Origin of the sequence: Porcincola sp. LCP21S3_C12 (genome assembly GCF_052118625.1) — a bacterium.
GTDB lineage: Bacteria > Bacillota > Clostridia > Lachnospirales > Lachnospiraceae > Porcincola.
Genome location: NZ_JBQKGW010000012.1, coordinates 1 through 56,847, shown reverse-complemented (window position 1 = coordinate 56,847; position 56,847 = coordinate 1). Strand labels below are relative to the sequence as shown.

The following is a 56,847-nucleotide window of genomic DNA, read 5'->3' as shown; positions in this document are numbered from 1 at the left end:
CAGGATCCAGATATCGCCGACCGGCTCGCCTGCCCGAAACAGGTAGCTGCCCTTTCTTTTGTGAAGATGCCGTCCCTGGTCTGTGACCAGTTTCCGCTTTTCCTCCGGGACCCCGGCGAAGATCGTCATCTCCCCCGAGCACTTCCCGCAGTTGATGCATGTTCCCCTCTCATTCTCTGCTTTGCGCATCAGGTCCATTCCTCCAAAACACCGGCTGGCGCGCGCAGGCGCTTGACGGCGTCCTCCATTTGTGCGAGTGTAGTGCAAGCTCTATGTCTGTCAGATGTCCGCAGCATCTGCAGCTCCACAAAAAAACGATAAAAACAATTATGGATCATAAAAGTAAAAAAGGACAGTTTTCATACCAGATCATCCGGTCGGACAGACGGACGCTTTCTCTGATCGTCCGCCGTGGTAAGGTTCTCGTGCGTGCCCCGTACCGCCAGTCCGAGGATTCCATCGTCCGGTTTGTGGAGACACATGCCGGCTGGGTCCTTCAGAAGCTCTCCGACTCCCTTGAACGGGAAAAAACGGCCAGAGAAGTCCGGCCGCTCTCTTCTGCGGAGCTTCGGAAGCTTCATGCACGCGCCGTGGCTTATATCCCCGGGCGGGTCTCCTGCTATGCCCCGATTGTCGGTGTCACATATGGAAAGATCACATTCCGTATCTATAAATCGAAATGGGGCAGCTGCAAGGCAGACGGGAGCCTCGCTTTCAATACACTGCTGATGCTTGCGCCAGACGATGTCATCGATTCAGTGATCATCCATGAGCTCTGCCACCGCCTGGAAATGAACCATTCAGACCGCTTCTACAGACAGGTATACCGTGTCTGCCCGAACTATGATGAAAGACACCGGTGGCTGAAGAACCACCGTGACGAAATCATGGCACAGGCCGGTCTGCTCTGAATTTCTGCCACACAGATCAGGATCGAAAAGCCGGCTGCCCCGGTCATAATCCGGTTATAATCTGGTCATATAAAAATATCGCATATTGGATATATCAATGTGTTCAGATCGGATCTATACTCTGGTCAGTTTCAAAAAAGAGGAGGAAACCGATATGAAAACTACGAATTTGGAACACACTGTCAGCGCAAGCCTTCCCGACAGCAGCCTGCGTCTGAAGAAGCTGGCTTTCGCGGCGATCTTCGCTGCCCTGACCTATGTGGTCTTTACGTACCTGTCTATACCGATTCCGACCCCGGGCGGAAAGGTGTCCGTTCATCTTGGAAACGCCTTCGTTGTACTCGGAGCCCTGCTGCTCGGTCCGCTGTACGGTGGTCTTGGCGGTGCCATCGGTCTGACAATCGGTGACCTGATCGATCCCGTCTATATCGTGGAAGCGCCTGTCACCTTCGTCGTCAAGCTTCTGATCGGCGTGATCGCCGGCCTGATCGCACACAGACTTGGACACATCAGCACACAGCAGAACCAGAAAAAGCTGACACAGTGGGTGGTGATCGCCTCCGCTGCAGGCCTTCTGTTCAATACATTTGCAGACCCCGGACTCCGCTATCTCTATAAACTGTTCATTCTCGGCCGTCCGGCTGCCGAGGTAACCTTCGCGATCAACTTCGCGGTCACAGCGATCAATGCGGCTGTTTCCCTGGTGATCACGGTTCTGCTGTACCTGGCACTGCGTGTGCCGCTGAAAAAAGCAGGGCTCTTCTTCCGCCTGAGCTGATAAAGCAGAACAAACCTATATCAGAACCAATCGTTAAAGATTCAGGCCCTTCAGATTACTGAAGGGCCTTATGCTTATGTATGTGATCGGTCAGCCTCGCAGAAGTCTTACAGCTTTCTCTGCGTCAAACTCCACCTCGCTGACCTTCTGCGTTTCTATCTCGTAGAGTGCATTGCCTGCCAGGTGCTCCGCTGCCTGTTCCAGATCGCGGCAGCCAGGGCGGTTCTTGTACAGATCGATAATGGCATCGACCGCCTCCTGCGTCACCCTGCACTCTTCCTTCCTCATCCCCATCCGGCGCAGCACCTTCGGCATGGAATAATCGCGGAAGATAATCTTCTTCTCATCGCTGGTGTAGTCCGGGATGTCAATAACCGCAAACCTGGAAATCAGAGGTTCGGAGATTCGGTTTTTGTCATTCGCCGTCGCAATCGGATAGACGCCGCCCGTCGGGATCTGACACTCCATGTAATTATCCGTGAATCCCAGATTATCCAGAAGGGTCAGCAGCGTATCAGCCGGATTCCCGTTCTGGTTCTCGTTGTCCGCCTTATCCAGCTCATTGATGACAAACACGATATTGGAGGAACCGGTTGCCGAGAAGGCTTCCATAATTCTTCCGGGCCGCGCATTCGTGTAGATTCTCGAAGTTCCGGTCAGTGCCTCCGGATCTCGCACGGTACTCATATCAAAAACCGCCGATGGAATCTTCAGGATCCGGGCGACTGCATATGCAATCTGGCTCTTCCCGGTCCCGGCAGGTCCCGCAAGAAGGAGTCCGTAGCTCGGAAGCGTATGGGTCCGGTTGATCTGGATGATGGTCTCAATCACTCTCTGTTTGACTTTTTCCAGACCATACAGCTCCTCATCCAGGATTCTCCTGGCCTCTGCCGGGTCGATCGGATCAAAGTAGGAGCTCTTCCACCGGATGTTCAGCATCATCGAGAGCGCCCGCTTTGCGTGACGTCTCTCGTCCGGATTGCCGCTCTCCTGGCCGGCAATCACAATGTTCTTTCTCGCCCACTGACGAATGTTCGCCGGCAGAGTATCCGCACAGCAGTCCATGAAATTCACGATGTCCGGGAGGTCGTTCATCGCCATCTGATCCGGCACTTCTTCCTCCGCCGCCTGGATGATCGATGTCCGAAGCCGTTCCACCATATACTGGAGGAAGTTGTCCTCCGTCGTTGTCAGTCCGCCCCCGTCCTTCGGCGGATCGACAGCCTTGACCCCGTAGACATAGAAGGAGCTGCCATCCTGTGCGCCTGAAAGACGCACCGAGATATGATGAATGCCCAGCCAGCTGAACATCTTCCGGAAACGAATATCCGCCCCCGTCATCTGCAGCCGGGACATATGAAACTTCGGTCCGCCGTCATAGTACTCGAACGCAAGAGCCCTTTCCGGATTCATGAACCCTCCACTGATGTGGTGGGGAATATCCACCCCCTCCGGAACAGTCAGGATCAGAAAGACCTGGTGCTTCAGGTCTGTCTTGTTCTGGACCGGAAAAATCCGGTAGACACTGTCCGGATTCGGCTTTCCTTCCTCCCGTCTGTCCTCCGCTTCCCGCATCGCCTGAGCTTCCTTCCTGCGCTCCTCGGCGAGCGCATGGCGCATCCGGGCAACCTCCGGGTCAACGGCCTGCTTTCTGGCCTTCTCCCGATCAAGCTCCTCCCGGTGCACCGGAATCACGAGCCCCATCTTCTTGAGAACATCCAGATACTCGTCCACCTGGGCATCTGTCACTTCCCCGCCGCTCTCCGCACAGGCATCGTTCCAGATTCCCTCCAGCTCCTTCATATAATGCGCTTCCATATTCGGAGAAAATGCAAGCCCATTTTCCCCAAGTACTTCCTCGATTGTCTTCGTCTTCTCCATACGGGCTCCCTCTCTCGTCTCCTCTTCGTCCATCAAGTGTCCCGGCCCCTTCTGGCAGCCTGTCAATACACACCGGCTGCCGCAGCTGATCCGCCGGCAGCTGTCCTTCTACATTTGGTGCCGGACGACTGCATACTCATCGCTGTTTTGGTAGAAAGGACAGGTTCTGCGGTCCTGAAGCATAAAATGGTAAAAATCGTCCTCGTCCATGTCTGCCGAGCAGAAACAGGCGTCTTCCTCCTCGTCATATTCATTGTATGTGCATGTATCGCATCTCCCTGCCATCTGATGCCCCTTCCTTCCGCCGTATGGTCTTCTCACTCAAATTTCAGGATCGTCGCCAGAATCCGGCGTGCGTCTGCCGTGATTTCTTCCTTTGAAATCAGACCGCGGTCATACGCCTCACGTACCCGCTCCGGGAAACCGGCGCCCATCTTGAGATCATTGCCGGCCTTCGCCTCGAGGTAGTGTTCCCCGTTTGTCCACCAGTCGGTCGTAACCATTCCCTGAAACCCCCACTCGCCACGGAGAATGCCTGTCAAAAGCTCCTGGTTCTCCGATGTGTGGATGCCGTTCATCTTGTTATAGGAGGTCATGATCGTGTACGGCTGCTCGTGCTTGACAATCAGCTCGAATCCCTTGAGGTAAATCTCTCTCAGCGCACGCTCCGAGACGCGGCTGTCCGAATTCTTCCGGTTTGTCTCCTTGTTGTTGCAGCAGAAATGCTTCAGGCTCGTTCCGATCTTCTGCGACTGAACGCCATGTACGAGCGCGCCTGCACACCTCCCTGCGATCAGCGGATCCTCTGACCAGTATTCAAAATTTCTTCCGCACAGCGGGCTTCTGTGGATATTGATTGCCGGTGCCAGCCAGACGCCGATGTTGTTCTCCTTTGCCTCCAGCGCGGCCGCCTCGCCGACCTGCGCAATCAGTCCGGTATCCCAGGTGCTCGCCAGGGCTGTCGCGCATGGAAATGCTGTCGTATTCACGCCGCACTGCGGCCAGAACCGCACGCCGGCAGGTCCGTCCGCCGTCATTACATCCGGTACACCATACTGTTCGAGATTTCCGAATCCGAAGGTATTGGCAACACCCCGATTCGGCTGACCGCCGAGCAGATGGATCCGTTCATCCAGCGTCAGCTGGTCCATGAATTCGTCCAGCGTATGACTTCCGTCCGCGACATCGTCAAGCAGGATCCGGTGTCCGCCCAGATGCGGATCAAGCTGCTCCAGGAAGGAACGCTGGCGGGCATTTCTGTCCTCCGTCGGTGCCGGCAGCGTCCCCTTTGGTACCGGAGAATCCAGCTCCGTCTCCGGACGCTCGTTCTCATCTGTCTCAAGAGCCTCATAGCTCCCGTCCGACAGCAGCCTCCGCTTCAGTTTATGCGGAACACACTTCGGGCTCTCCTGCTCCAGAATCCTTGTCTGCTCCAGCGACCACTCAAACGGGATCCGGAAATTGTCCCGGACATCATTTCCAACATAGAACCTGTACGTTCCGGCTTCCAGCAGCCACGCGGACTTCTGAACCTTTCCTGTGTCATCGTAGGATGCCATGCGGCTGATGGGGAAGGTCAGATCGATCTGCTGCGCCTCACCGGCTCCAAGCAGCGCTGTCTTTCCAAACGCCACCAGTGTCCTGGAAGGCTTCCCGAGTTTTCCCTGCGGAATCTGCGCATAGACCTGTGCGACCGCTTTTCCGGGGGTCTGCGAAACATTCGTAACCTTCACAGAGAGCAGGATCTGGCCGCCTCCCTCCTCTGTAAAGGACGCAAAAGTCGGCATCATCACAAACTCTGAGTAGGACAGTCCAAATCCAAACGGATAATTGACCCGCTCCTTTTTTCCGGGAATGGTCTCAAAGTATCGATAGCCGACGTAAATATCCTCCTCATAATCGACATAGGCTGTCGACTTGTGGAAGCCGGCTGTCGATGGACAATCGTCAAGCTCCTTCGCAAATGTATCTGTCAGATGACCCGACGGATTGACATCGCCTGTCAGCACATCCGCCATGGCCAGACCGCCTTCCATCCCTCCCTGCCATGCAAGAAGGGCGCCCTGAATCCGGCCATCGCTTCTGAACCACTCGCTGTCAACCATCCCGCCGACGTTCAGAACCGCAATCACCTTCGGAAAGAGGGCCGTGACACGTCGGACCAGCTCTTTCTCTGCATCCGTCAGATAGAAATCGCCATCCGGGAAGATCTTCGCTGAAAGGTCAAACATCCTCTGTTCGGTCGGATCAAGTTTGTAAGGATCATCCTTGTTCACGATGGTCCGGCGGTCCCAGCCCTCTCCGGAGAACCGGCAGATGGTGATAACTGCCGTATCTGCATGTTCCCTCGCTTCCTGAAGAAGCGCCTCCGGAAGCTCCGGCTCCACCGTCATGCCCGGCTCCGCCCCGGTCTCCAGCTGCTTCCTGACATTCTGTTCATAGAACTCAGACAGCTTTCCAAAGACCTGTACTTTTCCTTCCTTCTCCTTGAGCCGCATCCCGTCGCACAGATTCCGGACATAGGCGCATGTCACATCGCCGGATCCGCCGCCACCCTTGACATAATCAGCCGATCCTTTTCCGAAGAGAGCGACCCGTTCGCCCTTCCGGAGCGGAAGGGCGTTCTCTTCATTCTTCAGAAGCACCATCCCTTCAGATGCCGCTTTCCGTGACAGGTCAATGTGTGACGGGGAACCTGTCACCCGCCTGCCGTCCTCCCCAAGCGGAAGACATGGCTGATACCGGAAACGCTGCCATTTACTCATTTCTCTCCTCCTTATGAACTGCTGTCTTCATCATCCGTCTGCCTGTACATCCTCTTCCCCAAACCGGGAGAATCTGCCGGCAGCAGGACAGATTCACAGACTGACTGTGAATGTAATGATGCCATCTTTCCACGCCGCACCGATGCTGCCGCCCATCTTCTCCGTGATCGACTTTGCCATTGAAAGGCCGATTCCATGTCCTTCCATGCCGCTGTTGTGTGAGCTGTCTCCCCGGTAGAACCGCCTGAAGAATCTGCTGCAGTCCATACCGGCGCCATCCTGATAGTCATTTGCAACAGACAGGACCGCGCCAGACTTCCCCTTCTTACGAAGCGTAACATGGATGGTTCCGTCATCATCGCAATATTTGACGGCATTGTCAATCAGGATATTGCTCAGCTCCATCAGCAGGTTCCTGTCTCCCATGACAAAGATGCCGTCTGCGATCTCTGACTCCAGTTTTCGCCCCTTCTGACCGGCCACCGGCAGAAAGTCCGTGACGCTTTCCCGCACGACATCGCTCAGCCCGACCTGTGTCAGTTCGATCTTCTGTGTCTCACTCATCCTCGCCAGGGCGAGCATACTGTTGATCAGGCCGGTCGAACGTCTGACCTGCGCCAGGATGTTATCTGTCCACTCACTTTTGCCATTGATCATCTCGATTGCCTCGGCATTCGCCGATATGATGGCAAGCGGCGTCTTGAGTTCATGGCTCGCATTCGTGATAAACTGCTTCTGGCTGATGATATTCTCCACGTAGGGCGCGATCGCACGCCGCGACAGCAGCCTGAGAATCACAACGAAGAGCACCACGACGAACATGCAGACCAGGAGTGTGATCGCCCGCATGGCATTGACGCTCCGTACTTCCTGCGTACATTCCAGAAATCCGATCACTGTGCGGCCGTCCGGCTGGGGCACGGACTTATAATAGTAACTGGAGCGGGCATATTCAATCATTCCGCTCTTTTTATGGACCCTGTACTGATTCAGGGCCAGCTGCCTTGCAGTCTCTTCGTTGATCTCTGCAATATGAGACAGACTTGTTTTCTCAACATTTCCATTCTCATCCAGGGTAATCAGGAAATACCGCATCCTGTACCGGCTCTCGGGCGTGAGTTCCACATTGCCGGCGATTGAATCTCCAAAATCACGGAAACCGATGACCAGTTTTTCCAGCAGATTGTGTTCATCCTCCGGCAGGGTTTTCACCGACACATCTCCATCCTTGATTCCGGTAATGATCAGCCCCTCTGTCTCGGCCTCCGTTCCCTCTCCTGTCCCCTCTTTCTCAGAGTTCGATGCGGTTCCCGACCCTTCCTCATAGGCGTCAGAATGATTGATGACGTAGGAAAGCGTCAGATCCAGGGACCGGTACATCTGCCGGTAGGAGAAATAATGAAATCCCGCCCCGACCAGCAGCAGAAGGATCAGAACCGCAGCAACCCCTAACAGGATAAATTTTCTCTTCAGTTTTTTCTCCATGCCGCCTGCCTCCCTGCTTCTCTACAAGGCCGCCCTTTCCTTCAACGAATACGGGCCTTCCTTTCCGCCAAGGATCGTGACATTCGCTGCGACCGCCTCCAGTTTGTTTCTGAGATAACAGATGTACATCCAGACAACCCCTTCCGGTGTGTTTTCATCATCCTTCCAGATTTTGTCGTGAATCTGTGCAGCCGTCAGCTCCTTTCCGGAATTGAGGATCAGCAGCTCCATCAGCTGCATTTCCTTCTCGGAAAGCCGGACTGAATTCTCCGCCTTCAGCTCCAGCTCTGTCGTGTCCAGGCTGACATTGCCGCAGGAGATCACCTTCGGCGTATAGGAGTCATTGCGCCGGATCAGAGAGCGGATCCGGGCAGCCAGCTCAGCGATCGCGAAGGGCTTTGTCAGGTAATCATCCGCTCCCGCATCGAGTCCTGTGACCCGGTCACTGACCTCAGACTTGGCCGTCAGCATGATGACCGGCGTCACATCGCCGCTCTGCCGTATCTGATGGAGGGCCTCGATTCCGTCCATGACAGGCATCATGATGTCAAAGACCATACAGTCATAGGTCTTTTCCCTGGAAAGCTCCACAGCCCGAAGACCGTTCTCCGCGACATCCACCTCATATCCCATATGGCTCAGCACCGCAGCGACTGCTCTCGACAGCTGCTGCTCATCCTCTGCAAGCAGTATCCTCATCCCCGTTTTCTTCCTCCCGGATCATATTCCGAATGGTCTGCATCGACAGGTCACAGCCCGCCAGCTCATCCGCACACCTTTTCAGTTCCTTCACAATCAGTTCTTCGTTCCCGATGTTTTTCTTATACTTGAGCTGATGCTCCAGGCTCGCCCATGAATCCATCGCGATGGTTCGCAGCTGCACTTCTATATAGTAATGACCAGGCTGTCTGCCATCTATGTCCGGATACGGCACCTCCCTGTCCAGGATGACATGATAGCTCCGGTATCCATTCGGCTTGGCATGCCGGATATAGTCCTTCTCCTGCACAATCGTGACACCCGGAAGCTTCCTCAAAAACCCGACAATCTGATAGATGTCATCGATAAACCGGGTGATGACGCGGAGGCCGACCGAGTCCGTCATGACACGCAGCGCGCTTTCGGCCGTCTGAGGAATGCCTCTTCTGTCGCATTTCTCCCGCATGCTCTCCTCCGACTTGATCCGGCCAAGCAGATGCTCGTAGATCCCGTCCCCGGTTTTCTCCTTTACCTCATTGTTGTAATCTGAAAGCTCCCCGGCCAGCTGATCCATCACTTTCTGAAGCGTCTCAGCGAATTCTCCGTATATTCCTGCCATTCCTGTTCCTCTGTCTGCAGACCATACGCCCCGGCCCGGAATGTATGGTCTGTTTGCGGCTTGCCGTTCATTATATTCTGCTTATCCTTCGATATGAGTGTCAAATCATCTTTTGTGGTGACGGACTTTTGACACTGCAATCATCCTACACTTGAAATATGTTCATTTGTTGAAATAAGTATACTGCCGGCAGCTTTATGATAACACGAAAAGCCGGGGCATGTGCCGTCTGGCGCATTTCCCCGGCCTTTCTCTTTTCATACTTACAGCTTTTTCCCGGCATCCTGCCGCTTAGCCTTTCACGGCGCCTGCTGCAAGACCACCGACAATATTCTTTGACAAAATCAGGTAGACAATGATGACAGGGAAGATGGAAAACGCGATCATCGCGTAGACCTGCCCCATATCAAACTTGAGCCAGTCCGCGGCACGAAGCTGCGCGATCAGGATCGGAAGCGTCTTCACTTTGTCCTTGTGAAGAATCAGGGACGGTGTGAAGTAATTGTTCCAGCTGGTAACAAAGGCGAATATCGCCTGAACGGCGATGGCCGGCTTCATCAGCGGAAGCGCAACGGTGTTGAAAATCCTCAGCTCGCCGGCGCCATCAATTCTGGCAGCCTCCAGGAGCTCTCCCGGGAGGTTTGAATCCATATACTGCTTCAGATAGAAGAATGTCATCGGAGCCGCGATTGTCGGAATGACGAGCGGAATGAAGTTGTCCTCCAGTTTCATGGACTGGACCAGTTTGACAAAGCCCAGCGCTGTCACCTGTGTCGGAATCATCATGATTCCGAGGATGAAGGTGAAAATTGCCTTCCGGCCTGCAAACCTGTATGCATGAATCGCATAGGCGGTCATGGTCGAGAAGTACGTGCTGAGCAGCGCGGACAGTGCCGCAACAATCAGAGAATTGACCATGCCTCTGACGACTGGAAGCGAACTGTGGAAGAGGTTATAAAAGTTTTTGCCCAGATACTTTCCCGGAAATACCGTAAACCCCCGGCCAAGCTCCGAATTGGATCTGCTTGCATTGATGAACAGAACGTAAAACCAGAACAGGCACAGGAAGGATATCAATATCAGGACGATGTAAGCGACAGCTCTTCTGGCATGAACGCTGCTGCCTTTTCCTTTCTTTCCGGCTGAATGGTTTGCCATCTCTCTTCCCTCCTTACTGTACTTCGTCCTTTGCCGTCACCTGGAAAACAATCGCGCTCAGAAATCCGGTCAGGATCAGAAGCAGGACAGAAAGCGCGCCAGCCATTCCAAAGTTTTTCGAGAACAGGTGCTTGTTCAGGTACATGATCAGCGTCATCGACGTTCTCATCGGATCGCCGGATCCATTTGTCAGGATCTGGGGAACATCGAACATCTGCAGGCCGCCGATCAGCGAAGTCACCAGGACATACACGAAAATCGGTTTGAGCAGCGGCATCGTCACTCTCCAGAAGATCTGCCCCGGCGTCGCCCCGTCAACCTCCGCGGCCTCATAGAGGGAATCCGGGATGCCCATCATGCCGGCCATCAGCAGGATGGTCGTGTTGCCGAACCACATCAGACAGTTCATGAACCCGACAAGTCCTCTGACCGATCCGATGTGCGCCATGAAATCATACGGCTCCTTGAAGACACCGATCGCAATCAGAATGGAATTGACCGGCCCGCCCTTGGAGAACAGTGTGAAAAACAGCATGGAGAATGCAGCCGCCATGATCAGATTCGGCAGATATATAACCGTCTTGAAGAACCGCTGTCCCTTCAGCCTCAGCTGCGGATTTGTGAACCAGGCGCTCAGAAGAAGTGAGAGAATGATCTGCGGTACAAAGCCCAGAATCCACATGATCATCGTGTTGCAAAAATACTTCCCGAGGTCTCCTTCGGTCAGCAGCTTCGCATAGTTCTTCAGACCGACGAAGTTCGGTCCGACCTTCCTCAGGCCTGACATATAGTTTTCAAAGAAGCTGTTGTAAATTGTCGTGCAGAGTGGAATCAGCTGAAATGTGACAAACACCACTGCGAACGGAATCAGGAAGATATATCCCCAGCGGTTATATCTCGTAACCACGCTTTTTTTCTTCTTCATCGCTTTCTCCTCCGGTTGCCTGATGATCTTATGATTCCGGTATGCCCCGGAATCATCCCGGCAGGTGTCCCCTGCCCGTCCCGCGCAGCCGGTGTCCCGGCACGTGCTGCCATCATCTGACCTGTCTCTTTTCATGCAAGGAGCCTGCCCGTCGGGGCAGGCTCCTTCGCTGGTCCGAATCTGTGTCTGTCAGTCTCCGGATCATCTGTTTTTCTGATCAGTCAGTGGTCAGCTCCGGATACTTCTCAACGATCGCGCTCTTGAACTGCGCCAGTGCGTCGTCATAGGAAGCGTTGCCGTCAAAATAGTTCTTCATGGCTTTCTGGAACTCCTCATTGCAGCCCTGGTCATAGATGGAGATATTGCTCATGTCAACCTTCTCCGCACCGTCTGCCAGCATCTGGTAAGGATTCTGTCCGCCGAGGACCTTGTTGCTGCCGGAATCATCGGATGCAAGCGCCTTCAGGACTTCCTTGTTGTTGACGCAGTCGGAATCCTTCTGAGCAATCTCCTTCATGATGTCATCATCTGTTGTCATCTTCAGCATGATGTCCTTGACGAGAGACGGATTATCGGTTCCCTGTGCTGCACAGATCCATGTGCCGCCCCAGAAGAAGCCCTGCGGTCCGTTGACAAGGCCCCAGCCGCCCTGCGCTGCGATGGATTTCTCATCGTCTGCCTTCATGGAGAAGTTGATCAGCCATGCCGGCCCGAAGTAGCAGAATACCTTTCCTTCCGGATAGAAGCCCTTGCTCCAGTCATCAGACCACAGCTCGGCAGTCGTGGTTTCCTTCGCATCGACCTGTGCCTTGGAATCATCGACCCACTTCTTGATATTGTCATCGACGACAACCTTTCCATCCTGTACCCACGGTCCGGAAACGTTGTTGGAGTAGACACGGTACGTATCGTTGACAGTGGACTGCATCAGATAACCTGCATCCGCCATCTTCTTAGCTGTCTCATTGTAGGTATCCCAGTCAGCAACTGCCTTCTGGACTTCCGCCGGATCATCCGTTCCAAGGACTTCCTTCGCCGCAGCGCGGTTGTAGATCAGACCGGCGGAGCAGGCCTGCCAGGAAGTACCGCGAAGATCGCCGTTCGCGTCCGTTACAACATCCTGTGTATATTTGTACTGCTTGGAAAGGTCATCTGCCGTGATACCCAGATCCTTCAGCGGCATCGCAACGTTTGCATCTGCATCGATGTACTTCTTCGCGTAGTCTGCCTCGATCAGGAACAGATCGACTTTGTCGTCCGCCGATGCGTCCGCATTGCCCGGAAGGACGGTGTCAAGGTTGTTCTGGTATGCGTTGTCATCGTTCGGTGTGATGATCCAGTTGACCGTCACATCACCGATCTTTCCATGGGTATCGTCTGTCTTCTCATAACCCGGATAATGATCGGTAATCCTGCTCTTGAACTCCTCGTTCCAGACCTCGATGTTGAGGACCTTGCCCTCGTCCGCTCCCGCTGCAGCTGCCTCGGTCTCTCCTGCCATTGCAGCCATCGGAAGAATCATTGCTCCTGCAAGGGCCATGCTGACCAGTGCCATCATACGCTTTTTCATGTTTCTACCTCCCATTTCTATGTATTCTGCGATTCCTTTGATTTACTAAATCGTTTTCGTAACTACATCATAATCCCATTCTATTTCCCCGTCAATGGCTCCTTATGCACAAAATGTTCCCTGCTGTATTGTGCATTATGTATATCAATCCCTTGACATATTTATGTTTTACATGCATTTTTATAATTTGTCTTTAAAATGCTAAACTGGTTGCGAAATCGTATTCGTTCCTCCATAAAAAAAGGAAGGCTTCCGCTGTCCGGAGCCTTCCCACTCTCTGTATCACAATGCTGAAATCGGTCTGCTGTTTCCAGGCTGAATAAAAGCCCCTGAAATCAGCTTCCGCTGTTCTCCTCTTTTCCCTGCCTGGCTTCTTCCATGGCCTTCTGCGGCTCATCAAAGATCTCATCCATTGTATGCCAGCCAAGCACAGCACACTTGACACGCGACGGCATATGAGAGACATCGATCAGTGCACCTGCCTCCTCCAGCTCCTCGTGTTCCTCCTCGGTGATATGCCCCTTGATCATACGCAAAAAGATGTCCGAGAGCCTTCTGGCCTCCGCCTCTGTCTTCCCGATCACCAGATCCAGCATCATATCTGCGGATGCCTGAGAGATCGCGCAGCCGTCTCCGACATAGGCACCGTCCACGATCTTCCCATCCTCCACCTTCAGTTTCAGGATAATATCGTCTCCACAGCTTGGGTTCACACCCTCCAGCTGCATATTCGCATCCGGCAGATCATGCTTGTGTGCCGGATGCAGGTTGTGATCCGTCAGGATTTCATTATAAAACGTATTCTGCATGTTGCCCTTTCCTTTCCATCTTTCCGCCCGCGTCAGACTGCATCAGCGGCGCCCGCGGTCAATGGCCTCAGTCCTGATATCCCATCCTGCTGCGCAGCGTCGCCAGGCTTTCCGTAAAGCGGTCAATCTCCGCTTCTGTATTGTAGAAAGCCAGTGAGCATCTGGTTGTATTCGGTACGCCCAGATACTTCAGAAGCGGCTGGGCGCAGTGGTGGCCTGCCCGCACGCAGACCCCGTCCTCGTCCATCATCGCTGCAATGTCATGCGGATGAACACCGTCTACCTTGAATGTCAGAATGCCGTGATGCTCCTCGGGTCTGTCTGAGCCCAGCAGCGTCACATGCGGGACGTCCTTCATCTTCTCCATCGCATACCGGGTCAGCTCCAGCTCCCGCTGCTCAATGAACGCCCAGCCAAGCTTCTGATAGTATTGAATTGCCGCCAGAAGTCCGGCAGCACCGCCTGCATTCACGGTACCTGCCTCGAACTTGTGCGGAAGCTCCGCCCAGGTTGCGCCTTCGGTGGTCACATAGTCGATCATTTCCCCGCCGCGCAGGAACGGCTGCATGCGCTCCAGCAGCTTCTTTTTACCGTACAGAACGCCGATTCCCATCGGCGCCAGCATCTTGTGTCCTGAAAATGCAAAGAAATCCACATCCAGATCTGTCACATTCACCGGAATATGCGGCGTGCTCTGTGCACCGTCTCCGACAAAAACCGCACCTGTCTCATGTGCGATCCGCGCATATGTCTTGAGGTCGTAGCTTCTCCCAAGGACATTGGACAGCTGGGTCATGCAGACCAGTTTTGTCTCAGGTGTAAGCGCATTGCGGAACATCTCCTCCGTGACTGCACCCGTTTTGTCCGGATACAGGTAATGGAGATTCGCCCCCGTCTTCTCCGCCGCCATCTGCCAGGGAAGCATGTTGGAGTGGTGCTCGATGATGGTGACGAGGATATCGTCGCCTGCCTTCAGGTTGTCCAGAGCCCAGCTGTAGGCCACCAGATTCAGAGACTCTGTCGCGTTTCGGGTGAAGATAATCTCCTCTGTGCTGCCGGCCCCGAGAAAAGCTCTCACCGCTTCTCTTGCCTGCTCATATGTCTCTGTTGCGGCGACTGACAGCTTGTAAAGTCCCCTGAGCGGATTCGCATTCTCCGTCTCGTAGAAATGCTTTCCCGCGTCAATCACACTCTGCGGTTTCTGGCTTGTCGCTGAATTGTCAAGATACGCGATATCCTCTGTAATCAGTGGAAAGTCTGCCCGCACCCGGCGAATCATATCCTGTGTTATTGTCATCACGCCCACCCTGTTCCTTACTTTTCCTTACTCTTCCATGCTGTCAGATATTCCGCCAAGATAACGCTCTGCCTCTGCACGGGTCCGCTCGTCCTCAATCAGATGTACCACAGATGCGACACGTGCATCGGCCATCATCTCGTAGACCGCTTCCCTGTCCATTCCTCTTGACTGAAGGTAGAACAGCACGCTCTCGTCAAGCCGCCCGATGGTCGCCCCATGGTTTCCAACGACATCCTCCTCTGTGCAGAGAATAACCGGAAGTGTCTGATTCCGGACTGTATCGTCCATCATCAGAACATCTTCCTTTTCGTTGCCAACCGATCCGGACGAGCCCTTCTTCAGATCAATGGTGCCGCGGAAAACCTTCCTGGCATGGTCTCTGAGCACACCCTTTGCGTTGATGTCGCAGGTTGTCTTCTTTCCTGTGTGGTTCGCAAAATAGTTGATGTCGAGCGTATGGTCGCCGCCGACGCGATAACCGATGTCCGCCTTCAGCGCCGACTTGTATCCGGTCAGGTCGGTCTGCACGCCCAGGTAGGTGTGCCCGCCGTCCAGCACCAGATGGATCAGCTCGACGCGCCCGGAATTTTCCACGCGTCCGCCGATATCATTCAGAAATGTATATCCGTTCCCGAGGCGCTCGATCTGGATCAGCTTCAGCACCGCACCTTCCTCGACAAGGTACCTTGTCTGAACCGCTGCAAATCCCTCGGCGTCCGAGGCGGAGGAGAAATCCTGCACCACCGTCAGGCTGGAGTCTTTTGCAGCCCGAAGGCTGACTGCGTTGACGCTGCGGGCTCCATGTTCAAAGGGATAGTCCAGGCGCAGCACGCCGTCTGCCTGCCGGTGCTCCGCTGTCTCATAACCGTGAACCGGGACCCCTGAGACGCGGACAAGTGCTGTCATGTCCTTCCCCATGCCGGTCGCCTGCTCCGGCAGGTCTTCCAGCCCCAGCGTCTTCGCTGTTACCTGCTCGGGAATCTCTTCCCTCACCGAAGCCTCCCCGGCCGGATCCACACCCTCCAGAGAACCGTTATTCATCTTCAGCCAATACCAGGTGATTGACGGAAGACGATTCAATGTCATATTCATAATCCGTTTTTCCTCCCGTGCCTCAGCCGTTGGTGCCCTTCATCTCAAGGCGGATCAGATTGTTCATCTCCACCGCATACTCAAGAGGAAGCTCCTTGCCGACGTTGTCGGCAAAGCCTGAGACGATCAGCGCCCTGGCATCATCCTCCGGAAGGCCGCGGCTCATCAGATAGAAGACCGCCTCATCGGAAATGCGCCCGATTTTTGCCTCATGGCCGACGTCTGCCTGCTGCGTCTTCACATCCATCGCCGGGATCGTGTCCGATCTCGACTCCGAATCCAGCATCAGAGACTGGCAGGATGTCGAAGACTTGCTGTTCTTCGCCTGCGGGTTGATGACAACTGCGCTGCGGAATGTCGAGATGCCGCCGCTTTTGCTGATGGAGCGGGTATTCACGACAGAGGTTGTGTCCGGTGCATTGTGGACCACCTTGCATCCGGTGTCAAGATTCTGCCCCTTTCCGGCAAAGGTCACGCCTGTGAACTCGGAGCTTGCCCCTCTGCCCGCCAGCACGCTCATCGGATAGAGATAGGAGACGTGGGAGCCGAAGGAGCCGGAAACCCACTCAATCTTGCCGCCCTCCTCCACCTTTGCGCGCTTTGTGTTCAGGTTGTACATGTTCTTCGACCAGTTCTCGATGGTCGAATACCGGAGCGTCGAATTTTTTCCGACGAACAGCTCCACGCAGCCCGCATGCAGATTCGCCACGTTGTACTTCGGCGCTGAGCAGCCCTCGATGAAATGAAGGTACGCATTGTCCTCAACAATGATCAATGTATGCTCAAACTGTCCGGCGCCCTTTGCGTTAAGCCGGAAATAAGACTGGAGCGGGATCTCCAGATGCACGCCCTCCGGGACATACACAAAAGAACCGCCTGACCAGACTGCGCCGTGCAGAGCCGCGAACTTGTGATCTGTCGGCGGAACCAGCTTCATAAAGTGATCCCGGATCATGTCCGCATACGGACCGTGAAGCGCGCTCTCGATGTCCGAGTAGACAACGCCCAGTTTTTCAGCGAAGTCCTGAACATTGTGGTAAACCAGCTCAGAGTCATACTGAGCGCCAACGCCCGCAAGAGACTTCCGCTCCGCCTGCGGAATGCCAAGACGCTCGAAGGTATCCTTGATCTCCTCCGGCACGCTGTCCCAGTCGTTCGCCATCTTTGTGTTCGGACGGACATAGGTCGCGATGTTCTTCATATTCAGTCCTTCAATGGAAGGACCCCAGTCCGGCATCTGGGTATGATTGTAGATTTCCAGAGACTTCATGCGGAAATCATGCATCCACTGAGGATCATTTTTCTCTTTGGATATCTGCTCGACAATCTCCGGGGACAAACCTTCCTCGATCCGGTATGCGTCCTTCTCGTCATACCGGAAGTCGTACATGCTCCGGTCAATGTCGGCAACATAAGTTTTCTCTGCCATCTTACTTTTCCTCGAACCGCTCAAATCCACGCTCGTTGATCTCATCGACCAGCTCTGCCCCGCCATTCTCAACGATGTGTCCATTCACCAGAACATGCGTTGCATCGACATGGAGGGCCTCCAGGATTCTTGTTGAATGGGTAATGATAAGGAGTGCGCCATCCTTGTCCTTCTGGTACTCCTTGACACCGTTCGATACGGTACGCACAGCGTCGACATCCAGACCGGAGTCGGTCTCGTCCAGAATCGCCAGTGACGGCTTGAGCATCAGCATCTGAAGAATCTCCGCCTTCTTCTTCTCCCCGCCGGAGAAGCCGACATTCAGGTCACGGTCCGCATAGGACGGGTCCATATCCAGAACCTTCAGCTTCTGCTCGATCTCTTTTTTGAAATCCCACAGGCGGATCCGCTTGCCCGTGCGCTGCTCCAGAGCTGTGCGGATGAAATTGGAAAGCGACACGCCCGGAACCTCGATGGGATTCTGGAATGACATGAACAGTCCTTCCTTCGCCCGGTCGCAGACGGACTCCTCCAGAATATTCTTTCCATTGAAAATGGCTGTCCCGGAAGTGATCTTGTACTGAGGATTGCCCATCAGCGCATTGCCGAGAGTGGACTTGCCCGCGCCATTGGGGCCCATCAGGACATGGGTCTCGCCGCGGCCGACTTTCAGGTTCAGATCGTGAAGAATCTCGTTGTCATCAACGCTGACACTGAGATTCTGAATGTTCAGTAATGGTTCCATGGCTTATTCCTTCCTTTATGTTCTTTGGGGCTTGATCATATCCCAGTAAAATACTGTGATTTCAAACAACGTGATTATAATATGGGACGTACTGAAATGCAACACCCCATGTCTCCTGTGTGTGTTTTTTTCCGTACACAGCATCTTCGGACACGTGTCCCTTCCGCTGCATAAAGACCTGTTTGCATCGAATTCTCCCGGTGAAATGCTCCTGCAGACGTGTTCAGCGCGCCGCATAAATCATCACCTGTGTCAGGACAAGGCCGCTCAGGGCGCCGCCGATGTGGGCCTGCCAGGCAATTCCCGGTGCAAAGTTGATCGCAAGGTTGATCAGGATCGTTATCAGAATGCTTCGGACATTTCCGCCATATGTCCAGATCAGAAGGGCGTATGAAAACATCAGGCCATACAAGCCGCCGGAAAGCCCGACAGAATACCGGGTCTTTGAAATTGCAAGTTCCAGCAGGCTTCCGCCGATGACGGAGCCGCCCAGGATGACAGCAAACCAGAGATGCCCGTACGCCTCCTCCAGCGCCGAGAGCGCGTAGAGCGAATACAGATTCACAGCGATATGCCAGCCCTCAATGTGTGTAAATCCCACAGTCAGCAGCCGCCAGAATTGGCCTCCTCTGATCCGGTCTCTGTCATAGCACCCGCAGGAGACAGCCCTCGACAACAGTCCGCTTCTGTCTCCTCCGCCTCTCTTCCCGAACCGGATGATCAGAAAGACAACGATGCAGATTGCGCCTGTCAGAACACTGACGGGCCTGTGATACAGAACCGGATTCAAGAGCGGCTGCTGCGCGGACGCCGCGCCGCTGTAGACTGTCAGAATTCCCATCACACATCTCCCTTTCATATCATATGAACGGCTTCTGCGCCGGCTGCCTCTCTGGTCTCTTCCCAGTAGGCGCCCATCGAACTTCCCGGCTGTCCCGTCACATCGTCGGATAAATAGTCTCCAAGACCTGCAGCTTCCGGCTGCCAGCTTTTTGCCTGCTCTACACTGGCAAACTCAACCTCCGCATACCAGAATTCGGTCGGAAGCCCGCGGTCTACCTGGTTGACTTCCAGGGCCAGCCCATCCGGAAGGCTGTATGTTCTCCGGGTTTTCTCAATAAGCGGTTTCCCGATCATCGCTTCGATCTCGTCAAACTTTTCCTCCGGGATCTCCATCTCAATCTCTGTGCGGGCAAGGCCATCATCTGTTGAGGCCGTTTTCAGGCAAAGGATATATGCCGTCCTGCCCTGATCCCCCGGCTTTACCGGAAGGTCTGTTTCCTCACGGATCCGGACCGTCGGGCGGACTGTCACATACCCCTGGCGCATCCGCTGCTGTCTGATCAGCTCAAGCCCCGCAGGCGGCCAGCTTTGCACCATCCATTTCCGTTCGATCTCCATCCTGTCCTCCTCTGCCGATACCGGCATCTTCGTTCTTCTGTTCAGATCATCGGATGCCGCTGATAAACACTTCCAGTCCGATTGCAATCAGAATCACGCCGCCTAGGACAGACGCCCTGGACGACAGTTTCATGCCGACTCTCTTTCCGATCGCAAGTCCCGCAATACAGATGCCTTCCGTCACAGCTGCGATAATCAAGGCACACAGAAAGGCTTCGATTGCATGGTAGTCTGATATCGTAAACCCGATAGACAGCGCATCAATAGAGGTTGCGATTCCCTGCACCAGCAAATCGCAGCGCGTCACACAGGCCTCTTCCTCCGGCGTCTGGTTCCGCATCCCCTCGATCAGCATCTTTCCGCCGATCCAGCCTAACAGCCCGAGCGCGATCCATGGAATAAACGGCTGAAAGGCGCGGAAGAACGTGAGCAGCTGATGAACGCAGAACCAGCCGGCCATCGGCATCGCAAACTGAAAAAAGGCGTAGACGCCTGCAATCTTCACCATGCGTCCCGCCTTCATATCCGGCTCCCTGAGGCCATTTGCACAGGACACTGAAAAGGCATCCATTGCCAGCCCTGCCCCCAGCAGTATGCTGTTCAGAAAAAAGGATTGTCCCATCTGTTTTTCCTCCGTCCTCCGCATCCGCCTGCCGGTGCTGCCGCCCGCGGCTTCTCCAGCCAGACTGATATACAAGAAAACATCCGGGCTTTGTAGTCCGGATGTCTCCATGCAGCTGACAGGACTTGAACCTGCACGGTCTCCCACTGGAACCTAAATCCAGCGCGTCTGCCAATTCCGCCACAGCTGCATACGGGCGGGCCTTGGTACCTTCTGCCCACACTTACAATAAAAGCCGCCACAGCTTTGTGACGGCTCACATGAGGCATGGGGGATTCGAACCCCCGACAACTTGATTAAAAGTCAAGTGCTCTACCACCTGAGCTAATACCCCGCATATAAAAAATGGCTCTCGGCCAAGCTGGGCTAACCGGATTCGGACCGGTGAATGCAGGAGTCAAAGTCCTGTGCCTTACCGCTTGGCGATAGCCCACTAGGTAAGGGTGGGTACAGGGATTCGAACCCTGGGCCTCCAGAGCCACAATCTGGCGCGCTAACCAGCTGCGCTATACCCACCATATACTGGAGCATCTCACTCCGCACGAGCCTGAAGGGATTCGAACCCCCGACCCACGGCTTAGAAGGCCGTTGCTCTATCCAGCTGAGCTACAGACTCAAAAAGCGGGTGATGGGAATCGAACCCACGTATCCAGCTTGGAAGGCTGGTGTTCTACCATTGAACTACACCCGCATCAAACATGAAAATGAGTTTTCAGCGCCCTTCAACTCGGGGTGACAAGATTCGAACTTGCGACTTCCTGCTCCCAAAGCAGGCGCTCTAGCCAAACTGAGCCACACCCCGAAAGCTTGGGAATACCGGAACCTCGCTCATCCGTCCGTTGCCTCATTCCCTCAGGCACGTTCGTAATTATATTATTGCGTAATGCCTTTGTCAACCCCGAAATCGTAATTTTCGATTTTCGATTTAAGACCCGATTAAAGGTACCGCAGCTCTGCCGCCGGGCGCCGATCCGCCTCCAATTCCAGCACCAGGTAGCTCGGACGCCCGTTCTCCTGCCGGGGGCTGGAAATGCTTCCTGGATTCAGGATCAGAACCGCCGGATCCTTCTCTTCTATCAGCGGCATGTGTGTGTGGCCGAACAGAGCAAGGTCACACTGGTTCCGAATAGCCTCGTCATGAAGTTCCTCCGTGCCGAACCGGACATAAAAATCATGCCCGTGCGTCAGAAGGAGTCTGTGTCCTCCGAGCTCCACAATCTGTTCCCTCGGATACCACCCGTCCATGTCGCAGTTTCCCTCCACCATATAGGCCGGGCAGCATACACCGCTCCCGCGCAGAAACTGTGCCATCGTCTCCTGTACATCGCCAAGGTGAATCAGGGCGTCCATCGTTTTTTCTCTCCGGACAGCCTCCGCAGCATTGTAGTCCCATCCGTGGCTGTCGCTCATCACAAGTATTTTCATCCGTCAGGCCTTTCTCAAACTGAATGATTACAGTGGCAAAAGGTACTTTTGGCACTCATATCACAGAATAGCGGCCAGATAGTCATGCATCGCAGTGAAAGCCTTCCCGCGATGGCTGATCGCATTCTTTTCCTCCGGCAAAAGCTCTGCGGATGTTTTCCCCAGCTGCGGAAGATAGAAGATCGGATCATAGCCAAAACCGTGTGATCCGGCCTGGGCGTACGCGATCCGGCCTTCCATTTTGCCCACGATGGTTTTCACCGTCCCATCCGGCCACGCACAGGTACAGGCGCAGACAAACCTCGCCGATCTGAGCCGGCCCGGCTTTCCATTCTCATCCGCCCCCGGAAAATCGATCTGTATATCCGGGACCTTCCCTTCCCCTGCCGTCCTGTTTTTCAGAAACTCTGCTCCCTCCATCGCCGCAGGCGCGCTGCCTGCTGCCTCATACCCGCGGCAGAAATCATTGACCCGGCTGATCATCGTCCTGTTTTTCAGATCATAGGGGGTATCTTCTCCCATGTACCTGGCAGACCAGATACCCGGCTCCCCTCTTAAACAGTCAATTACAAGCCCGGAGTCATCCGCAATCGCCATCTCTCCCGAGGCCTTTGCGACTGTGAGCGCCTTGATCGCCGAATTCTCCGCAAATGACCTTCCGTTCTCCACGATTTCCACCCGGATACCGGCCTCCTTCATCGAAACAATATCGACATCCACATCAGAGAGAATCTCCCTGATTTCAATCATCTTGTTTCTGTTGCCTGTCGCAACGATCATTTTCCCTGCCATTCTTCTCTCCTGTATCAGTCCGTATCTGCACCTGCCGGCGCGCTTCGTCCTTCTGCCCTCTGTTCTCCGCCCTCTGCCGCCGCGTATTGTTTCTCTGCTGACGGACAAGTTCAGATGCCTGCCGCTTTGGTGCGCGCCTTCATGTATCTGAAGTATACAGCTTCAGACAGGCATTCGTCCTGTATGCTGTCTGCGTCCGCTCCCAGCTCGCCCCGTCCCTGCTGATGTAAGACTCCCTTCCATCCAGCGATACAGTGTCCGTATACCTGTCTTTCCTGGTCTCAACGGCAACTGGTCTTCCGGTGCCCGGCGTATCGACAAAGACAACAACCGCAAACCGCTTCCCGGCGGGCAGACTCAGCGGCCACCTCAGCCGAAGTGTGTAAAACCCTGGGTTCTCGATCCAGCCGCACCCGAGCAAAATGCCGTTTTTCCCGTCAGCTGCCTCTGAAAGACTGTCGGGTCCCTGAAAGTTCTCGACGAGAACCATTCTCCAGGTTGTCGCAGGCCCGACCGCATAGAGGCCGGCCGCCTCAAGCATCTGCGGGCTGTCCGTCTCAAAAACGCCGGCAAACCAGGCACTCTCACATCCATATCCCTGCCTCGCCTGCCATCCAAGGCTGTCTGTCTCAAGCACATGATCCGCGTCATCGGCAGTCCTGACATCCGTATACGCGATGCCTCCCTTTCGAAACAGATTGGCATCCTCGTAGGAGACATAAAAGATCCCATCCCTCCCGAAACCAGCTCCCCAGCTGTTCTGACAGATCCAGGCCCCGTCATGCGCGGGCTGCACCCGGAAATGTTTCTTCGAATACGTGTCATCCCAGCCAAGAACCAGAACGTCGTGATTCAGAAGCTCGGTCACCGGATCGTAATAGCTGCAGGTTTTCTCATTATAATAGAAAGATCGGCCCTGGTCTGTCCGCGTCCTGTCCATCGACAGAGACGTCTGAACCGCGCCGAACCGATATATCATATGTCGGATCCGGTCGGCAGACATTCCCTCCAGCAGCCGCATTTCGCCCACATGGACCGCCGCCTTAAGTCCCTGTGGGGAGCTGCCGTCCCCGTAGGGGTCTTCCTCTTCTGTGACAGGTCCCTTGAAATCCGCCATGTAGGACATGATCATGCTGTAGTCGCCGCCCTCATCCTGTGCGATGTCAAATCCATTCTGAAGGGAAATATGATCCGCTGACAGAACAAGGCGCGTCTGCGGCAGGAGAGCTGACTCGACTGCCTCTGCCGCGGTCAGCGCCCAGCAGGTTCCCAGACTACCCTGGTTTCTGACAGTCGGCTTCTTTCCGCAGGCTGCCCAGCTGAATGTCTCTGGAAGCGGTGCATTGACTTTGGCCTGTGAAAAGTCTGTCGCAAAGACGGCTGTGCTTCCCTTCCCGAAATCCGCACCCGGCCTGCCATAGAGCAGCGTATCCGGCTGGATGAAATCCAGATTCTCTGAAAGGCCGCCGGTCTGTTCTTCCGCCCCGGGAGATGTGCTGCAGAAATCCTCAGTGATTCTCTGCTGCCCGCCGGCCGCAGAAAAGGCAGCAAGCACTGCCGCCAGAAAAACCGCCGGCACACCCCCCGCCGCTGCCTGTCCGGATCTTCTCACGGTTTCTTCCTCTTTCCCGGGTTTCTGATGGGTTCCGATGACCGGCGCCCTGTATGCCCACCGGAAGACCTGCTCTGCTGCGCGGACACGCTTTGCCTGTCCGGGACCGCTTTGTCCCTCTCAGATTCAGGCGAACCACCCGTATGGCTGCGGAAGGAAGGCTTCGGTCCCATGAACTGGTAGTAGTAGGTCCGTATCATTCCATTGTAGATCTTTCGGTTCCTGTCCGCCTTCCGTCCGATATACCGTTCCGCTTCCTCATAGGAGGTGATCACATATTCAGACCAGCTGTCAAGCCCGCGGAATGCCTCGCCGATCTGCCTGTACAGCGCCGGAAGTGCCGCCTTTTCCTCCAAGCGCTCCCCATATGGCGGGTTCGTGATCACGAAGCCGTACTTCTTCGGATGGCGGAGCTCGCTGACCGGCCGCTCCTGAAAATGAATCAGATGATCCACGCCGGCGTTTCTGGCGTTCTCTCTTGCCGCCCGGATAATCTCTCCGTCAATGTCATAGCCCTGGATATCGGTCTGTACCTGATCGTCAATCAGATCATTCGCCTCGTCGACCGCCTCGTACCAGGCCTTCTTCGGAATCAGATTCTCCCAGCTCTCCGCCAGGAAATCACGATTCATCCCGGGTGCGATATGGGCTGCCATCATAGCCGCCTCGATCGGGATCGTCCCGGAGCCGCAGAACGGGTCAACAAGCGGTCTGTCCGCCTTCCATGGGGTCAGCATAATCAAAGCAGCCGCAAGGTTCTCCGCAATCGGCGCCTTCGCCGTCAGAAGGCGGTACCCTCTTTTGTGCAGAGAATCGCCCGTCGTATCCATGCAGACCGTTACCTCATCCTTCATGATTGTCACGCGGAGCGGATAGTCTGCCCCATCCTCAGGGAAATGGCTCAGTCCGTACACACTGCCAAGCCTGTCGACCATGGCCTTCTTCATAACAGACTGAATGTCTCTGGGAGAGAACAGCTTTGACTTGATTCCGGTTGCCTTTGCAACCCAGAACCTGCCGTCCTTCGGGATGTACTGCTCCCAGGGAATCGCCTTGGTTCCCTGGAACAGGTCCTCAAACGATTCTGCATGAAACCCTCCGACTTTCAAAAGAATGCGCTCCGGCGTCCGGAGGAATACGTTCGCCCTGCAGATGGCTGCCGCATCTCCTTCGAACGTCACTCTTCCGTCCTCGACGAGCGTGATCGGATATCCCAGATCCTGGATCTCTCTCTTCAGAACCGCCTCCAATCCGAAATGGCAGGGGGCAATCAGTTTATATTTTTCCATTCAACTCTCTTTTCCACAGGATTTTTGATTGGGGGTTGCTTTTTTAAACATCACATACTATAATGAAGCGGTAAAAGGACTACCCTTAATGGTTCTTTTACAAACCCCTTATTAATTATTTATACTCCCCTTGAAAAGCCGGCAGCTCCCCTGCCGGCTTTTCTCTTGTCTTTGACGTTCCCGGACGCTGTCTCACCTCTTGGCCTCGACGTTCCCGGACGCTGTTTCACGCCATTCCCCTTCCGCGGCGCGCTTTACACAGCCCCCTCAGCTTTCGTTCTTCTCATCCTCTTTTTCTTTTTCGTCCTCCGGCTTCGGCATGATAATGGCCATGGCAATGTAAAGCAGAATGCCGGAGCCGCCAGCCAGTGTGAACAGTACGAACAGGATCCGGACAATGGTTGCGTCTACGCCAAAGTACTCGGCGATCCCGCCGCAGACACCACAGATTTTGTTATCCCTTGAAGATCTGCGCAGTTTTTTCATATCTTTTCTCTCCTCTCTTGACAGGACTCTTCCCTTATCCGCCGGCCTGGCAGCGTTTCTTTACGGTCTGCCGGCCTTCGATGTTGCTGACATCATACTACAAAATACCGCTCCTGTGCGAAGCGAATCCGATCATGTTGCGGGAAACGCACGGATGGCGTGTCCTTTCAGGAACAGCCGGCCAGCTGCCTGAACCCCCGCCCGAATGTAATCGTAAACGCGATCCCCCGGGCCGTATTATCCACCCGAATCCTCCATCCATGCCGCGCCACAATCTCTTGGACAAGCGCCAGGCCAATCCCCGTCCCGCCCCGCTTTCCGATGTAGAACCGGTCAAAAATGTGCCGCTTCTCCTCTTCGTCCAGCAAAGGCCCATCGTTGACAATCCTGAGAAAATTTTTCCCGCAGGAGATGTCGATGCGGCTCTCCGCATACTTCACAGCATTCGAGATCAGATTCATCACGACCCGCCCGAGCTGGTCCGGATCCGCCTGTATCTTAATCTGTTCAAGATTCATCGATACATCCAGGCCGCGCTTTCTGATTTCATATTCAAGCGCCATCAGACAGTCATTGATGACGTCCGGCAGCATCACACTCTCCATGTGCAGCTTTGTCTGGCTGCTTTCCAGCCTGGACAAGGCCAGAATCTCCTCCACCAGGTCCCGCATCTTGTCTGTCTCAGAAAGAATGACCCGGGATGCTTTTTTCGGATCATCGATGACCCCGCTCCCGATTCCCTCCGCGTAGCCCTGGATTGACATCAGTGGTGTCTTCAGCTCGTGAGATGCATTCTCAAAAAACTGCTTCTGCTTTTCCTGCTCCAGCTCCAGGCTGATTCCCATCCGGGCTCCCAGGAAAATCGAGATCACAGCACAGATGATCATGACCAGCAGCTCGGCCCGCTCAACCAGATGGACCAGACGAAGCTGGGATGTAATGTCGACGTACAGAATCCATTTATACCTTCCATCGATGGACAGATAATGATCCTGCATCTTCAGAACATAGTAGTTCTTCTTTCCTACGGCTATTTCCCGGATGTTCCCATCCGGAAATGGATGTATCCTGCACCACTCAGCAAGCTTTTTTTCATTCTCCGTCACATAGAACTCTGTCCGGTACTGCTGATCCACCAGGATACTGACTGCAACGTTAAACCCTTCATCGTCACTCTCATAGCCAGACGAAGGCAGCAGGGGCGTCGAACCCGAGGATTCCTCCGTACTTTCCGTTTCCGTTATTTCCCCCTGCCCGGCTGTTCCGGACTCATCCTCCGCAGCAGATGTGTCCGGCATTGCTGCAAAGACCTGGGCAGCATCCGATAATGCTTCCGTCTCCGTCCCCGCTTTACCGGTGCTCTCGCTCTCTGTCTCTGATCCGGCGTACAGATTCTCAAAAGAGTAGGTCTGCTCCAGCTCCTTCAACGCTCTGATTGAGCTCTCACGAATATTCCGGCTCATCAGCAGATGAAAAACGACGAGGATCACGATGAAAAACACCGCCAGAATCCCCGTCGACATATACGCAATCCGGACCGTTCTCTTTCCAAGATGACGGCTGGCATGCTGATAGATTGATTTCCTGCGATTTGATATGTCTCCAGCAGGACGATTCTTCATGTGTCTCCTTCTCCCAGCCGGTACCCGTAGCCCCAGATCGCATTGATCCGGACCCTGGAACCGGCTGCGCTCAGTTTCTTCCGCACACGCCGGACGGTCTCATCTGCCACTCTTGTCTCGATGTCCGGTCCGATCCCCCAGACATCCCGGAGCAGCTTTTCCCTTGACAGTGCCCTGTCGCTGTTTTCAATCAGATATCGGATCAGCGCACGCTCCGTAATCGTCAGCCCCGCGTCCCGGCCATTGACCAGGACGAGCTGGCTGCTTTCATCCAGCGTGACATCCCCGAACGAAAGTGGTTTTTCTCCCTTTTGGGACTGGCGTTCCATGTCAACGCGGCGCAGAAGTGCACGCACCCTCATGACAAAGATCGATGGCCGGAACGGCTTGATGATATAGTCGTCCCCGCCCATGGAAAGCCCGGTGATATAGTCCAGCTCGCTCTCCCTGGCTGTCAGGATGACAATCGGCACCTTCGAAAGCCCCCGGATTTTCCTGCAGATCGTCAGTCCGTCTGTCCCCGGCATCATGATGTCAAGGACCACGAGGTCGCAGCGCTGTTTCTGGAACTGCGCAAACAGACTGTCCCCGTCTGAGAATGTCCGGACGTCGAACCCTGCCTGCGTCAGATATGTGTCAATCAGTGTCCGGATGTTTTCCTCATCATCCGCCGCATAGATCACCTTCCGGTCTTCCTCTGCCACGATCCGCCCTCCTGTTCCCGAAGCCTGTCTCTTTGTGAAAGAATAACGGCAGACCTCCCCGGCCCTGCAAGTCTGCGCTCAGTTCTGCAGGCGCTCGATCATCTTCCACATGCTGTCTGCAGAATTGAAGTTCGCCGGAACAAGTTCGGTCGGCGTCACTTCGATGTCAAATTCATCCTCCAGCGTGGATACAAGCTCCAGCACCTGCATAGAATCAAGCAGTCCGTCGTCAATCAGATGCTTCTCGTTCTCGTAGTCAATGTCAGGATCGATATCTTTCAGAATTGCCAGCAGTTTCTCCATGATGTTCCTCCTTCATAATCGTCATTCAATGTCATTCAATATCTTTCAGTTCGGCCGCACCGCAGTTCAACCCGTCAGTCGGGAGAATCCCGCGCAGCTTGCGGAGCCCTTCCTTCTCAGACCATGTCCATATGCCGGGCAGGTCCCTGCTCAAGAAAGTCAGCATTCCTTCAGTAGGAGCATACGCCCCGCAGCGCCCGAATACAAGATGATCACCGATATTCAGCTCGCCGAACTGCGCACTTCTGAGCAGCACATCGTTCATCGAGCAGAGCGAGCCGAACACCGACCACTCCTGCTTCCTCTCCGGCTTCTCCAGGCAGTAGACGGGCGGGACCTTCATGCCCATCATCTGACCGTACCAGCTCACCTGGTGGATGCCACCGTCCACGATCGCAAACCGGTGCGCTCCCCTGCGTTTGACATCTGCGACCGTCGTCACGTATGTCCCGCTGGTTGCCGCAATTCGTCTTCCGAATTCAAGCGTGACCTTCCCCTGATACGCCATCGCCTGCAGTTTTTCCGAAAGCGCTTCAAGATCCTTTCTCTCCCGGCTTCTCATGGTTTCCTCATCCGAGAAATAGTCGACCGCCATACCGCTTCCAAACTCGAGGCGCTCCGGTTCAAACCCATATGCAGCCTTCCAGTCCTGCAGACAGCTGTCAATCATATCCAGTTCTTCGGTCGTGCGCCCGATGTTCTTCTTCTGTGTTCCGGAGAAGTAATGAATCCCACAGACCCGGACGCTTCTTCCATGCTTTCCGGCGAGAATCTCCTCGATCTCGCTTCTGTCCATTCCGAACTGGCTGCCGTCCGTGAGCCTTGGCATCACACGGATCTCCTCTCCGGTCTGCTCCGCAAACTGTTCCAGGATCTCCCACTGCGTCAGAGATTCCGCCGTGTAGGTGATCCGGCTTCCATGCCGCTTCAGGGCGGCAAGCAGATCATCCTTTCCCTTGTTGACGCCGGACAGCACAATCTTGTCCTCCGGGACCTTTTTCCGCTCGCAGATCCGCAGCTCTCCAAACGAACAGGCTTCCACATAGTCAGCCGCTTTTCCAAGCGCCTCCGTCAGATACGGATTGGCCTTGATCGAGAAGCAGACCTTCACCCGCTCCGGAAGCATCTCATGCATTCGTCTGATCTCATCCGCCGCCTCATCTGTATCAAAGATATAGAAGGGTGTCCGGGCTGTCCTAAGCGCTTCTGAAATTCTCTCCGCTGTCAGTGTCATGCCGTATGTTCCTCCTTCGTACCCTCGCCAAGCTGCGCGAGCACCCTCTTACGATCCATTTTCCCGTGATCTGTCAGCGGGATCTCCTGAACATGATGGAACCTTGACGGAACCATGTACTGCGGAAGAAGCTTCAGAAGCTCTCCCTTGAGCGCTCTTGGCTCTGCCTGTCCGCAGTAGCAGGCCTCCAGCCTGTTCTTCTCCCGGTTGAATACACAGAAGCCGCGCTCGACACCATGGGCCGTATTGAGTGCGCCCTCCACCTCCTCCAGCTCAATCCGGTGGCCGAACAGCTTGATCTGGAAATCGGCTCTCCCCGAGAAGCAGAGCTGCCCGTCTTCCCTGTAATACCCCAGATCCCCCGTCCTGTACATCTGCTCAGGGAACCTTGTCTCCAGCGGGCTCGGGCAGAAGGCCTTTCTGGTTGCTTCCGGCGCATTCAGGTAACCGAGCGCCAGGCAGCTTCCTGATACACAGATCTCTCCGCTTCTTCCGCTCTCTGTGATCCTGTGCCCCTTTTCATCCAGCAGAAAAACCTTCTCATTCGGAAATGGAACACCGATCGGAAGGGGCTTTCCGCTCAGAGCTTCTGTGGAGCGCGGCACCCTGTAGTAGGTACAGTTGCAGGTAATCTCACTCGGTCCGTACAGGTTGACAAACTCAGCATCCGGGTACTGCTCCATCCATGCCTTCAGGAAGCGCTCCGGCATCACCTCTCCCGAGAATAAAACCCGCCTGATCGAGGACGGAACCTTGTAGGTAAACCCTCTGAACTGAACCACCAGGCACAGGGCAGAAACCGCCCAGGTCAGCGTCGTGACCCTCTTTTCATCCAGATAATCCAGCAGGTTCGTAATGACGGTGAAGTACTTTCTCGGAATCAGGACCAGCTCCGCACCGGTCTTCAGGGAAGAGTAAATATCCTTCACCGATACGTCGAAATCAAACGGAGCCTGGTTGCCGATCACGTCATCCTTCGTGATGTGGAACAGCTCCGGAAAATAATTCATGAAGTCGATCACACTCCTGTGGCTGACCAGGACGCCCTTCGGTGTTCCCGTCGAACCGGAGGTAAAATTGCAGTAAAGCGGATCTGTGTCCGTCTGGCGCGCTCTGACTGCATCCAGGATCACACTGTCCGCTTCTGTGGAGAACGCCTTTGCTGTGTCCAGAAACTGGAGACGGACTCTGTTCCTCCCGCTGCTCAGAACGCATCCGGACGCAGCACCCCCGGTCTGAATTCCGCCAGATTCGGCACTGCCCGTCCCCGCACTGTCCTCCTCTTCCGGACAGAATGTCTGCGCAGCCTCGCCGGGTCTGTCCGTCAGAACAATGGAAAGTCCGGATGTCTCAACCATCTTCCGCAGCCGAAGCGTTCCCTGCTCGGTATTGAGAAAGACAGAGAAGCAGCCGGCATAGACGATCCCGAGCATCGCCGCATAGGCGTCTCTCGACTTGCTCATATAGATGCCGACCGGCTGTCCGGGCGGCGTATACCTTGTCAGGTATGTTCCTGCCTGCCTTGCCTTTTCCAGAAGCCCGGCAAAGGTCAGGCTCCCCTCCGGGTCGGTCACAGCCCGCTTCTCAGGGAAGCGTCCTGCTGTCTGTTCCAAATATTCCAGTACATTCTTCATCGGAAATCCCCTTCCTTGCTCCGCAGCTGACCTGTCCTCTTCACCAGACCTCCTACAGTGTATCTGCCTCTGCCGGATCGGCATACGAGGTCTCCGTCACCTCCGGAGAATCCAGTGCTCTTTCGGTCTCTTCCCGCTTTTTCTTCTCATATCGGCGCGCCTCCTTCAGCAGCACGCTTCCGCTTGTCGCCTCATCCTTCGGCAGATCCTTCAGTACCACATCATAGGAATCGACAAACATCGATGAAGGATCGTCTGAACTCAGAATCTTTGCCAGCACTTTGGTCTGCCTGTCTCCCAGTCTTCCCATCATGTGCCCGTCCAGATCCACATAATCCATATCCGTCCGGTCCAGGTACTCCTTCTTCAAATAATTCATGTCGTAGAACTCCACGCCCTCCTTCTTGCAGAGGTCCGTGTAGTACTTATTGGCGGCATTCTCATTCTCACGGAGCAGTCTGTATGGAGGCAGTGCCGAGTAAAAGCATACCAGCCGGATTCCCTTCGACTTGCAGAATTCCGCCATCTTGTGGAAATATTCGATGTTCTCCGGCACGATCTTGCTCACCTTGAACTTTACAGGCTTGTACAGCGTGTCCATATGAAGAGAATAGGAATGTCCGTACCGAAATCCCCTTCCCTTGTACTCATAGTTGGCACCCAGGTACAGTGCCTTCATGATCATCGGGATGGTCTCCTCGCCATGTCGCCAGTAGGACGGTCTCAGACGAACATAGACCGTTCCCAGGATCTGACTGGCATTGCGCGGCGCCAGGCGGTAGTCCGCGATAAAATTTGGAAACGGCTGCGTCAGCATCTCATTGAAAAAGTAATCCAGTCGGTTTTTGGGATCGCTTCCCGCAAAAAAGATGCTGGTGTCGTTGCCAAGCGAGATACCCGGTATCCGCCAGTAGGTTGGGTCAATCTCATAGAGAATGGTCTTCGGCTGGTTATGGTAGCAGACCTCCCTCATAAGGTAGTAGATATCCTTGACCGGCATGATCCGGCGGGAGCAATTGAAGGAGGTCGTCCCGAGTTCCTTGTCCAGCACTGCGGGATCGACCGCCGTCTCCCCATGGGAATCCCCGACGACAATCGTGTCATAGTTTGTCTTCCCCTGAACCTCCCGAAGCTCTGCCTTGAGAATCGAGGGCTGTGTCAGAATGAAGGAGAAAAACAGGATCCACGCGATGTTCACGGCAATCAGGCAACCCGCCTTTCCAAGCCTTGTCTGCGGTTCCCACCTTTCCTTCCTCTGCTTTTCCTTTCGTCTGTTCTGCTCTGTATGTCTTTTATTCATGTTCACTTTCACTGTGCTCCATCTGCGGGTTGGGTGGTACCGGCCATCGGAGGATCCTCCATCCCGGTGCATACCTTAAAAGTTCGCATACATGAACCCGCCGGCTCCGACTGTCCTTCCAACAAGAAGGATCGCCTGGAACAAAGCTGTCCAGATCGCAGCCTGTCTCCAGAACGGCTTTGCAGCGATGGCCTGCCTCAGAGAAATCCCTTTCTCATGCTGGATGTCCACCCACAGAAGGATCATGCAGGCCAGAAAAAGAATCGGAAGATAGAAAAGCGTCTCAACCTTCGTCGTAAAAATTCTGCTCAGGCTTGTCCGGTTCAGCAGAAACATCCGGAAAAACATCCGGACTGCCCCTGCCGCTGTATCAGCGCAGTCAAAAACCCACCCGATTGTCACAATCACCAGCGTCCGCACAAGGCGAAACGTCTGCCAGCGGCCTGACTGCTCATTGATGTGGAGATCGTTCTTCCATGACCGGTAGACATCCTCCATCACAGCACTGAAGGCAAGAATGGCGCCATTATAGATTCCCCAGCCGGCATACTTGGATCCGGCACCATGCCAGATCCCGACGATCAGGAAAACAATCAGATCTCCGATCGCCACGATGACCTTGCTGGCCATCTTCATGGACATATGCTTTCTGAGCTGCTTCTTCAGAAGCTTGAGCGGCTTCCACATCGCCAGCGGGAAGAAAATATAGTTCTTCATGAACGCTCCCAGGCTGATGTGCCACCTTCTCCAGAATTCACCCAGGTCCTTTGAGAAATATGGCTGCCTGAAGTTTTCGCCAAGCCGCACGCCAAAGCACTCCGAAACGCCCCTGACGACATCGATTCCGCCTGAGAAATCGCAGTACAGCTGGATGCCGTACAGCACCAGGCAGATCAGAACATTAAGCCCGTACTGAGTGCCTGAATTTGCCCGGCCGACGAAAACGGCCGTCCGGTCTGCGATCACCATCTTCTTGAAAAAGCCCCAGAGCATCAGCGGAAGACCCGCCTTGATATTTTCCCAGGCTTCCCCGTGATCTTTAAAGAGTTCTCCCTTCATCTGTCCATAGGTCCCGATGGGTCCCTGCGTCAGCTGCGGAAAATAACAGATGAACAATACCAGGTGAAAAAAGGAATGATCTGCCTTTCCCCGCTGCCAGTAGACATCAAGCAGATAGGAGATCGCCATCAGAAGGTAATACGACAGACCGAACGGAACGATGAGTTTCAGGAAGCGCCAGTGGCTCTGAAGTGTCTCATTCACCCTGGTCAGATTCAGATGAAGGGCTGCCGGCACATACTTGGACAGCGCCAGGATGAGAATCAGCAGAAAAATTGCAAGAAGAACAGCCCGCTTGGCTTTCCTTCCTCTTGCAGCCTTCACGCTCTTTCGAGCTGCCCTGTCCTCCGGAAGGTCTGCCTCCGAAAGCATTTTTTCAATATAGATGGCAAATCCATAGGAGACCGCTGCGACATATCCAACGAACAGAAGATTCCGCCAGTCAGCCGCCCAGAGGAAAACGAAGGACAGCCCCAGCAGGCACTGCCATTGAAAACGGCTGGGTATAAGATAATAGATCAGGAGCCCAGCAATCAGGAAGATCATAAAGATAAGTGTCGTAATGTTCATGCAAGTCCAAGCCTTTAAATTTTTTCTTACTATACCATGGGAGAATTGAATTATCCTAGAACGTTTTGCCACAAACCTGCAACAAACATCGTTTTCTCAGCAGGATGACAGGCGTCAGTCTCAGATCCCCTCCTCCAGTATCCTGTACACAGCTTCCATATCCAGATTCTGCCTGACCGCCGCCGCCAGAAGATCGTACTGACGCTCCCGGAAGGCTTCCTGGCTCAGAACCGCCCCCTCCGTCAGCCGCAGTCCTTTTTTCTCCGCCGCTGACTCTGCCAGCCTCCATGCAAGATCGCCGGCATCGAAGATGCCATGAACGTAGGTGCCGCAGACGGTTCCCACGGTGCAGCCATCCTCCTTCTCCCGGCAGTCTTCTCCGCTTGCTGTGAGAATACGGGCAAATGGCTCTGCGCTGCTTCCTTCCCGGATGGCGCTGCGGCCCATATGGATCTCATATCCCTCGATCCGTCTTCCTTTCAGGGCATCAAAGCCCTTCGCCGGACTGAAGATCTCACCGTGAACCTGCGTTCTTGTCTTTTCCGGGAGAAAGATGGTATCGACCGGAAGAAGGCCGATCCCCCGCACCAGCCGCGGCAGGCCGCTCTCCCCGGTCTCGACTCCGTCCGGGTCCCTGAGCGTCTCCCCGAGCATCTGATACCCTCCGCAGATGCCGATCACGGCGCGGCCCTGCGCTGCCGCCTTTTTCACCAGCACTTCGAGTCCACTCTCCCGCAGCCACAGCAGATCTGCGATTGTACTCTTGCTGCCTGGAAGAATCACGATGTCCGGCTGTCCAAATTCTCTGGCGGAACCCACATATCGAAGGCTGACGCCCGGTATACGGGCAAGCTGCGAAAAATCCGTGAAATTTGAAAGGCGCGGCATACGGATGACGGCAATCTCCACCAGCGCCTGGCGCCGGCCGTGTGCTGACGTCAGCGGAGTGGTTTTCTCCGTCACGGCCTGTGCCGGGTCTTCTGTCCCTGTAAGCCGTTCAGACAGACTGTCCTCGTCGTCGATGTCGATCTTCAGACAGGGAATGACCCCGAGCACAGGTTTTCCTGCCAGCCCCTCAAGCTGTTTCAGCCCTGGCGTCAGAATCGAGCGGTCTCCTCTGAATTTGTTGATTACAAGGCCCTTTATATACCGGCGCTCCTCTTCATCCAGAAGCATCACCGTCCCGTAAAGCTGCGCGAACACACCGCCCCGGTCAATATCTCCTGCCAGCAGAACCGGCGCACCTGCAAGGCGCGCCATACCCATGTTGACAATGTCGTGATCCTTCAGGTTGATCTCCGCAGGGCTTCCTGCTCCCTCAATGACCATGATATCTGCGTCATCCGCCAGCCGGCGATAGGCTTTCCGAATCTCCGGAACGAGGCTCTGCTTCATGGCAAAATAATCCTGCGCACTGAAGTTTCCCAGCACTTCTCCGTTGACGATGACCTGACTAACAGAATCCCCGGTCGGCTTGAGCAGGATCGGATTCATGCTGACGGACGGCTCAATTCCGGCTGCCTGCGCCTGGACGACCTGCGCCCGCCCCATTTCCAGTCCCTCCTTCGTGATGTAGGAATTGAGGGCCATGTTCTGGGACTTGAAAGGCGCCACGCGATACCCATCCTGACGGAATATCCGGCACAGAGCTGCTGCGATCAGGCTCTTTCCCGCGTTCGACATTGTCCCCTGTACCATGATTGCCTTTGCCAAATTTCATCCCCCTGTCCCAGGCTCCGCGCTCCTCTTAAGGGCACCCTTCAGAGCCATCTGTCCTTCCGACAGACCGGTGTTCGGACGTATCCTTCCTGCCTGCCAGAAGGTCCCTCTCACTCCTGCTTTCACTCCTGCTTTCACTTCTGCTTTCTCAGCCGGTAGTCCTCCTCCGCATAGATTCCTGCCAGAATCCCGCACAGCTTCTCATTATCCCGCCGCGTCCGGCAAGAAACACGGAAATACCCCGGCTCCAGCCCCCGATAGTTGCTGCAGTCGCGGATCAGGATGCCCTCCGCCGCACAGCGGTCAAACAAATCCTCCGGTCCGCGAAAGAACATAAAGTTTGAACTGGATCCGTACCAGGTAATCCCGATCCGGTCAAATGAACTCTTCAGAAACTCCATTTCCTCCTGAACGGTTTCCCGTACCCGGTGAACATAAGCCTTGTCCCGCAGTGCCGCGATCCCACAGACCTGCGCGGCAGACGAGACGTTCCACGGCTGCATGCAGCTGCGCACTTTCTCAAGAAGCGGCCTGTCAGATGAAACGCCGACCCCGAGCCGGAGCCCCGGCACCGAGTAGAGCTTCGTGAATGCATTCAGAATGAACAGATATTCATTCCCCTCCAGGCGGCGAAGCATCGTCACCTGCTTCGGATACCTTAAAAGACCGACATAGCACTCGTCCAGCACCAGCAGCACATGTTTCTTCCTGCATCGTTCGACAATCTCCAGCATCAGCTCGAACGAGACGAGCACGCCGGTCGGGTTGTTCGGGTTGCAGAGATAAAAGAGATCCAGATCATCTGTGATCGAGTCGAGAATGTCCGCTCCGATCAGAAAGCCGCTTTCCTCCCTGCAGGTGTAAAATCGAATGTCCGTGCAGCCGGAAAGCCGGAGCGCAGTCTCGTACTCTGAGAAGGACGGCGCGATGACCAGCCCGCTCCGCGGTCTTACCGCATTGGCAACCGCGTAGATCAGCTCGGCTGCTCCTGCGGAACAGACAATCCAGTCCTTCGGGATCAGAAACTCCTTTGAAATGACCGCCCGCAGTTCCCTGCACCGGACATCCGGATACTGCGAGAGCGTATTCACCGATTCGATGTAAGCCTTTCTTACGCCGTCAGGCATCCCGAGCGGCGAGGTACTGATCGAAAAGTCATTCGCGTATTCTGCAGAGTAAATATCTCCGCCGTGAACCTGTGACTGCATGAACGCTTCCTCCTGGTTCTATATGACCTGCAGGATCCATGTCCTTATTCCTAATAATACTACGACAACAGGCAAAACGGAAAGAAACATCAGTCTGTTTGCACGCCGGATATCCTCAGCCTCAATCATTCGGCTCGGGTCCCCCAGAGTCGGCTTTTTCACGATCTTTCCGAAATAGCTGGCATCCCCTGCCAGCTGAATCCGGAGTGCGCCGGCCATTGCGGCTTCTGTCTGGGCAGAGTTCGGACTGGCATGCCGGTTTCGGTCTCTTCTGAAGATCCGCCAGGCATTGCGGCTGTCGAGCCCGGCTGCATTTGCACATACAACCATGAAGATTCCGGATAATCTTGACGGTAAAAAGTTCAGTACGTCATCCAGTCTCGCGGCCGCTGTCCCGAAGTACCGGTACCGGTCATTCCGGTAACCCACCATCGAATCCATCGTATTGACTGCCTTGTACATCCACCCGGCAGCAGGCCCTCCGATTGCAAGAAACACCAGGGGCGCGACCACACCGTCAGATGTGTTTTCCGCCACTGTCTCGACCGCCGCCTTCGTGACTCCCTCTGCCGTCAGCGCCCGTGTATCCCGGCCGACAATCATCGATACAGCCTCCCGCGCGCCCTGCAGATCTCCCTTCTTCAGCTTCCGGTACACCTTCATCGACTCATCCGACAGCGCACGTCCGGCCAGCAGGCTGTAGCACATCAGTGTCATCACCAGGAAACGTACGACTGTCCCTGCCCGGGCGGCCAGAAAAAGCAGCAGCCAGCAGACGGCTCCCGTCACCGATGGCACCAGCACAGCCAGAAAGAATCCGGCAATCCGTTCCCCCTCCTTCCCGCGGGGCAGCACTGAGCGGAGACCGCGCTCAAGGCCGCGGATCAGAAGCCCGATCAGCCGTACCGGATGATAGATCCCATGCGGGTCTCCCAGAAGCAGGTCCAGGCCGCAGCCTGCCAGAATTGCCAGCGTTGTCTGTGTCGCGCCATCTGTGACCATGATGTTGTCCTCTCCCTCCCAGCTATAAGCATGTCATAGGAAAAGTTTATATCCAAATCTAGAAAAAAACCACTTTACAATTTACTGACTCTCAATTATGATATCGCATATCTGAAATATAGCATTTGATTGAAGAGGAGGATATAAAGGATGAGAAAATCAATCAATAAAAAGCTGGTCAGTGTCCTGGCCGCTGCTGCATTGTCCCTTTCTGCATTCACCGCATTCGGAAGCTCGGCTGAAACCGAAAATACAACTGAGGCTGCCGCGCCGGCTGCAGACGATACCAAGAACGCTGTCGCGATCGACAAGGATGCATTTGACAAGCTGATCCAGTCCGGCCCGACTGCTTCTGATGATGAAATCGCTTCCAGCGAGTGGGCTTCTGCCGTAAAGAAGAATGGAGTACTCAGAGTCGGCGGGACCAGAACTTCCTTCCTGTTCAGCCAGCTTGACGAGACGGACAACCAGGTTCGCGGCTTTGATGCCGGTCTGTACCAGCTTCTGGCGAAGTACATTCTGGGAGATTCTTCCAAATATGAGCTGACGCAGGTGGATTCCAGCACAAGAGAGTCCGTCCTGACGAGCGACCAGGTGGATGCTGTCTTCGCCACCTACTCCATCACCCCTGACAGAGAAAAGGTGATCTCCTTCGCAGGTCCGTACTATACTTCACAGCAGGCCATTCTTGTAAAGGAAGGCAACACCGATATCAAGAGCGTGGAAGATCTGTCCGGAAAGACTGTCGCAACGCAGGCGGGATCCACAGGTCCGGATATCCTTGCCCAGTATGCGCCGGATGCAACCGTACAGGAGTTTGAGAATGATATCGAGGCCAGAACCGCTCTTGAGCAGGGCAGAGTCGACGCATACGTCACGGACTACACATTGATTCTGAACGCGATTGTCAAGAATCCGGACAAGTACCAGGTTGCGGGCGATACCTTTGGCCCTGAGGACAACTACGGTATCGGTCTTCCGAAGGATTCAGACGGTGTCCAGTTCGTCAACACCTTCCTCAAAACCATCGAGGATGACGGCATCTGGTCTGACCTCTGGAAGGTCTCGCTCGGCGACAGAACCGGTATCACGACCGTACCGAAGGCTCCGGTGATCGGCGATGCGGCTGCGGAAACCGAGGCTGCCGGCACAGAGGCTGCTGAAACAGAAGCCTGAGAGCTGCATGTCAGCGGCTCCCTCTGAACGACGACAGGATGCAGCGGCAAATCGCAGACACCGCTGTAAAAGCAATGCGCAATGCGGGCGGCTGTCTCTCAGAAAAATCACGCGAGGCCGCTTCCATGCATGTTTCAAATCGTTTATAATCTGTTCCTGACAGTAGTTGCTGCAGGAACACGCGAAAAGGCTGTCCGTGAGCCAGACTCATGCGGCAGCCTTTTTTGATTCTCTCAGAGGTCATGTCATCGCCTCTCGCCCGCAGATGGGCTGCAGCTGACATACAAATAAAGGGCCGGGAGACCTTTTGCTATGAACATTGGAGAACTTCTTTCTCAATACGGAGGCAAGTATGCGATCGCACTCCTGACAACCTGGAAATTAACCGCTGTTTCATTTGTGCTTGCGCTTGTCCTTGGTGTCCTGATCACCGCGATGCGTGTAAGTCCGATTCGTCCGCTCCGGATCATTGCCGGACTGTATGTCCAGATTTTCCGGAACATCCCCGGCGTGGCGCTTCTCATATTCCTTGTCTATGCGCTGCCCTACCTGAACCTGATTTTTTCCTATCAGGCGTGTGTGCTGACTGCAACCACCCTGATTCCGGCTTCCTTCTGTTCAGAGTACCTGATGTCAGGCATGAATATGATTGACAAAGGACAGATTGAAGCTGCCCGGGCGCTGGGAATGCGCTTCACACACGTGCTGCGCAAGGTCGTGATCCCGCAGGCGCTGCGCAACAGCGTTCTGCCTCTGACAAATCTTCTGGTTGCAACCATGCTTACGACTTCCCTTGCTTCCCAGGTCCCGATGAACCCGATGGAGCTGACCGGGCTTGTCTCCCATATCAACACACACTCTGTCGGCGGCATCATGGCATTCGTGATTTCCGCGGCGCTGTACTGTGCGACTGCAGTCCTGATCGGCCAGATCGGAAGCCTGATTGACAGAAAAGTGAGGATTGTGCGATGAAGAATGAGAAGAACAACATCCGTGACTTTCTGTATGATGAGCCAGGTCCGAAGACCAGGCGGCGGATCGTCTTCTGGACCATTGTATCGCTGTTCCCGATTGCCTTCCTTCTTTACCGGATGGCCGTCCGCTTTCAGGAGAACGGGCAGCTTGCACCGCAGTACTGGTCCTTCTTCCTGAAATATACAACCTGGCGGTTTATCGGTCAGGGTCTTCTGGGTACGCTTGAGGCAGCGCTCACGGCCGGCGCCGTGGCATTTGTCATCGGCTTTCTCCTGATGAGGGGCCGTGTCAGCCGCTCCGGCATTCTCCGGAAGATTTCAGCTGCACTGATTGAGTTTACGCGCGGCGTTCCGACGCTTCTGTTCATCTACTTTTTCTTCCTGGTTGTGCCGCAGACAGGCCTGAAGCTGCCTTCTCTTCTGAGGATCGCGCTGCCGGTAGCCATCTCAGCCGTCGGTGTCGTCGCCGAGGTGTTCCGCTCCGGCGTCAACGCCGTGCCGAAGGGGCAGACAGAAGCCGCGCTGTCGCTTGGGATGCGGGACCGCCATGTGTTCTACAAGGTCATCTTTCCGCAGGCTTTCCGATATGTGATTCCTTCTCTGATCTCAGAAATCGTCATCGTCGTGAAGGACACAACATTTGCCTACGTCATCAACTTCCCGGATCTGATGCAGAACGCGAAGGTACTGATTTCCAACTATGACGCGATGCTTCCCGTTTATCTGGTCGTGTCCGTCATCTATATCCTGATTAACTTCCTGATCAATCAGCTTGCAAGAGCAGTCCGCTGACGGACTGGTTCCTGCATCCCCGATTTGTCTGCGCATGGCACATCCGGCGGCGGATTAAGTGCCGTGCTGCCCGAAAGGACTCAGCTATGAACAGTGAACGCAAAAACGGGACGGATCCCCCCGTCATCGAACTCCGAAAGGTCAACAAATATTTCGGGACACATCACGTACTCAAGGATGTCAGCCTGTCTGTCCGGCAGGGAGAGGTTGTGGTGATCATCGGTCCTTCCGGCTCCGGCAAGTCCACCCTGTGCCGTACCATGAACCGCCTGGAAACCATCAGCTCCGGTGAGATTCTGATTGAAGGTCAGCCGATGCCGGCCGAGGGTAAAGAACTCGCACAGGTTCGTTCCCGGATCGGGATGGTCTTCCAGTCCTTCAACCTCTTTCTTCACCGGACGATTCTGGATAACGTGACGATGGCCCCGATGGACGTCCTGCACATAAAACGCAAGGCTGCGGAGGAAGAGGCACTGAAGCTGCTCCGCCAGGTCGGGATCGAAGACCAGGCCAGGAAGGTCCCTGCCCAGCTCTCCGGCGGACAGCAGCAGCGAGCCGCGATTGCCCGGGCACTTGCCATGCATCCGAAGGCCATCCTCTTCGATGAGCCGACCAGCGCGCTGGACCCGGAGATGATTCAGGAGGTTCTGGATGTCATGACTTCCCTCGCGAAATCCGGCATGACGATGGTCATTGTCACGCACGAGATGAACTTTGCCAGGAATGTTGCCGACCGCATCATCTTTATGAATGATGGAGCAATTCTGGAAGAAGGATCGCCGGATGAATTCTTCGCGCATCCAAAGACAGAAAGAGCAAGGGAATTCCTTGCCTCCTTCAGAAACGAACAAAAAGAGAGTGAACTTTGATCATGAAAAAAATATATATTCTGTCCGACGCCAGAGACCTTCCGACGCATAAAAACTGTGAGGATGCCATCAAGGAAGCCGGCGGCGGCGCTGTGCTGTGCAATCTGCACGCCTCTGACGAGCAATTTACCGACGCAGACGGGTTCCTGATTCCGGGAGGCTGGGACATCAACCCTGCCCTCTACCATGAAGAAAACACGGCCAGCCTGAATATCAACGATGAGCTCGACTACTTCCAGATGCAGGCGGTCTGCTACGCGGTCAGTCACAAGATCCCGATTCTCGGCATCTGCCGGGGCATGCAGCTTCTGAACGTTTATTTCGGCGGAAGCCTGATTCAGAACATTCCGAATACAGACCGCCATGCGAGAGACAAGGGAAGTCAGACGGACAAGGTTCACCCGGTCACCGCCCTCCCCGGAACATACGCAGCCGCTCTGTATGGGAAAGAGCGCTTCTTTGTCAACAGCTCCCACCACCAGGCTGTAGACAGACTTGGCTCCGGCCTTCACGCTGTTATGTACAGCGACGATCACCTGATCGAGGGAATCTGTCACGAATCGCTGCCGGTTATTGGTGTTCAGTGGCATCCGGAACGAATGACCGGGGCCTTCCGCCGCGTTGATACGGAAGACGGAAGGCCGGTCTTTGAGAAGTTTTTGAGCATGATCTGAGAGAAAGACCGGAGCGGATCCCACTCACCCAAGCGCCACATCGAGGGCCATCATCAGCAGAAATCCGATGGAAAATGCGATTGTCCCCATATTGGAGTGCTTCCCCTGAGACATCTCCGGGATCAGTTCCTCCACGACCACATACATCATCGCGCCTGCCGCAAAGCCCAGCAGGTATGGCAGCGCAGGAATGATCAGCTCTGCAAGCAGGATCGTGAGGACCGCGCTCACCGGCTCTACCGCACCGGAGCCTACCCCTGCCAGAAAGGCCTTCCCTTTTTTCTTCCCCTCTGCCGCAATCGGCATGGAGACGATTGCCCCCTCCGGAAAGTTCTGGATCGCAATCCCGACTGAGAGCGCAAGCGCGGCTCCGATGGTGATACCGCTGCCTCCGCGGATCCAGCCTGCATAGACGATCCCGACTGCCATCCCTTCCGGAATATTGTGGAGCGTGACAGCAAGCACCATCATCGTTGTTCTGGCGAGCCTGCTCTTCGGGCCTTCCGGGCTGTCACTGAATCGGTGCAGATGCGGGATCACCTCATCCAGTACCATAAGGAACAGTGTTCCGAGCATAAAGCCGACCGCCGCCGGTACAAAAGACCACTTCCCGAGTCCGCTGCTCTGCTGCATGGCCGGAATCAGCAGACTCCAGATTGATGCAGCCACCATCACCCCGGCCGCAAAGCCTGTCAGGATTTTCTCAATCTTCACATTCAGCTGATGTTTCATCAGAAATACGCAGGCTGCCCCTGCCGAGGTTCCGATGAACGGGATCGCAAGTCCCTGGATCAGTTCCATCATCACTTTCTAGTCCCTCCTTATGATTGGCATTGTTATACTTTGATAATATTTATCATCTTTCGATAAGTCAAGCAAAGTGGTTTGTCCATCAGAAGATCTCCGGTGAAACGATCATTTTTGAAAAAATTAGTTAGACATATATAACTTACTGATGTATAATTCAATTGTAAGCAACAGATCTGATCCTGATTCATATAAGCCAAAGGAGGACGGAAATGGAATATACAGCAATCGAAAAAGTGATCGGAAGGCAGATTCTTGATTCCAGAGGGAACCCGACTGTCGAGGCGGAGGTCACGCTTGCTGACGGCACCGTCGCGAGAGGCACCTCTCCGAGCGGCGCTTCAACCGGTGAGTTCGAGGCGCTTGAGCTTCGCGACGGTGACAAGAGCAACTACGGCGGAAAGAGCGTCGAGAAGGCAGTTGCCAATGTAAACGGTGCCATCGCCGAAGCGGTCACCGGACTGGATGCATGTGACACCTACGCCGTGGATGGCGCCATGCTCAGGGCGGATGGAACAAAAGACAAATCGGCTCTTGGGGCGAACGCGATCCTGGCGGTTTCCATCGCCACGGCACGCGCGGCATCCGAAGCGCTTGGTCTTCCGCTCTACCGCTTTCTCGGCGGTGTCAATGGAAATACGCTCCCGGTTCCGATGATGAACATTCTGAACGGCGGCGTCCATGCATCGAATTCAGTCGATACACAGGAATTCATGATCATGCCGGCTGGCGCCTCCAGCTTTTCGGAAGCGCTCCGCTGGTCCGCAGATGTCTACCATGCCCTTCAGAAGCTCCTGAAGGCAGAGGGCAGCACAACTGCTGTCGGTGACGAGGGCGGTTTTGCACCGAACCTGAAGGATGACGCCGATACCATCGAACACATCCTGAAAGCCATTGAAAATGCGGGCTACAAACCAGGAAAGGATTTTGTTCTGGCGATGGACGCAGCCTCCTCTGAGTGGAAGTCAGAAAAGGGAAAGGGCTTCTATCATCAGCCGAAGTCCGGAAAGGACTTCACCTCCGATGAGCTGATTGCGCACTGGGACAAACTGGTCACCGATTATCCGATCTACTCGATCGAGGATGGCCTGGACGAGGAAGACTGGGAAGGCTGGCAGAAGATGACAGCCGCGATCGGTCACAAGGTACAGCTTGTGGGAGATGACCTGTTCGTCACCAATACAGAGCGCCTGAAGAAGGGCATTGAGCTTGGCTGCGGCAACTCCATCCTGATCAAGCTGAACCAGATTGGCTCTGTCAGCGAGACGATGAACGCCATCAAGATGGCGCACAAGGCCGGCTACACCGCCATCGTCTCCCACCGTTCCGGCGAGACAGCAGACACCACCATCGCAGATCTCGCTGTTGCGCTGAACACGCGCCAGATCAAGACCGGCGCTCCGGCCAGATCAGAGCGGGTTGCAAAGTACAACCAGCTGCTCCGCATTGAGCAGCAGCTGGGTGCGAATGCCGTGTATCCGGGATTTGATGCCTTCAACCGCCGCTGAAGACTGTTCTGAGATCTTCGATCTTCGATCTTCCAGAATCATTCGCCTTCACAGAAAAGTGGGGCAGGAAGCCATCGGTTTCCTGCCCCATTTACATATCGTTGTTGTTCCAGCTGCTGTATGATGACAACAGCCAGCGCATCTCCTTCTGTCCGGAAGATGCTGTCAGCAGCACATTCCCAGAGAATTTTCTGTGCATCAGCCCAGATAGATTGAATCCAGAATCGCCTTCCCTGTATTCGTCCTGAATATCTGCTCCCGAAAATGCCTGATATTCTCAATGGAATAGTGGCTTTCATCCGCATTCACGATATAGTCTGCCTCGATCAGAATCTGATAATCCATTCCATGGATATCCTCCAGCGTATGGTGATGCCCGACAAGGTACACAATCCGGGCGTTCTCCTCCGGAGAAAGACCGCAGTCTCTCAGAAATGCTTCGGCAAGCGGCATCCCTTCTTTTTCCTGATATTTCCCGTTCGTGTTTCCGTACTTTTCCCGGCACAGCGGGCAGGCAATATCATGAAGAAGTGCTGCAGTCTCCAGGATTTCCTGCGTTCTGTCATCCAGCCCCTCCAGCTGTCCGATCGTTCTGGCAAACGACCAGACCTTCAGGAAATGATTGATATCATGTGTATTGCCCTCCGAATACGTAATCATCTTTTTTGTGATGTCTGCGATCTGCATCTTCTCCGTCTCCATCTTTCTTTAAATTGCCTGCCCGAGGAACTGGCTCTGGTACAGGTTGTAGTAGAATCCCTTCTCCTCCATCAGCTGCCGGTGATTCCCCTGCTCGATGATATGTCCGTCCTTCATGACGAGAATCACATCTGCCGTGCGGATCGTGGAAAGCCGGTGTGCCACAATAAAGCTTGTATGGCCCTCCATCATGCGTCCAAATGCATCCTGGATCTTCAGCTCGGTTCTGGTATCGATCGAGGAAGTCGCCTCGTCCAGGATCAGCATGAATGGATGACACATCATGACACGGGCGATGCAGAGCAGCTGCTTCTGCCCCTGGGAAAAGTCCTCCCCGTTGTCCGACACAGGGGTATCATACCCCTTTGGCAGCTTCATGACAAATGAATGAATGTGGCAGGTCTTTGCCACGCGGATCATTTCTTCTTCACTGACATCCGGGTTTCCCATCGTGATATTTTCCCGGATCGTACCGGACTTCAGCCAGGTATCCTGAAGCACCATCCCATATCCGCCGCGGAGGGCATCTCTTGTCAGCATCCTGATATCCGTCCCATCGACAGAAATCGATCCCCCGCAGACATCGTAAAACCGCATCAGAAGATTGATCAGGGTTGTCTTGCCGCAGCCGGTCGGCCCTACAATTGCGACCTTCTGCCCCGGCTTCGCCTCCAGCGACAGATTCTCGATCAGCGGAACATCCTTCGTGTAGGAAAAATCCACCTGATCCAGGCAGACATGCCCTTCAAATGTCTGAGGCGCTGCCGCATCCTCCGCATCCGGAATCTGCGCCGGCTCATCGATCAGCTCAAACACCCTCGCGGCACAGGCGATGGCATTCTGAAGCTCCGTCACCACGCCGGATATCTCATTGAACGGTTTCGTATACTGGTTTGCGTAACTCAGAAACGCCGTCAGCTGCCCGACCGTAAGGGTTCCGCCTATGACGGAGAATGCTCCGACAATCCCGACGCTGGTATAGACAAGGCTGTTGACAAACCGGGTTGCAGGGTTCGTGATCGACGAGTAGAAGACCGCCTTCAGCGTTGTGTCGGTCAATCTGTCATTGATCTCATCAAAATCCGCGACAACATGCGCTCTCTGATTATACGCCTTGACCACCCTCTGGCCCTCGACCATCTCATTGATCAGTCCAGTCTGCTCTCCCCGGATTGCCGTCTGCTTCTGGAACATTGAGTATGTCCGCTTCGAGATGAACCCCGCCACCAGGAAGGATACCGGGGTGATGACCACGACAGCGAGTGTAATCTTCACATTGACCGACAGCATGAACGCCAGCGTTCCGACAATGGTCACCACGCCGCTGAAAAGCTGGGTGAACCCCATCAGCAGTCCGTCGGCAAACTGATCGGCATCGGCGATGACCCGGCTCTCGATGTCCCCGTAGGGATGCGCGTCGATAAAGCTGAGCGGCAGCTTTTCAATCTTCGCAAAAGCATCATTGCGGATATCCCGGACAACCTCAAATGTCATCTTGTTGTTGCACAGATTCATCAGCCACTGGCCGGAGCCTGTGATCACTGCACAGCAGATGATTTTATAGATGATTCCCCGGACTCCGTAAAAATCCACCTTTCCTTTTCCGATCATATAGTCGACGGAGCGCCCGGTCAGCTTCGGGATGTAAAGCGTCAGCAGTACCGTCACGACAGCCAGGGCCAGAGAAAGATACAGGTAGATTCTATATTTCCAAATATACCGGACAATCCTTCTGAGTGTCGCCTTCTGGCTTTCCTTCTTTTCCTGTTTACGCATGGGCGGCCTCCTTCGGGAACTGCGAATAATAGATTTCCTGGTACACTTCATTGGATCTCAGAAGCTCTTCATGTGTCCCTTTCCCGACCAGCTTTCCGTCGTCCAGGACCAGAATCAGGTCTGCGTACTGCACAGAAGCGGCACGCTGGGAGACAATAAACGTTGTCATCGAATGGCTCATTTTCCGGATGGCCATGCGGAGCTTTGCATCCGTCGCGAAATCAAGCGCAGATGCGCTGTCATCCAGAATCAGGATGTCCGGCTTTTTCATCAGTGCGCGTGCGATCGTCAGGCGCTGCCGCTGCCCGCCTGACAGATTTCTGCCGTTCTGTTCCAGCATATACCCGACACCACCCGGCTTTTTGTCCACATATTCCTTCGCCTGAGAGATTTCAAGTGCCTGTTCAAAGTCCTGGCTCTGCGCCTCCGCGTTCCCCCATCGGAGATTATCCGCGATGCTTCCCTTGAACAGCTCTGCCTTCTGGAGCACAATTCCGACATGATCTCTGAGAGAGGCAGTATCCAGTTTCCGGACATCGGTTCCGAAGACATCCACCTCTCCTTCCGACACATCATAAAAACGCGGAATCAGGTTCACAAGTGAAGACTTTCCGCTCCCGGTTCCGCCGATGATTCCGACGGTCTGTCCTTTCCTTGCTTCAAATGAAATATGCTCCAGCGCACGCCCTGCGCTTCCCTTATAGGAGAGCGATACATCCCGGAAAGCGACAGCCGGTCTATCATCTTCCACGGCGGAGAGCTTCTGCTCGCCATTCTTCATGTCAGGCTGCACAGCCAGGACCGCCGCGATCCGATCGCCGCAAGCTGCCGCCTTTGTCATCTGAATGATCAGATTGGCCAGCTTGATCAGCTCGATGAGGATCTGGGACATATAGTTCAGCAGCGCGACAACCTGTCCGGCCTTCAGGATTCCTGTATCAATCCGGACCGCACCGACATAGATCAGCGCGCAGGTTGAAAGATTGATGATGACATAGGTCACCGGATTCATCAGCCCTGATATACGTCCGACAAATTTCTGGGAGGCCGCAAGCGTCCCGTTGTTTTCCCGGAACCGTCTTGTCTCGTCCGGCTCTTTCCGGAACGCCCGTATCACCCGGACACCTGTCAGATTCTCCCGCGTACTCGTCATTATCCGGTCCAGATTGGCCTGTACACCCTTGTAAAGCGGCATGGTCGCCAGCATGATACCGAAAACCACAACGGACAGAATCGGAATGGTGATTACAAAGAGCATAGCTGAGCGTGCGTCAACCGTGAAAGCCATGATCATTGCCCCAAACACCACAAAGGGCGAACGCAGAAACAGACGCAGAAACAGGTTGACGCCGTTCTGAACCTGGTTGACATCACTTGTCAGACGCGTGATCAGCGTATCCGTCCCGAATGTATCCATCTGTGAGAAGGTCAGGCTCTGGATCTTGTCAAAAAGCGCATGGCGCAGCGCCCCGGCGAACCCGGTTGCCGCCTTTGCCGCAAAATACTGCGCGGTAATAGAAGCTGCCAGTCCTACAACTCCAAGAAGAATCAGTACAAGGCACATGGAAATGACATAGTGACGGTCATGGTTCCGGATTCCGGTGTCGATGACAGCCGCCATGACAAGCGGGACCAGGAGCTCGAATGTCGCCTCCAGCATCTTGAACAGTGGTGCCAGTATCGATTCCTTTCGATACTTTTTCAGATAAACAAGCAGCGATTTCATACTGTTCCTTTCTTTGATACGCCTTTTGCAGCGCTGTTCTTTTGCTGCCCTCTCATCGTACCACCATACAATCTATATGAATAATATTGATTTTATATTATAATGATATGAAATTCGTATTGTATGATGAAAGCGACCGAATCGATCCGAGAGAAAATCATGGAACTGAAACAGATGTTGTACTATACGGTGATCGTTGAAGAAGGACCTTTCAGGCTGCTGCCAGAAAGCTGAACATGACGCAGCCGCCCCTGAGCGCTCAGATCCGGCAGCTGGAGGAAGAGATCGGCGCCCCGCTTTTGATCAGAGGCCCCAGACATGTCCGGATGACAGATACAGGAGACTTTTTTTACCGCCGGGCAAAAAATATGCTCCAGCTTGCAGACGCTACAGAAAAAGAACTGAAAGACCTAAGGATGGGAAAGAGCGGAACAATCCGGCTCGGCGTCATCTCCTCCGCATCAGAACACCTGCTGCAGCGGTATGTCAGACCCTTTTCTGCCCTGTATCCGGATGTCCACTTTGAACTGACAGAGGCCAATACCTATGAGCTTCTGTCCCGGCTCGATTCGGACCTGCTGGATCTGGCACTTGTGCGGACTCCCTTTACCCGGGAGCCTTCCTACGAGATCCGGGAGCTTGATGCGGAGTTCCTCTGCGCTGTCAGCATACAGACCGGACTGTCAGACTGCGGACGCGCAGTCTCAGATGCACGACCCTGCAGGGATCGGGAATCCGCGCAGGAAAGCGGCCATGCCACCCCGGATGACATCTCTCTGGAAGCTCTCCGCCCGCTTCCCCTGATCATCTACAGAAGGTGGAAACAGCTGCTGGATACCCGCTTCGCCGAGACCGGAGATGTACCGCATTACTACTGCATTGCTGACGACGCGAGAACCTGTATCTCCTGGGCAAAGGCCGGACTCGGATATGCAATCGTTCCGCTCTCCGCCACCTACACGCTTAATTCCGGGAGCAGGCTCTCCAGACCGTCTGCATTCAATGATCCATCCGTTCAGGATGTAAATCCATTCTCTGCAGGAGGAGTCCCTGCCCCGGTGCACGCAGATCATCTGCCGGAGCCCTCAGCCTCCTCGCTGTGGATCCGGCGGACAATCCGCCCGGCAATCAGCTCAACTGTCTGTGCTGTCACCCGGAAAACTGCCTATCAGTCCTCCGCACTCGAACTTTTTCTGAACACCTGCGAAAGCGGTCTCTCCAGCGTCAGATCAGGCTGAAGGAGCGAGCCTGACCCGGATTACAATACATGCCAGATTCAGAACACGCGGATCCCCGGGTTCCGCCTTCCTCTTACAGCGTCCCTGTCCGGAAGAACCGGATATGGAATGCTGTGCCTTCTCCTTCCGCTCCTGAAACCTCGATGCTGCCGTTCTGCTTCTGAATCACTTCCTTCGCCAGCGACAGGCCGATCCCGGCGCTGTCCGGAGAGGCCTGCTTTCCCTTATAGAACCGTTCAAAAATATGAGGCAGATCTCCTTCCGATATGCCGCATCCGTTGTCACAGATATTCAGATCCACTGCAACCACAGACTGACTGGCCCTGATTCGGACCGTTCCGCCTGGCGTATGCTCGATTGCATTGCGAATGATGTTACTCAGTGCCTCTTTCGTCCATCTGGAATCCGTAATGATCGATACATTTCCCGGGACATTCATCTTCAGCGCTGTCCCATTCAGCTCTGCATAGACAGAAAGATCCTGAAGCACAGACGCCAGAAGCACTGCCAGGCTGACGGTCTCCCGGCGAAAGGCAATCGCCCCTGCGTCCATCTGTGCAATCGCCAGGAGGGTATGAACCAGCCAGTTCAGATGATCCGCGCTTTCATGAATCGAACGGACGCAGCTGTCCCTTGTCTCCTTATCCAGTTCATCTCCCATCAGGTTCTCACTCATGAGGGTAATGACTGACAGCGGGGTCTTCATCTGATGAGAGATGTTTTCAAGCATCTCAGCAAGATACCCGCTGCGCGCCTTTTCCCTGGTATACTGCTCATGCAGCGACGCTGCAAGCTTGTATACCTCACTCTGTAGGACTCTGACGTCCCCCTCCTGCATCGTTTCCATAGAAGGCAGCTGCGTTTTATCCTGCACCTGCTCCGTGTAAGCCGTCAGTTCTCTGATTTCTCTCTTGATTTGCCGAAGTCTGACCAGTTCCCTGACAGCCAGCGTCATCACAATCAGTAAGGCACCTGAAAACAGGCCAACCCAAAGCACAGACATCTCCTGCCCCTCTCTGTCTGCATCCCCACGTTGCAGCTCCGGGATTCTTCCCGCCTGTGGCACGCCCCTTTATGGTTCTCTCCGTCACGACTTTCCTGATTCTGAAGCCGGCATCCGCACCACTGGCTCAGGAATCTTCCCGAAGCCGGTATCCCATGCCGCGCACCGTTTCGATCTGCTGCCCGCTCTCATCATCCAGCTTCTGCCTCAGCCGCCTGATATAAACCGTCAGCGTATTGTCATTCACGAAGTTGCCCCCATCATCCCACAGGAAAGAGAGGATCTGGTTCCGTCTGAGCAGCTGTCCGCGGTTTTGAAGGAATACCAGAAGCAGCCTGTACTCGACTGCCGAAAGCATGATCTCCTTTCCCTGCCTTTCGACTTTTCCCTTCCGGATATCGATCACATTCTCCCCGACCCGGAAGATCGTCTTTTTCTCCCCATGCGGCACGATTCTGCGCCGGATGGCATCCATCCTCGCAAGCAGTTCCCGGAGATGAAACGGCTTTGTAATGTAGTCGTCTCCACCGCTGCCCAGTGCCTCAACCGCATTTTTCTCGTCATCACACGCTGTCAGAAAGATGATCGGGACAGATGACCTGCGTCTGATATGCCTGCAGACCTCCATGCCGGTTCCATCCGGAAGCCTCATGTCCAGCAGTACAAAATCGATGCTGTCCGCCTGTTGATCATACACAGACAAGGCCTCCCTCACAGAACCGGCCGGAAGAACCTGGCTGCCCTTTGTCTTCAGGGCAACCTGCAGTCCCATCATCAGCATCCGGTCATCTTCCACAATCAGGATCATATGCTCTCCGTCTTGATTTCCTCAATGATGTCTGTGGCGGCTTCCTTCCTGCATCTGCCTTGAGCAATACAGAGGACAACCACCGCTGTCGCAAGTATCATCAGGCCAATCATACCATACGGAACCGGAATCGAAAATCTGCCAAATGCCTCCATGATCACCCTTTTAAAAACCAGGCATAAGGCAGCTGAGACCGGCATTGCCACCAGGAATGCCTCGAGGAGCAGCCCCGAAAACTCCCGCAGCGTCAGCTGGCGCATCTCCCTTCTCGTCATGCCCACTGACCGCAGCATCGCATTCTGCCTTCTCCGCACCACGAAGAGACTGCAGACAGAATTGTAGACATTCAGAAAGCAGATCAGGCAGCTGAAGAACAGAAACAGAAGCATCAGCGTGCGGATCATCTTCGCCACCATCTCCAGGAAGGAACCGCTTTCAAGACTCCCTGAATCAACCAGCTCCAGATGCTTTGCCGACTCGATCTGCGAGAGCACCGGCTCCGCCTCCTTTCCGGCATCAAAGCTGATCGCCGTTGAGAACGCCTGTTTCAGTCTCCGGTTTGCCCATTTCACAAGACTCTCCCGTACAAATAGCCGGATATACTGCCCATCGTTGATTTTCAGCCATCCTGAGACCTGCTTCATGTCTCCGATTCCCGCGATCCAGAAGGAGACGGAATGGTCTTTTCCATCGTCTCCGGTAAGTGTGGTCTGAATCCGGTCTCCAACATTCTTATCTGTCATACGGGAGATTTCCACATATTTGTATCCGGACGGCTTTTTCCCCCAGATCTGATAACTGTCTGTCGACAGGTTGCCGGAACTGCACAGAATACAGGATACTTCCTTTTCAGTTTCCGCGCGGGAATCCGTCTGATTGTCCCCGTCTGTTTCCGTGTCCCCTCCGACCGCCTTCAGCAACTTGTCGAATTCCCTGTCATCGAGCGCCAGAACGGATACTGTCCCGAAAACATCTTTCTGGTAATAGTCCCGCATGAATGCCTTCTTCGAGACCCCGTACTGCTTCAGAACCTGGTAGAGGGCATTCCAGTATTCCTGCGAATACAGGTTCTGATCAGCTGTAAAAACACCCGGCGTGCACTCATCATAGCGGACAAGATTCCGGATTCCAGCCGTCTTCTTCAGCTGGCTGTAAACCTGGTCCATATCTGCAGACTCATCCCCATCAGACACAATGGTCCACTTTCGCTTCAGCTCATCGCCGACCACTTCGTCAGATGACCGGTTCAGCTTATAATCAACCATCTGAACCACGCCGGTTCCGGCGTAGGAGACCGTCATGATGATCGCAAAAAACACTGCAAGCGCACGGACGATGCTTCCCTGCTGCTGTTTTTCATGCCGGAAGAATCCCCTTGTCAGCAGCCTGATGCCGGATTCTCTGATGCAGGACTTCTTCCCGCGCACAATCCTCCGGTTTCCCAGCGCTCCCCGTAGGCCCCGTGCTCTCCTGCCGCCTGCAGCTTCCTCTATTCCTCTGATACTTTCAATCGGACCGACTTTCCCGATCCTTGCTGCCGGCCGGAGGGCGCTGAGCAGGACGATCCCCACGCTGCAGCAGATGACCAGGGAAACCGCCCCCGTTCTGACATCCAGGCACACCGGGACGTCAGACAAAATCGCCAGGGCTGCCCCCTGCTGCATCATCTCCGTGATCGGTTTCAGAATCCGGACTCCACCCCAGACAAACAGAAGTCCGCTGAAAAATCCAAGCGGCAGGGACGGCACCAGCAGAAGAAGAGCTTCATAGTAGACACTGCTCCGCTTCTGCCGTGCAGTCGCTCCGGCGGATGACAACATGCCAAGATAACGGCACCTCTGCTCATATGAAATATTGAATATGTTGCTGATCAGGATCATTGTCGCTGCAAATATGAAAATCACAAAGAAAATCTGCGCTGCCACAATGATCTTGTCAATCGTCGAATCCCCCGACATTCCGAAGGAGGAAAGAACCTTGTCATTGAAGGTTACTCTGTCTCCCCACTTCTCTTCCAGCTGACTGCGAAGTCCGCTCACCGCACCTGAGTTGAGTGAGCCGTCCGTCAGCTCTGCGCTGACGGTAACCTTCCCGATGCTGCCGTCGGCCGGTTCAATTGTGCTTCTTTCCGGCAGATAAGCCAGCGCTGTGTAGGCAGCCTGCCCTGCATTCTCATAATAAGGGGCCTCCACAAATCCGACCACCTTGAGCGTTGTTTCGTATCCGGTTGGTACATGGATCTCCTGGCACTCTTCATAAAATGAATCTCCTTCCGGAAAATACCCGAAGGAATCTCCGACCTTCACGGTCTGTCCTGCCTTGATCTGAAGCTCCAGAAATGGAAATACCAGGTCTGTGTCGCTGAAATTGTGGATGAACCTTCTGAATGTCCGCACCTTGATGGTGTCTCCCAGCGCGATGGTTCCGCCATCATCCAACGCTGTCCTGGAGAGCACAGCCTCCCCTTCCTTCTGCGGGAGCCTGCCCTCTGTCACATGGATATTCGCCATGCTGAACATGGAAGCATTGTACAGCCGGATATTCAGAAACGGACGCTCCGGGTTGCCGCTCTGCAAAAAAACTGTATCTCCCTCATTACCGGAGATGCCTGTCCGCCTGACAAATGGGTAGGAAGTGATCTTTCCGTATTCCCCCTCGCGCACATTACTGAACGCGATGTGCCACTTCCCGCTGCCTGCGGCTGTAACATCTGCCATGTACCGGATCGCTGTATCCCGCCCGATGAACACACAGACAAGCAGCGCAATGCATAAGGACAGACTCAAGATATAGAGCACATTCCTTTTCCGGTTCTTCTGCATGTAACGCCTGGTAACAAGAAAAACCGCATTATTTCTGCTCATCACTGCCTGCGCCTCCCTCCTGCTTCAGAAGCTCCGTACCCGAAGACCGTTCCGAAGTCTCATCCGCCGCGCGTACATCAGAAATCCTGCTGTCAGAGTCCGCAGATGGCTGGACATATGGACGGCGGATCCTCTCATCCCTGAGAATCTGCCCATCCTCCATATAGAGCATCCGGTCTGCCTGAAGCGCAATCTGCTCATCATGTGTGATCAGAATGACCGTCTGATCAAACCGCTGGTTAGACTCCTTCAACAGGGATACAATCTCCTCACTGTTTTTCCGATCCAGGTTCCCGGTCGGCTCATCACACAAAAGAAGAGACGGGTGCGTGAAAAGCGCCCTCCCGATGGAGACGCGCTGCTGCTGTCCGCCGGACAGCTGCGATGGGAGGTGCGTCCGTCTGTCCTCCAGGTGGAGGTAGGAAAGGATTTCGTCCAGTCGCTCCGCATCGACTTTTCTTCCATCAAGAAGATATGGAAGAACAATGTTCTCCTCCGCCGTCAGAACCGGAATCAGATTGTAAAACTGATAGACCAGCCCGATATGCCGCCTTCGGAAAATCGCCAGCCTGTCTTCATCCAGGGTATACAAATCGGTTCCCCCGACCTCAACCGTTCCCCCGCTCGGGTGATCCACCCCACCAAGGAGATGCAGAAGCGTAGACTTCCCGGACCCGGAAGGGCCTACAATCGCCACAAACTCGCCCTTCTGAACCGAGAAACTGACATGGTCCAGGGCGACAGTTTTCCCGTCTCCTCTTCCGTACACACGCGTCAGATTGCTGCACTTCAATATATCCATATCCCTCTTCCTCTCCAGGTATCGTTCCGAGCCTTGTCTGTTTTCCTTCTGCCCTCTTTTTTACAGCTACAGTCTAGCAGGGAGAAATGACATAAAAATGACTGGACAGGTGACAAATTTGTCACCCGCCCAGTCTGTGACACCCTGGCGTCAGGCCTTCCTGTTGGTTTATTTCACGAAAAGCCGAAGCGACTCCACATCCTCGGGTGTCAGCCTCATACTTGCAGTATAGCTCTTCCCCTCAGGTGTCGTTGCAGTGATCTCAAAGATCGTCCCAGGCTGAATCGCATGCTCATTCAACGTCTTCCCGAAACTGACGATCTTCGGATGCTGCTCTCTGAAAATATGAAGCCTCTCTTTTGCCTTTAAAAGGCTTTTGGGATTCAGTGCCATCTTTTTATCCTCCTCAAGGATTGAACTTAAATATTGTCAAGCTCCAGAAGCATATACACAAGCTCCTGATAGCCCGAAAACCTCGAATTGAATCCTCTGGGATTCCGTCCGAATTCCTGAAATCCCACACTTCGATACAAGGAGACCGCCCTTTCGTTCTCTGCCACTACATTCAGTTCCAGCTGCTGATAGCCGGTCTTCCGGGCACATTGAATACAAGCCTTCGTAAGGATTCTCCCCAGACCAAGTCCCCAGTATTCCTTCAAAACACTGATACCAAAATCAGCCCGATGCCTGACCTTGTACTTTCTCCCGACAACCCCAATTCCTGCGATTCCCACAATCTTCCCATCAATGATGGCTGCAAGCTCTATCTCGTCCGGACTGTTCATCTTTTCTTCCAGATAGCCTGCCTCCTGCTCCGCGTTAAAACTTTTTTCATCCGGATAGCTCAGCAGATAATCGGTCTGTTCATGGGCTGTTATCCCGCATTTTATCTGGTCCTAAACCATACCACATTCAATCAAATTAAAAAGAGGCACAGCATAAATTATTCTGATGGATTTTACATCGGATTGCTTTATGCCGTG

Annotated in this window: 51 protein-coding genes, 7 tRNA genes and 2 pseudogenes (1 of these 60 only partly in view); 10 read left to right on the top strand and 50 right to left on the bottom strand. The window is 54.4% G+C overall.

The annotated features are described in order from the left end of the window. A protein-coding gene (locus ACTQ1N_RS07860; protein ID WP_441956229.1) for a Crp/Fnr family transcriptional regulator crosses the window boundary here: on the bottom strand, positions 1-189 show its 5' end (the start). It extends 504 nt beyond the left edge of the window; only the first 189 of its 693 coding nucleotides appear in the window; its start codon is at positions 187-189; its stop codon lies off the left edge, out of view. Positions 190-329: 140 nt separating this feature from the next. Between ACTQ1N_RS07860 and ACTQ1N_RS07855 the strand changes: the two genes are divergently transcribed. Next, the gene (locus tag ACTQ1N_RS07855) at positions 330-911 is read left to right on the top strand and encodes a M48 family metallopeptidase (RefSeq protein WP_441956228.1); all 582 of its coding nucleotides are present in this window, start codon (positions 330-332) and stop codon (positions 909-911) included. Positions 912-1,065: 154 nt separating this feature from the next. Then, a complete protein-coding gene (locus ACTQ1N_RS07850; RefSeq protein WP_441956227.1) occupies positions 1,066-1,689 on the top strand; it encodes an ECF transporter S component in 624 nt (207 codons plus the stop codon). A gap of 90 nt (positions 1,690-1,779) precedes the next feature. Here ACTQ1N_RS07850 and ACTQ1N_RS07845 read toward each other — a convergent pair whose 3' ends face one another. The 39 genes from ACTQ1N_RS07845 to cbiB form a co-directional block, all read right to left on the bottom strand. Continuing rightward, positions 1,780-3,603: an AAA family ATPase gene (locus ACTQ1N_RS07845; protein ID WP_441956252.1), complete on the bottom strand. Its 1,824-nt coding sequence runs from the start codon at positions 3,601-3,603 to the stop codon at positions 1,780-1,782. Between the two features lie 75 nt (positions 3,604-3,678). Next, positions 3,679-3,855 carry a DUF6472 family protein gene (locus tag ACTQ1N_RS07840; RefSeq protein ID WP_441956226.1) on the bottom strand — a complete coding sequence of 59 codons (177 nt, stop codon included), beginning with the start codon at positions 3,853-3,855 and terminating at the stop codon, positions 3,679-3,681. A 32-nt stretch (positions 3,856-3,887) separates the two neighbouring features. Beyond that, positions 3,888-6,335: a glycoside hydrolase family 3 C-terminal domain-containing protein gene (locus tag ACTQ1N_RS07835; protein ID WP_441956225.1), complete on the bottom strand. Its 2,448-nt coding sequence runs from the start codon at positions 6,333-6,335 to the stop codon at positions 3,888-3,890. Positions 6,336-6,428: 93 nt separating this feature from the next. After that, entirely contained in the window at positions 6,429-7,820 is a 1,392-nt protein-coding gene (locus ACTQ1N_RS07830) for a sensor histidine kinase (protein ID WP_441956224.1), read from the bottom strand. A 21-nt stretch (positions 7,821-7,841) separates the two neighbouring features. Continuing rightward, the gene (locus ACTQ1N_RS07825) at positions 7,842-8,519 is read right to left on the bottom strand and encodes a response regulator transcription factor (RefSeq protein ID WP_441956223.1); all 678 of its coding nucleotides are present in this window, start codon (positions 8,517-8,519) and stop codon (positions 7,842-7,844) included. Beyond that, positions 8,494-9,138, bottom strand: coding sequence for a GTP pyrophosphokinase (locus ACTQ1N_RS07820; RefSeq protein ID WP_441956222.1), 645 nt, complete (start codon positions 9,136-9,138; stop codon positions 8,494-8,496). The genes ACTQ1N_RS07825 and ACTQ1N_RS07820 overlap by 26 nt, the downstream gene beginning before the upstream one ends. A 291-nt stretch (positions 9,139-9,429) precedes the next feature. After that, positions 9,430-10,296: a carbohydrate ABC transporter permease gene (locus ACTQ1N_RS07815; RefSeq protein ID WP_441956221.1), complete on the bottom strand. Its 867-nt coding sequence runs from the start codon at positions 10,294-10,296 to the stop codon at positions 9,430-9,432. Between the two features lie 13 nt (positions 10,297-10,309). Further along, the gene (locus tag ACTQ1N_RS07810) at positions 10,310-11,221 is read right to left on the bottom strand and encodes a carbohydrate ABC transporter permease (RefSeq protein ID WP_441956251.1); all 912 of its coding nucleotides are present in this window, start codon (positions 11,219-11,221) and stop codon (positions 10,310-10,312) included. A gap of 217 nt (positions 11,222-11,438) precedes the next feature. Beyond that, positions 11,439-12,791 carry a carbohydrate ABC transporter substrate-binding protein gene (locus ACTQ1N_RS07805; RefSeq protein WP_441956220.1) on the bottom strand — a complete coding sequence of 451 codons (1,353 nt, stop codon included), beginning with the start codon at positions 12,789-12,791 and terminating at the stop codon, positions 11,439-11,441. Between the two features lie 335 nt (positions 12,792-13,126). Continuing rightward, complete coding sequence (gene sufU / locus ACTQ1N_RS07800) at positions 13,127-13,600, bottom strand: Fe-S cluster assembly sulfur transfer protein SufU (RefSeq protein ID WP_441956219.1); 474 nt, start codon at positions 13,598-13,600, stop codon at positions 13,127-13,129. A gap of 67 nt (positions 13,601-13,667) precedes the next feature. Next, a complete protein-coding gene (locus ACTQ1N_RS07795; protein WP_441956218.1) occupies positions 13,668-14,897 on the bottom strand; it encodes an aminotransferase class V-fold PLP-dependent enzyme in 1,230 nt (409 codons plus the stop codon). Positions 14,898-14,924: 27 nt separating this feature from the next. Next, entirely contained in the window at positions 14,925-15,992 is a 1,068-nt protein-coding gene (locus tag ACTQ1N_RS07790; protein ID WP_441956217.1) for a SufB/SufD family protein, read from the bottom strand. A gap of 22 nt (positions 15,993-16,014) precedes the next feature. After that, positions 16,015-17,421, bottom strand: coding sequence for a Fe-S cluster assembly protein SufB (sufB, locus tag ACTQ1N_RS07785; protein ID WP_441956216.1), 1,407 nt, complete (start codon positions 17,419-17,421; stop codon positions 16,015-16,017). Position 17,422: 1 nt separating this feature from the next. Then, positions 17,423-18,166, bottom strand: coding sequence for a Fe-S cluster assembly ATPase SufC (sufC, locus tag ACTQ1N_RS07780; RefSeq protein WP_441956215.1), 744 nt, complete (start codon positions 18,164-18,166; stop codon positions 17,423-17,425). 223 nt (positions 18,167-18,389) lie between these two features. Continuing rightward, positions 18,390-19,007 (bottom strand): rhomboid family intramembrane serine protease, encoded by a 618-nt coding sequence (locus ACTQ1N_RS07775; protein ID WP_441956214.1) that lies wholly within the window; start codon positions 19,005-19,007, stop codon positions 18,390-18,392. A 14-nt stretch (positions 19,008-19,021) separates the two neighbouring features. Beyond that, complete coding sequence (locus ACTQ1N_RS07770) at positions 19,022-19,567, bottom strand: CYTH domain-containing protein (RefSeq protein ID WP_441956213.1); 546 nt, start codon at positions 19,565-19,567, stop codon at positions 19,022-19,024. A gap of 46 nt (positions 19,568-19,613) precedes the next feature. Then, positions 19,614-20,189: a manganese efflux pump MntP gene (locus ACTQ1N_RS07765; protein ID WP_441956212.1), complete on the bottom strand. Its 576-nt coding sequence runs from the start codon at positions 20,187-20,189 to the stop codon at positions 19,614-19,616. 110 nt (positions 20,190-20,299) lie between these two features. Further along, positions 20,300-20,379 (bottom strand) — tRNA-Leu (locus tag ACTQ1N_RS07760). Positions 20,380-20,450: 71 nt separating this feature from the next. Further along, positions 20,451-20,523 (bottom strand) — tRNA-Lys (locus tag ACTQ1N_RS07755). A gap of 27 nt (positions 20,524-20,550) precedes the next feature. Continuing rightward, a tRNA-Gln gene (locus ACTQ1N_RS07750) sits at positions 20,551-20,622 on the bottom strand. Between the two features lie 9 nt (positions 20,623-20,631). Continuing rightward, positions 20,632-20,705 (bottom strand) — tRNA-His (locus ACTQ1N_RS07745). Positions 20,706-20,731: 26 nt separating this feature from the next. After that, positions 20,732-20,805 (bottom strand) — tRNA-Arg (locus tag ACTQ1N_RS07740). A gap of 4 nt (positions 20,806-20,809) precedes the next feature. Then, positions 20,810-20,880: transfer RNA gene (locus ACTQ1N_RS07735), tRNA-Gly, on the bottom strand. Between the two features lie 36 nt (positions 20,881-20,916). Beyond that, a tRNA-Pro gene (locus ACTQ1N_RS07730) sits at positions 20,917-20,991 on the bottom strand. Positions 20,992-21,125: 134 nt separating this feature from the next. Then, on the bottom strand, positions 21,126-21,614 hold the full coding sequence (locus ACTQ1N_RS07725) for a metallophosphoesterase (RefSeq protein WP_441956211.1): 489 nt from the start codon (positions 21,612-21,614) through the stop codon (positions 21,126-21,128). A 60-nt stretch (positions 21,615-21,674) separates the two neighbouring features. After that, complete coding sequence (locus ACTQ1N_RS07720) at positions 21,675-22,406, bottom strand: non-canonical purine NTP pyrophosphatase (protein ID WP_441956210.1); 732 nt, start codon at positions 22,404-22,406, stop codon at positions 21,675-21,677. 139 nt (positions 22,407-22,545) lie between these two features. Then, on the bottom strand, positions 22,546-24,018 hold the full coding sequence (locus ACTQ1N_RS07715) for a lectin like domain-containing protein (RefSeq protein WP_441956209.1): 1,473 nt from the start codon (positions 24,016-24,018) through the stop codon (positions 22,546-22,548). Then, positions 24,015-25,307 carry a THUMP domain-containing class I SAM-dependent RNA methyltransferase gene (locus tag ACTQ1N_RS07710; RefSeq protein WP_441956207.1) on the bottom strand — a complete coding sequence of 431 codons (1,293 nt, stop codon included), beginning with the start codon at positions 25,305-25,307 and terminating at the stop codon, positions 24,015-24,017. The genes ACTQ1N_RS07715 and ACTQ1N_RS07710 overlap by 4 nt, the downstream gene beginning before the upstream one ends. Positions 25,308-25,574: 267 nt before the next feature. Next, positions 25,575-25,793 carry a PspC domain-containing protein gene (locus ACTQ1N_RS07705; RefSeq protein ID WP_441956205.1) on the bottom strand — a complete coding sequence of 73 codons (219 nt, stop codon included), beginning with the start codon at positions 25,791-25,793 and terminating at the stop codon, positions 25,575-25,577. Positions 25,794-25,960: 167 nt separating this feature from the next. After that, a complete protein-coding gene (locus tag ACTQ1N_RS07700) occupies positions 25,961-27,415 on the bottom strand; it encodes a sensor histidine kinase (protein ID WP_441956203.1) in 1,455 nt (484 codons plus the stop codon). Further along, positions 27,412-28,119 carry a response regulator transcription factor gene (locus ACTQ1N_RS07695; RefSeq protein WP_441956201.1) on the bottom strand — a complete coding sequence of 236 codons (708 nt, stop codon included), beginning with the start codon at positions 28,117-28,119 and terminating at the stop codon, positions 27,412-27,414. The genes ACTQ1N_RS07700 and ACTQ1N_RS07695 overlap by 4 nt, the downstream gene beginning before the upstream one ends. 78 nt (positions 28,120-28,197) lie before the next feature. Beyond that, positions 28,198-28,422 carry an acyl carrier protein gene (locus ACTQ1N_RS07690; protein ID WP_441956200.1) on the bottom strand — a complete coding sequence of 75 codons (225 nt, stop codon included), beginning with the start codon at positions 28,420-28,422 and terminating at the stop codon, positions 28,198-28,200. 31 nt (positions 28,423-28,453) lie between these two features. Next, positions 28,454-29,656, bottom strand: coding sequence for an alanine racemase (locus ACTQ1N_RS07685; RefSeq protein ID WP_441956198.1), 1,203 nt, complete (start codon positions 29,654-29,656; stop codon positions 28,454-28,456). Beyond that, positions 29,653-31,290, bottom strand: coding sequence for an amino acid adenylation domain-containing protein (locus tag ACTQ1N_RS07680; protein WP_441956196.1), 1,638 nt, complete (start codon positions 31,288-31,290; stop codon positions 29,653-29,655). The genes ACTQ1N_RS07685 and ACTQ1N_RS07680 overlap by 4 nt, the downstream gene beginning before the upstream one ends. Before the next feature lie 52 nt (positions 31,291-31,342). Further along, complete coding sequence (locus ACTQ1N_RS07675; protein ID WP_441956194.1) at positions 31,343-32,590, bottom strand: hypothetical protein; 1,248 nt, start codon at positions 32,588-32,590, stop codon at positions 31,343-31,345. A 75-nt stretch (positions 32,591-32,665) separates the two neighbouring features. Beyond that, entirely contained in the window at positions 32,666-34,219 is a 1,554-nt protein-coding gene (locus ACTQ1N_RS07670; protein WP_441956192.1) for an MBOAT family O-acyltransferase, read from the bottom strand. A gap of 120 nt (positions 34,220-34,339) precedes the next feature. Further along, a complete protein-coding gene (locus tag ACTQ1N_RS07665; protein WP_441956190.1) occupies positions 34,340-35,932 on the bottom strand; it encodes a cobyric acid synthase in 1,593 nt (530 codons plus the stop codon). A gap of 140 nt (positions 35,933-36,072) precedes the next feature. Beyond that, positions 36,073-37,146 (bottom strand): pyridoxal phosphate-dependent aminotransferase, encoded by a 1,074-nt coding sequence (locus tag ACTQ1N_RS07660; RefSeq protein WP_441956188.1) that lies wholly within the window; start codon positions 37,144-37,146, stop codon positions 36,073-36,075. Between the two features lie 18 nt (positions 37,147-37,164). Then, on the bottom strand, positions 37,165-38,148 hold the full coding sequence (gene cbiB, locus ACTQ1N_RS07655) for an adenosylcobinamide-phosphate synthase CbiB (protein ID WP_441956186.1): 984 nt from the start codon (positions 38,146-38,148) through the stop codon (positions 37,165-37,167). Between the two features lie 150 nt (positions 38,149-38,298). Here cbiB and ACTQ1N_RS07650 point away from each other — a divergent pair, with 150 nt between their 5' ends. From ACTQ1N_RS07650 to ACTQ1N_RS07630, 5 genes are all read left to right on the top strand, one after another. Then, positions 38,299-39,324, top strand: coding sequence for a glutamate ABC transporter substrate-binding protein (locus ACTQ1N_RS07650; protein WP_441956184.1), 1,026 nt, complete (start codon positions 38,299-38,301; stop codon positions 39,322-39,324). 312 nt (positions 39,325-39,636) lie between these two features. After that, positions 39,637-40,296, top strand: coding sequence for an amino acid ABC transporter permease (locus ACTQ1N_RS07645; protein ID WP_441956182.1), 660 nt, complete (start codon positions 39,637-39,639; stop codon positions 40,294-40,296). Then, positions 40,293-41,090 (top strand): amino acid ABC transporter permease, encoded by a 798-nt coding sequence (locus tag ACTQ1N_RS07640; protein ID WP_441956180.1) that lies wholly within the window; start codon positions 40,293-40,295, stop codon positions 41,088-41,090. Before ACTQ1N_RS07645 ends, ACTQ1N_RS07640 begins: the two co-directional genes overlap by 4 nt. Positions 41,091-41,176: 86 nt before the next feature. Continuing rightward, on the top strand, positions 41,177-41,959 hold the full coding sequence (locus ACTQ1N_RS07635; protein WP_441956178.1) for an amino acid ABC transporter ATP-binding protein: 783 nt from the start codon (positions 41,177-41,179) through the stop codon (positions 41,957-41,959). 2 nt (positions 41,960-41,961) lie between these two features. After that, positions 41,962-42,633 (top strand): gamma-glutamyl-gamma-aminobutyrate hydrolase family protein, encoded by a 672-nt coding sequence (locus ACTQ1N_RS07630; RefSeq protein WP_441956176.1) that lies wholly within the window; start codon positions 41,962-41,964, stop codon positions 42,631-42,633. 24 nt (positions 42,634-42,657) lie between these two features. Here the strand turns inward: ACTQ1N_RS07630 and ACTQ1N_RS07625 are convergent, their stop codons facing one another. Further along, a complete protein-coding gene (locus ACTQ1N_RS07625) occupies positions 42,658-43,434 on the bottom strand; it encodes a ZIP family metal transporter (RefSeq protein WP_441956250.1) in 777 nt (258 codons plus the stop codon). Between the two features lie 218 nt (positions 43,435-43,652). On the opposite strand from ACTQ1N_RS07625, the gene eno reads away from it, so the two are divergent. Next, positions 43,653-44,948, top strand: coding sequence for a phosphopyruvate hydratase (gene eno, locus ACTQ1N_RS07620; RefSeq protein ID WP_441956174.1), 1,296 nt, complete (start codon positions 43,653-43,655; stop codon positions 44,946-44,948). 198 nt (positions 44,949-45,146) lie between these two features. Here eno and ACTQ1N_RS07615 read toward each other — a convergent pair whose 3' ends face one another. From ACTQ1N_RS07615 to ACTQ1N_RS07605, 3 genes are read right to left on the bottom strand one after another with little or no spacing between them, the layout of a single operon-like run. Next, positions 45,147-45,635: an HD domain-containing protein gene (locus tag ACTQ1N_RS07615; RefSeq protein WP_441956172.1), complete on the bottom strand. Its 489-nt coding sequence runs from the start codon at positions 45,633-45,635 to the stop codon at positions 45,147-45,149. Positions 45,636-45,656: 21 nt separating this feature from the next. Further along, positions 45,657-47,423 carry an ABC transporter ATP-binding protein gene (locus ACTQ1N_RS07610; RefSeq protein ID WP_441956170.1) on the bottom strand — a complete coding sequence of 589 codons (1,767 nt, stop codon included), beginning with the start codon at positions 47,421-47,423 and terminating at the stop codon, positions 45,657-45,659. Next, positions 47,416-49,149, bottom strand: a complete 1,734-nt coding sequence (locus tag ACTQ1N_RS07605; protein ID WP_441956168.1) for an ABC transporter ATP-binding protein — start codon at positions 49,147-49,149, stop codon at positions 47,416-47,418. The genes ACTQ1N_RS07610 and ACTQ1N_RS07605 overlap by 8 nt, the downstream gene beginning before the upstream one ends. A 215-nt stretch (positions 49,150-49,364) precedes the next feature. Between ACTQ1N_RS07605 and ACTQ1N_RS07600 the strand changes: the two are divergent. Then, a pseudogene (locus ACTQ1N_RS07600) lies at positions 49,365-49,478 on the top strand (helix-turn-helix domain-containing protein); the annotation flags it as partial. Next, positions 49,476-50,387, top strand: a complete 912-nt coding sequence (locus ACTQ1N_RS07595) for a LysR substrate-binding domain-containing protein (RefSeq protein WP_441956249.1) — start codon at positions 49,476-49,478, stop codon at positions 50,385-50,387. The pseudogene ACTQ1N_RS07600 and the gene ACTQ1N_RS07595, both read left to right, overlap by 3 nt. 73 nt (positions 50,388-50,460) lie before the next feature. Here the strand turns inward: ACTQ1N_RS07595 and ACTQ1N_RS07590 are convergent, their stop codons facing one another. The 6 genes and pseudogenes from ACTQ1N_RS07590 to ACTQ1N_RS07565 all read right to left on the bottom strand — a co-directional run. Then, on the bottom strand, positions 50,461-51,390 hold the full coding sequence (locus tag ACTQ1N_RS07590; RefSeq protein ID WP_441956166.1) for a sensor histidine kinase: 930 nt from the start codon (positions 51,388-51,390) through the stop codon (positions 50,461-50,463). A gap of 127 nt (positions 51,391-51,517) precedes the next feature. Then, the gene (locus ACTQ1N_RS07585) at positions 51,518-52,198 is read right to left on the bottom strand and encodes a response regulator transcription factor (RefSeq protein WP_441956164.1); all 681 of its coding nucleotides are present in this window, start codon (positions 52,196-52,198) and stop codon (positions 51,518-51,520) included. Beyond that, positions 52,195-55,062, bottom strand: a complete 2,868-nt coding sequence (locus ACTQ1N_RS07580; protein WP_441956162.1) for an ABC transporter permease — start codon at positions 55,060-55,062, stop codon at positions 52,195-52,197. The genes ACTQ1N_RS07585 and ACTQ1N_RS07580 overlap by 4 nt, the downstream gene beginning before the upstream one ends. Further along, the gene (locus ACTQ1N_RS07575; RefSeq protein ID WP_441956160.1) at positions 55,049-55,864 is read right to left on the bottom strand and encodes an ABC transporter ATP-binding protein; all 816 of its coding nucleotides are present in this window, start codon (positions 55,862-55,864) and stop codon (positions 55,049-55,051) included. The genes ACTQ1N_RS07580 and ACTQ1N_RS07575 overlap by 14 nt, the downstream gene beginning before the upstream one ends. A gap of 168 nt (positions 55,865-56,032) precedes the next feature. Then, positions 56,033-56,257 carry a hypothetical protein gene (locus ACTQ1N_RS07570; RefSeq protein WP_441956158.1) on the bottom strand — a complete coding sequence of 75 codons (225 nt, stop codon included), beginning with the start codon at positions 56,255-56,257 and terminating at the stop codon, positions 56,033-56,035. Positions 56,258-56,283: 26 nt separating this feature from the next. Further along, a pseudogene (locus ACTQ1N_RS07565) lies at positions 56,284-56,733 on the bottom strand (GNAT family N-acetyltransferase); the annotation flags it as partial. Positions 56,734-56,847 lie beyond the last annotated feature (114 nt).

What these genes read in the sequence shown, in the direction of transcription:
- ACTQ1N_RS07855 (WP_441956228.1), top strand. Translation starts at nt 330, where the DNA reads ATGGATCATAAAAGTAAAAAAGGACAGTTTTCATACCAGATCATCCGG.
- ACTQ1N_RS07850 (WP_441956227.1), top strand. Translation starts at nt 1,066, where the DNA reads ATGAAAACTACGAATTTGGAACACACTGTCAGCGCAAGCCTTCCCGAC.
- ACTQ1N_RS07845 (WP_441956252.1), bottom strand. Translation starts at nt 3,603, where the DNA reads ATGGACGAAGAGGAGACGAGAGAGGGAGCCCGTATGGAGAAGACGAAG.
- ACTQ1N_RS07840 (WP_441956226.1), bottom strand. Translation starts at nt 3,855, where the DNA reads ATGGCAGGGAGATGCGATACATGCACATACAATGAATATGACGAGGAG.
- ACTQ1N_RS07835 (WP_441956225.1), bottom strand. Translation starts at nt 6,335, where the DNA reads ATGAGTAAATGGCAGCGTTTCCGGTATCAGCCATGTCTTCCGCTTGGG.
- ACTQ1N_RS07830 (WP_441956224.1), bottom strand. Translation starts at nt 7,820, where the DNA reads ATGGAGAAAAAACTGAAGAGAAAATTTATCCTGTTAGGGGTTGCTGCG.
- ACTQ1N_RS07825 (WP_441956223.1), bottom strand. Translation starts at nt 8,519, where the DNA reads ATGAGGATACTGCTTGCAGAGGATGAGCAGCAGCTGTCGAGAGCAGTC.
- ACTQ1N_RS07820 (WP_441956222.1), bottom strand. Translation starts at nt 9,138, where the DNA reads ATGGCAGGAATATACGGAGAATTCGCTGAGACGCTTCAGAAAGTGATG.
- ACTQ1N_RS07815 (WP_441956221.1), bottom strand. Translation starts at nt 10,296, where the DNA reads ATGGCAAACCATTCAGCCGGAAAGAAAGGAAAAGGCAGCAGCGTTCAT.
- ACTQ1N_RS07810 (WP_441956251.1), bottom strand. Translation starts at nt 11,221, where the DNA reads ATGAAGAAGAAAAAAAGCGTGGTTACGAGATATAACCGCTGGGGATAT.
- ACTQ1N_RS07805 (WP_441956220.1), bottom strand. Translation starts at nt 12,791, where the DNA reads ATGAAAAAGCGTATGATGGCACTGGTCAGCATGGCCCTTGCAGGAGCA.
- sufU (WP_441956219.1), bottom strand. Translation starts at nt 13,600, where the DNA reads ATGCAGAATACGTTTTATAATGAAATCCTGACGGATCACAACCTGCAT.
- ACTQ1N_RS07795 (WP_441956218.1), bottom strand. Translation starts at nt 14,897, where the DNA reads ATGACAATAACACAGGATATGATTCGCCGGGTGCGGGCAGACTTTCCA.
- ACTQ1N_RS07790 (WP_441956217.1), bottom strand. Translation starts at nt 15,992, where the DNA reads ATGAATATGACATTGAATCGTCTTCCGTCAATCACCTGGTATTGGCTG.
- sufB (WP_441956216.1), bottom strand. Translation starts at nt 17,421, where the DNA reads ATGGCAGAGAAAACTTATGTTGCCGACATTGACCGGAGCATGTACGAC.
- sufC (WP_441956215.1), bottom strand. Translation starts at nt 18,166, where the DNA reads ATGGAACCATTACTGAACATTCAGAATCTCAGTGTCAGCGTTGATGAC.
- ACTQ1N_RS07775 (WP_441956214.1), bottom strand. Translation starts at nt 19,007, where the DNA reads ATGGGAATTCTGACAGTCTACAGCGGCGCGGCGTCCGCGCAGCAGCCG.
- ACTQ1N_RS07770 (WP_441956213.1), bottom strand. Translation starts at nt 19,567, where the DNA reads ATGGAGATCGAACGGAAATGGATGGTGCAAAGCTGGCCGCCTGCGGGG.
- ACTQ1N_RS07765 (WP_441956212.1), bottom strand. Translation starts at nt 20,189, where the DNA reads ATGGGACAATCCTTTTTTCTGAACAGCATACTGCTGGGGGCAGGGCTG.
- ACTQ1N_RS07725 (WP_441956211.1), bottom strand. Translation starts at nt 21,614, where the DNA reads ATGAAAATACTTGTGATGAGCGACAGCCACGGATGGGACTACAATGCT.
- ACTQ1N_RS07720 (WP_441956210.1), bottom strand. Translation starts at nt 22,406, where the DNA reads ATGGCAGGGAAAATGATCGTTGCGACAGGCAACAGAAACAAGATGATT.
- ACTQ1N_RS07710 (WP_441956207.1), bottom strand. Translation starts at nt 25,307, where the DNA reads ATGGAAAAATATAAACTGATTGCCCCCTGCCATTTCGGATTGGAGGCG.
- ACTQ1N_RS07705 (WP_441956205.1), bottom strand. Translation starts at nt 25,793, where the DNA reads ATGAAAAAACTGCGCAGATCTTCAAGGGATAACAAAATCTGTGGTGTC.
- ACTQ1N_RS07700 (WP_441956203.1), bottom strand. Translation starts at nt 27,415, where the DNA reads ATGAAGAATCGTCCTGCTGGAGACATATCAAATCGCAGGAAATCAATC.
- ACTQ1N_RS07690 (WP_441956200.1), bottom strand. Translation starts at nt 28,422, where the DNA reads ATGGAGAAACTGCTGGCAATTCTGAAAGATATCGATCCTGACATTGAC.
- ACTQ1N_RS07685 (WP_441956198.1), bottom strand. Translation starts at nt 29,656, where the DNA reads ATGACACTGACAGCGGAGAGAATTTCAGAAGCGCTTAGGACAGCCCGG.
- ACTQ1N_RS07680 (WP_441956196.1), bottom strand. Translation starts at nt 31,290, where the DNA reads ATGAAGAATGTACTGGAATATTTGGAACAGACAGCAGGACGCTTCCCT.
- ACTQ1N_RS07675 (WP_441956194.1), bottom strand. Translation starts at nt 32,590, where the DNA reads ATGAATAAAAGACATACAGAGCAGAACAGACGAAAGGAAAAGCAGAGG.
- ACTQ1N_RS07670 (WP_441956192.1), bottom strand. Translation starts at nt 34,219, where the DNA reads ATGAACATTACGACACTTATCTTTATGATCTTCCTGATTGCTGGGCTC.
- ACTQ1N_RS07660 (WP_441956188.1), bottom strand. Translation starts at nt 37,146, where the DNA reads ATGCAGTCACAGGTTCACGGCGGAGATATTTACTCTGCAGAATACGCG.
- cbiB (WP_441956186.1), bottom strand. Translation starts at nt 38,148, where the DNA reads ATGGTCACAGATGGCGCGACACAGACAACGCTGGCAATTCTGGCAGGC.
- ACTQ1N_RS07650 (WP_441956184.1), top strand. Translation starts at nt 38,299, where the DNA reads ATGAGAAAATCAATCAATAAAAAGCTGGTCAGTGTCCTGGCCGCTGCT.
- ACTQ1N_RS07645 (WP_441956182.1), top strand. Translation starts at nt 39,637, where the DNA reads ATGAACATTGGAGAACTTCTTTCTCAATACGGAGGCAAGTATGCGATC.
- ACTQ1N_RS07640 (WP_441956180.1), top strand. Translation starts at nt 40,293, where the DNA reads ATGAAGAATGAGAAGAACAACATCCGTGACTTTCTGTATGATGAGCCA.
- ACTQ1N_RS07635 (WP_441956178.1), top strand. Translation starts at nt 41,177, where the DNA reads ATGAACAGTGAACGCAAAAACGGGACGGATCCCCCCGTCATCGAACTC.
- ACTQ1N_RS07630 (WP_441956176.1), top strand. Translation starts at nt 41,962, where the DNA reads ATGAAAAAAATATATATTCTGTCCGACGCCAGAGACCTTCCGACGCAT.
- ACTQ1N_RS07625 (WP_441956250.1), bottom strand. Translation starts at nt 43,434, where the DNA reads ATGGAACTGATCCAGGGACTTGCGATCCCGTTCATCGGAACCTCGGCA.
- eno (WP_441956174.1), top strand. Translation starts at nt 43,653, where the DNA reads ATGGAATATACAGCAATCGAAAAAGTGATCGGAAGGCAGATTCTTGAT.
- ACTQ1N_RS07615 (WP_441956172.1), bottom strand. Translation starts at nt 45,635, where the DNA reads ATGCAGATCGCAGACATCACAAAAAAGATGATTACGTATTCGGAGGGC.
- ACTQ1N_RS07610 (WP_441956170.1), bottom strand. Translation starts at nt 47,423, where the DNA reads ATGCGTAAACAGGAAAAGAAGGAAAGCCAGAAGGCGACACTCAGAAGG.
- ACTQ1N_RS07605 (WP_441956168.1), bottom strand. Translation starts at nt 49,149, where the DNA reads ATGAAATCGCTGCTTGTTTATCTGAAAAAGTATCGAAAGGAATCGATA.
- ACTQ1N_RS07595 (WP_441956249.1), top strand. Translation starts at nt 49,476, where the DNA reads ATGACAGATACAGGAGACTTTTTTTACCGCCGGGCAAAAAATATGCTC.
- ACTQ1N_RS07590 (WP_441956166.1), bottom strand. Translation starts at nt 51,390, where the DNA reads ATGTCTGTGCTTTGGGTTGGCCTGTTTTCAGGTGCCTTACTGATTGTG.
- ACTQ1N_RS07585 (WP_441956164.1), bottom strand. Translation starts at nt 52,198, where the DNA reads ATGATCCTGATTGTGGAAGATGACCGGATGCTGATGATGGGACTGCAG.
- ACTQ1N_RS07580 (WP_441956162.1), bottom strand. Translation starts at nt 55,062, where the DNA reads ATGAGCAGAAATAATGCGGTTTTTCTTGTTACCAGGCGTTACATGCAG.
- ACTQ1N_RS07575 (WP_441956160.1), bottom strand. Translation starts at nt 55,864, where the DNA reads ATGGATATATTGAAGTGCAGCAATCTGACGCGTGTGTACGGAAGAGGA.
- ACTQ1N_RS07570 (WP_441956158.1), bottom strand. Translation starts at nt 56,257, where the DNA reads ATGGCACTGAATCCCAAAAGCCTTTTAAAGGCAAAAGAGAGGCTTCAT.